The 56,004-nt window shown below is 57.8% G+C and carries 57 protein-coding genes and 1 pseudogene (2 of these 58 cut by a window edge); 20 read left to right on the top strand and 38 right to left on the bottom strand.

Annotation, left to right across the window (positions count from 1 at the left end; translation table 11 throughout):
• Positions 1-1,363 carry the 3' portion of an AsmA family protein gene (locus ACOTX4_RS19840; protein WP_017693812.1) on the top strand. 680 nt of this gene lie to the left of the window's left edge, so the window shows 1,363 of its 2,043 coding nt (coding positions 681-2,043); the start codon falls outside the window, past its left edge; its stop codon occupies positions 1,361-1,363.
• 510 nt (positions 1,364-1,873) lie between these two features.
• On the opposite strand, the gene ACOTX4_RS19835 is transcribed toward ACOTX4_RS19840, so the two are convergent.
• The 3 genes from ACOTX4_RS19835 to ACOTX4_RS19825 form a co-directional block, all read right to left on the bottom strand.
• Positions 1,874-3,196, bottom strand: a complete 1,323-nt coding sequence (locus tag ACOTX4_RS19835; protein WP_003861198.1) for an MFS transporter — start codon at positions 3,194-3,196, stop codon at positions 1,874-1,876.
• Between the two features lie 260 nt (positions 3,197-3,456).
• Positions 3,457-4,482, bottom strand: a complete 1,026-nt coding sequence (gene yhjD / locus ACOTX4_RS19830; protein ID WP_003861199.1) for an inner membrane protein YhjD — start codon at positions 4,480-4,482, stop codon at positions 3,457-3,459.
• A gap of 50 nt (positions 4,483-4,532) precedes the next feature.
• Positions 4,533-5,432: a LysR family transcriptional regulator gene (locus tag ACOTX4_RS19825; protein WP_063938276.1), complete on the bottom strand. Its 900-nt coding sequence runs from the start codon at positions 5,430-5,432 to the stop codon at positions 4,533-4,535.
• 119 nt (positions 5,433-5,551) lie between these two features.
• Between ACOTX4_RS19825 and ACOTX4_RS19820 the strand changes: the two genes are divergently transcribed.
• Together ACOTX4_RS19820 and ACOTX4_RS19815 are read left to right on the top strand one after the other, a co-directional pair.
• On the top strand, positions 5,552-6,310 hold the full coding sequence (locus tag ACOTX4_RS19820) for an SDR family NAD(P)-dependent oxidoreductase (RefSeq protein ID WP_045332577.1): 759 nt from the start codon (positions 5,552-5,554) through the stop codon (positions 6,308-6,310).
• Between the two features lie 173 nt (positions 6,311-6,483).
• Positions 6,484-7,086, top strand: a complete 603-nt coding sequence (locus ACOTX4_RS19815) for a helix-turn-helix transcriptional regulator (RefSeq protein WP_003861204.1) — start codon at positions 6,484-6,486, stop codon at positions 7,084-7,086.
• Here the strand turns inward: ACOTX4_RS19815 and ACOTX4_RS19810 are convergent.
• Both ACOTX4_RS19810 and ACOTX4_RS19805 read right to left on the bottom strand, forming a co-directional pair.
• Positions 7,065-7,403, bottom strand: coding sequence for a lysozyme (locus ACOTX4_RS19810; RefSeq protein WP_003861206.1), 339 nt, complete (start codon positions 7,401-7,403; stop codon positions 7,065-7,067). The two genes, ACOTX4_RS19815 and ACOTX4_RS19810, sit on opposite strands and share 22 nt — an antisense overlap.
• 77 nt (positions 7,404-7,480) lie before the next feature.
• A complete protein-coding gene (locus tag ACOTX4_RS19805) occupies positions 7,481-8,014 on the bottom strand; it encodes a GNAT family N-acetyltransferase (RefSeq protein ID WP_045332578.1) in 534 nt (177 codons plus the stop codon).
• A 146-nt stretch (positions 8,015-8,160) separates the two neighbouring features.
• Between ACOTX4_RS19805 and ACOTX4_RS19800 the strand changes: the two genes are divergently transcribed.
• Positions 8,161-9,747, top strand: coding sequence for an STY4199 family HEPN domain-containing protein (locus ACOTX4_RS19800; RefSeq protein WP_045332579.1), 1,587 nt, complete (start codon positions 8,161-8,163; stop codon positions 9,745-9,747).
• A gap of 47 nt (positions 9,748-9,794) precedes the next feature.
• Here ACOTX4_RS19800 and ACOTX4_RS19795 read toward each other — a convergent pair whose 3' ends face one another.
• The 4 genes from ACOTX4_RS19795 to ACOTX4_RS19780 all read right to left on the bottom strand — a co-directional run bounded on the left by ACOTX4_RS19795 (position 9,795) and on the right by ACOTX4_RS19780 (position 14,410).
• The gene (locus tag ACOTX4_RS19795) at positions 9,795-11,444 is read right to left on the bottom strand and encodes an alpha,alpha-trehalase (RefSeq protein WP_003861211.1); all 1,650 of its coding nucleotides are present in this window, start codon (positions 11,442-11,444) and stop codon (positions 9,795-9,797) included.
• A gap of 241 nt (positions 11,445-11,685) precedes the next feature.
• Positions 11,686-11,973, bottom strand: coding sequence for a hypothetical protein (locus ACOTX4_RS19790; RefSeq protein ID WP_003861213.1), 288 nt, complete (start codon positions 11,971-11,973; stop codon positions 11,686-11,688).
• Positions 11,974-12,144: 171 nt separating this feature from the next.
• Entirely contained in the window at positions 12,145-13,497 is a 1,353-nt protein-coding gene (gene gorA / locus ACOTX4_RS19785) for a glutathione-disulfide reductase (RefSeq protein ID WP_003861215.1), read from the bottom strand.
• Positions 13,498-13,567: 70 nt separating this feature from the next.
• A complete protein-coding gene (locus ACOTX4_RS19780) occupies positions 13,568-14,410 on the bottom strand; it encodes a 23S rRNA (adenine(2030)-N(6))-methyltransferase RlmJ (RefSeq protein WP_006808562.1) in 843 nt (280 codons plus the stop codon).
• A 206-nt stretch (positions 14,411-14,616) separates the two neighbouring features.
• Here ACOTX4_RS19780 and prlC point away from each other — a divergent pair, with 206 nt between their 5' ends.
• Complete coding sequence (prlC, locus tag ACOTX4_RS19775; RefSeq protein WP_045332580.1) at positions 14,617-16,659, top strand: oligopeptidase A; 2,043 nt, start codon at positions 14,617-14,619, stop codon at positions 16,657-16,659.
• A gap of 7 nt (positions 16,660-16,666) precedes the next feature.
• Positions 16,667-17,419 carry a 16S rRNA (guanine(1516)-N(2))-methyltransferase RsmJ gene (gene rsmJ / locus ACOTX4_RS19770; RefSeq protein WP_045350959.1) on the top strand — a complete coding sequence of 251 codons (753 nt, stop codon included), beginning with the start codon at positions 16,667-16,669 and terminating at the stop codon, positions 17,417-17,419.
• Positions 17,420-17,516: 97 nt separating this feature from the next.
• On the opposite strand, the gene uspA is transcribed toward rsmJ, so the two are convergent.
• Positions 17,517-17,954 carry a universal stress protein UspA gene (uspA, locus tag ACOTX4_RS19765; protein ID WP_003861223.1) on the bottom strand — a complete coding sequence of 146 codons (438 nt, stop codon included), beginning with the start codon at positions 17,952-17,954 and terminating at the stop codon, positions 17,517-17,519.
• Positions 17,955-18,237: 283 nt separating this feature from the next.
• Between uspA and uspB the strand changes: the two genes are divergently transcribed.
• Positions 18,238-18,573 carry a universal stress protein UspB gene (uspB, locus tag ACOTX4_RS19760; protein WP_003861224.1) on the top strand — a complete coding sequence of 112 codons (336 nt, stop codon included), beginning with the start codon at positions 18,238-18,240 and terminating at the stop codon, positions 18,571-18,573.
• Between the two features lie 54 nt (positions 18,574-18,627).
• Here the strand turns inward: uspB and pitA are convergent, their stop codons facing one another.
• Positions 18,628-20,127, bottom strand: a complete 1,500-nt coding sequence (pitA, locus tag ACOTX4_RS19755; RefSeq protein ID WP_003861225.1) for an inorganic phosphate transporter PitA — start codon at positions 20,125-20,127, stop codon at positions 18,628-18,630.
• 228 nt (positions 20,128-20,355) lie between these two features.
• Between pitA and ACOTX4_RS19750 the strand changes: the two genes are divergently transcribed.
• Both ACOTX4_RS19750 and ACOTX4_RS19745 read left to right on the top strand, forming a co-directional pair.
• Positions 20,356-21,555 (top strand): NAD(P)/FAD-dependent oxidoreductase, encoded by a 1,200-nt coding sequence (locus ACOTX4_RS19750; protein WP_346399795.1) that lies wholly within the window; start codon positions 20,356-20,358, stop codon positions 21,553-21,555.
• Between the two features lie 86 nt (positions 21,556-21,641).
• Positions 21,642-22,667, top strand: a complete 1,026-nt coding sequence (locus tag ACOTX4_RS19745; RefSeq protein WP_015571505.1) for a TerC/Alx family metal homeostasis membrane protein — start codon at positions 21,642-21,644, stop codon at positions 22,665-22,667.
• 60 nt (positions 22,668-22,727) lie between these two features.
• Here ACOTX4_RS19745 and ACOTX4_RS19740 read toward each other — a convergent pair whose 3' ends face one another.
• The 3 genes from ACOTX4_RS19740 to ACOTX4_RS19730 form a co-directional block, all read right to left on the bottom strand.
• Positions 22,728-23,390 (bottom strand): HAD family hydrolase, encoded by a 663-nt coding sequence (locus ACOTX4_RS19740; protein ID WP_003861228.1) that lies wholly within the window; start codon positions 23,388-23,390, stop codon positions 22,728-22,730.
• A gap of 106 nt (positions 23,391-23,496) precedes the next feature.
• Positions 23,497-24,291 carry an SDR family NAD(P)-dependent oxidoreductase gene (locus ACOTX4_RS19735; RefSeq protein WP_022651983.1) on the bottom strand — a complete coding sequence of 265 codons (795 nt, stop codon included), beginning with the start codon at positions 24,289-24,291 and terminating at the stop codon, positions 23,497-23,499.
• 32 nt (positions 24,292-24,323) lie between these two features.
• Positions 24,324-25,205, bottom strand: a complete 882-nt coding sequence (locus tag ACOTX4_RS19730; RefSeq protein ID WP_003861231.1) for a LysR family transcriptional regulator — start codon at positions 25,203-25,205, stop codon at positions 24,324-24,326.
• 99 nt (positions 25,206-25,304) lie between these two features.
• Between ACOTX4_RS19730 and ACOTX4_RS19725 the strand changes: the two genes are divergently transcribed.
• Positions 25,305-25,811 (top strand): phenolic acid decarboxylase, encoded by a 507-nt coding sequence (locus ACOTX4_RS19725; RefSeq protein WP_003861232.1) that lies wholly within the window; start codon positions 25,305-25,307, stop codon positions 25,809-25,811.
• A 60-nt stretch (positions 25,812-25,871) separates the two neighbouring features.
• Here ACOTX4_RS19725 and acpT read toward each other — a convergent pair whose 3' ends face one another.
• From acpT to ACOTX4_RS19625, 20 genes and pseudogenes are all read right to left on the bottom strand, one after another.
• Positions 25,872-26,465 (bottom strand): 4'-phosphopantetheinyl transferase AcpT, encoded by a 594-nt coding sequence (gene acpT / locus ACOTX4_RS19720; protein WP_003861235.1) that lies wholly within the window; start codon positions 26,463-26,465, stop codon positions 25,872-25,874.
• Between the two features lie 2 nt (positions 26,466-26,467).
• Positions 26,468-27,697, bottom strand: a complete 1,230-nt coding sequence (locus ACOTX4_RS19715) for a beta-ketoacyl-ACP synthase (protein ID WP_045329977.1) — start codon at positions 27,695-27,697, stop codon at positions 26,468-26,470.
• Positions 27,694-28,425, bottom strand: a complete 732-nt coding sequence (locus tag ACOTX4_RS19710) for a 3-ketoacyl-ACP reductase FabG2 (protein ID WP_026094333.1) — start codon at positions 28,423-28,425, stop codon at positions 27,694-27,696. Before ACOTX4_RS19710 ends, ACOTX4_RS19715 begins: the two co-directional genes overlap by 4 nt.
• The gene (locus ACOTX4_RS19705; protein ID WP_023323848.1) at positions 28,419-28,892 is read right to left on the bottom strand and encodes a dehydratase; all 474 of its coding nucleotides are present in this window, start codon (positions 28,890-28,892) and stop codon (positions 28,419-28,421) included. The genes ACOTX4_RS19710 and ACOTX4_RS19705 overlap by 7 nt, the downstream gene beginning before the upstream one ends.
• Complete coding sequence (locus ACOTX4_RS19700; RefSeq protein WP_045329984.1) at positions 28,892-30,058, bottom strand: beta-ketoacyl-[acyl-carrier-protein] synthase family protein; 1,167 nt, start codon at positions 30,056-30,058, stop codon at positions 28,892-28,894. Before ACOTX4_RS19700 ends, ACOTX4_RS19705 begins: the two co-directional genes overlap by 1 nt.
• Position 30,059: 1 nt before the next feature.
• Positions 30,060-30,638: a DUF3261 domain-containing protein gene (locus ACOTX4_RS19695; RefSeq protein ID WP_045329987.1), complete on the bottom strand. Its 579-nt coding sequence runs from the start codon at positions 30,636-30,638 to the stop codon at positions 30,060-30,062.
• Positions 30,635-32,956, bottom strand: coding sequence for an MMPL family transporter (locus ACOTX4_RS19690; protein ID WP_045329990.1), 2,322 nt, complete (start codon positions 32,954-32,956; stop codon positions 30,635-30,637). The genes ACOTX4_RS19695 and ACOTX4_RS19690 overlap by 4 nt, the downstream gene beginning before the upstream one ends.
• Positions 32,925-33,530 carry an outer membrane lipoprotein carrier protein LolA gene (locus ACOTX4_RS19685; RefSeq protein ID WP_023314981.1) on the bottom strand — a complete coding sequence of 202 codons (606 nt, stop codon included), beginning with the start codon at positions 33,528-33,530 and terminating at the stop codon, positions 32,925-32,927. The genes ACOTX4_RS19690 and ACOTX4_RS19685 overlap by 32 nt, the downstream gene beginning before the upstream one ends.
• The gene (locus ACOTX4_RS19680) at positions 33,527-33,949 is read right to left on the bottom strand and encodes an acyl-CoA thioesterase (protein WP_003861252.1); all 423 of its coding nucleotides are present in this window, start codon (positions 33,947-33,949) and stop codon (positions 33,527-33,529) included. The genes ACOTX4_RS19685 and ACOTX4_RS19680 overlap by 4 nt, the downstream gene beginning before the upstream one ends.
• 3 nt (positions 33,950-33,952) lie before the next feature.
• Positions 33,953-35,644: pseudogene (locus tag ACOTX4_RS19675) on the bottom strand (glycosyltransferase family 2 protein).
• Entirely contained in the window at positions 35,635-35,985 is a 351-nt protein-coding gene (locus tag ACOTX4_RS19670) for a hydroxymyristoyl-ACP dehydratase (RefSeq protein WP_003861256.1), read from the bottom strand. The pseudogene ACOTX4_RS19675 and the gene ACOTX4_RS19670 overlap by 10 nt, the downstream one beginning before the upstream one ends.
• The gene (locus ACOTX4_RS19665; RefSeq protein WP_421635415.1) at positions 35,972-37,318 is read right to left on the bottom strand and encodes an AMP-binding protein; all 1,347 of its coding nucleotides are present in this window, start codon (positions 37,316-37,318) and stop codon (positions 35,972-35,974) included. The genes ACOTX4_RS19670 and ACOTX4_RS19665 overlap by 14 nt, the downstream gene beginning before the upstream one ends.
• Positions 37,311-37,910: a hypothetical protein gene (locus ACOTX4_RS19660; protein WP_003861260.1), complete on the bottom strand. Its 600-nt coding sequence runs from the start codon at positions 37,908-37,910 to the stop codon at positions 37,311-37,313. The genes ACOTX4_RS19665 and ACOTX4_RS19660 overlap by 8 nt, the downstream gene beginning before the upstream one ends.
• Complete coding sequence (locus tag ACOTX4_RS19655) at positions 37,882-38,133, bottom strand: acyl carrier protein (protein WP_003861262.1); 252 nt, start codon at positions 38,131-38,133, stop codon at positions 37,882-37,884. The genes ACOTX4_RS19660 and ACOTX4_RS19655 overlap by 29 nt, the downstream gene beginning before the upstream one ends.
• An 11-nt stretch (positions 38,134-38,144) precedes the next feature.
• Positions 38,145-38,402, bottom strand: coding sequence for a phosphopantetheine-binding protein (locus tag ACOTX4_RS19650; protein WP_003861263.1), 258 nt, complete (start codon positions 38,400-38,402; stop codon positions 38,145-38,147).
• Positions 38,383-39,198, bottom strand: a complete 816-nt coding sequence (locus ACOTX4_RS19645; protein WP_023314978.1) for a lysophospholipid acyltransferase family protein — start codon at positions 39,196-39,198, stop codon at positions 38,383-38,385. The genes ACOTX4_RS19650 and ACOTX4_RS19645 overlap by 20 nt, the downstream gene beginning before the upstream one ends.
• Positions 39,195-39,917 (bottom strand): beta-ketoacyl synthase chain length factor, encoded by a 723-nt coding sequence (locus tag ACOTX4_RS19640; protein WP_017384119.1) that lies wholly within the window; start codon positions 39,915-39,917, stop codon positions 39,195-39,197. The genes ACOTX4_RS19645 and ACOTX4_RS19640 overlap by 4 nt, the downstream gene beginning before the upstream one ends.
• Positions 39,918-40,042: 125 nt before the next feature.
• On the bottom strand, positions 40,043-41,092 hold the full coding sequence (locus ACOTX4_RS19635) for an AI-2E family transporter (protein ID WP_003861270.1): 1,050 nt from the start codon (positions 41,090-41,092) through the stop codon (positions 40,043-40,045).
• Between the two features lie 135 nt (positions 41,093-41,227).
• Complete coding sequence (locus ACOTX4_RS19630) at positions 41,228-41,785, bottom strand: DcrB family lipoprotein (protein WP_003861272.1); 558 nt, start codon at positions 41,783-41,785, stop codon at positions 41,228-41,230.
• A 72-nt stretch (positions 41,786-41,857) separates the two neighbouring features.
• Positions 41,858-42,523 (bottom strand): 7-cyano-7-deazaguanine/7-aminomethyl-7-deazaguanine transporter, encoded by a 666-nt coding sequence (locus ACOTX4_RS19625; protein WP_003861274.1) that lies wholly within the window; start codon positions 42,521-42,523, stop codon positions 41,858-41,860.
• A 169-nt stretch (positions 42,524-42,692) separates the two neighbouring features.
• Between ACOTX4_RS19625 and tusA the strand changes: the two genes are divergently transcribed.
• From tusA to ACOTX4_RS19605, 4 genes are all read left to right on the top strand, one after another.
• Positions 42,693-42,935 (top strand): sulfurtransferase TusA, encoded by a 243-nt coding sequence (gene tusA / locus ACOTX4_RS19620; RefSeq protein WP_000130627.1) that lies wholly within the window; start codon positions 42,693-42,695, stop codon positions 42,933-42,935.
• A gap of 234 nt (positions 42,936-43,169) precedes the next feature.
• Positions 43,170-44,141 (top strand): TRAP transporter substrate-binding protein, encoded by a 972-nt coding sequence (locus tag ACOTX4_RS19615; protein WP_003861277.1) that lies wholly within the window; start codon positions 43,170-43,172, stop codon positions 44,139-44,141.
• 12 nt (positions 44,142-44,153) lie between these two features.
• Entirely contained in the window at positions 44,154-44,663 is a 510-nt protein-coding gene (locus tag ACOTX4_RS19610; RefSeq protein WP_003861278.1) for a TRAP transporter small permease, read from the top strand.
• A gap of 10 nt (positions 44,664-44,673) precedes the next feature.
• Entirely contained in the window at positions 44,674-45,960 is a 1,287-nt protein-coding gene (locus ACOTX4_RS19605; protein ID WP_003861280.1) for a TRAP transporter large permease, read from the top strand.
• A gap of 89 nt (positions 45,961-46,049) precedes the next feature.
• Here the strand turns inward: ACOTX4_RS19605 and zntA are convergent, their stop codons facing one another.
• Both zntA and ACOTX4_RS19595 read right to left on the bottom strand, forming a co-directional pair.
• Entirely contained in the window at positions 46,050-48,221 is a 2,172-nt protein-coding gene (gene zntA / locus ACOTX4_RS19600) for a Zn(II)/Cd(II)/Pb(II) translocating P-type ATPase ZntA (protein ID WP_045330009.1), read from the bottom strand.
• 76 nt (positions 48,222-48,297) lie between these two features.
• Positions 48,298-48,924, bottom strand: a complete 627-nt coding sequence (locus ACOTX4_RS19595) for a lysoplasmalogenase (protein WP_045330010.1) — start codon at positions 48,922-48,924, stop codon at positions 48,298-48,300.
• A 129-nt stretch (positions 48,925-49,053) separates the two neighbouring features.
• On the opposite strand from ACOTX4_RS19595, the gene ACOTX4_RS19590 reads away from it, so the two are divergent.
• Positions 49,054-49,410: a DUF2500 domain-containing protein gene (locus ACOTX4_RS19590; protein WP_003861518.1), complete on the top strand. Its 357-nt coding sequence runs from the start codon at positions 49,054-49,056 to the stop codon at positions 49,408-49,410.
• 60 nt (positions 49,411-49,470) lie between these two features.
• Here the strand turns inward: ACOTX4_RS19590 and ACOTX4_RS19585 are convergent, their stop codons facing one another.
• On the bottom strand, positions 49,471-49,752 hold the full coding sequence (locus tag ACOTX4_RS19585) for a DUF1145 family protein (protein WP_003861520.1): 282 nt from the start codon (positions 49,750-49,752) through the stop codon (positions 49,471-49,473).
• Positions 49,736-50,338 carry a 16S rRNA (guanine(966)-N(2))-methyltransferase gene (rsmD, locus tag ACOTX4_RS19580; protein ID WP_023314975.1) on the bottom strand — a complete coding sequence of 201 codons (603 nt, stop codon included), beginning with the start codon at positions 50,336-50,338 and terminating at the stop codon, positions 49,736-49,738. Before rsmD ends, ACOTX4_RS19585 begins: the two co-directional genes overlap by 17 nt.
• 127 nt (positions 50,339-50,465) lie before the next feature.
• Here rsmD and ftsY point away from each other — a divergent pair, with 127 nt between their 5' ends.
• The 5 genes from ftsY to ACOTX4_RS19555 form a co-directional block, all read left to right on the top strand.
• Entirely contained in the window at positions 50,466-51,926 is a 1,461-nt protein-coding gene (gene ftsY, locus ACOTX4_RS19575; RefSeq protein ID WP_022651969.1) for a signal recognition particle-docking protein FtsY, read from the top strand.
• A gap of 2 nt (positions 51,927-51,928) precedes the next feature.
• Positions 51,929-52,594, top strand: a complete 666-nt coding sequence (gene ftsE, locus ACOTX4_RS19570; protein WP_006812284.1) for a cell division ATP-binding protein FtsE — start codon at positions 51,929-51,931, stop codon at positions 52,592-52,594.
• Positions 52,587-53,642, top strand: a complete 1,056-nt coding sequence (gene ftsX / locus ACOTX4_RS19565; RefSeq protein WP_003861527.1) for a permease-like cell division protein FtsX — start codon at positions 52,587-52,589, stop codon at positions 53,640-53,642. Before ftsE ends, ftsX begins: the two co-directional genes overlap by 8 nt.
• Before the next feature lie 250 nt (positions 53,643-53,892).
• Positions 53,893-54,750 (top strand): RNA polymerase sigma factor RpoH, encoded by an 858-nt coding sequence (gene rpoH, locus ACOTX4_RS19560; RefSeq protein WP_000159624.1) that lies wholly within the window; start codon positions 53,893-53,895, stop codon positions 54,748-54,750.
• A 136-nt stretch (positions 54,751-54,886) separates the two neighbouring features.
• Positions 54,887-56,004 carry the 5' portion of a 4-aminobutyrate--2-oxoglutarate transaminase gene (locus tag ACOTX4_RS19555; RefSeq protein WP_045330023.1) on the top strand. It continues 148 nt past the right edge of the window, so only the first 1,118 of its 1,266 coding nucleotides appear in the window; it begins with the start codon at positions 54,887-54,889; its stop codon lies off the right edge, out of view.

Here is a 56,004-nt window from a genome sequence, read left to right as displayed (position 1 = left end):
CCAGCCGCTCACCGGTAAAGGCAAAATCGGCGGCATGCTGGCGCTCAGGAGCGAGGGCACGCCGTTCCCGGTGCAGGCGGATTTCCGCTCGGGCAATACCCGCGTGGCGTTCGTGGGCACGGTTAACGACCCGATGAACATGGGCGGCGTCGACCTCCAGCTTAAGTTTGCCGGTGATTCGCTGGGGGAACTGTACGATCTCACCGGCGTACTGCTGCCGGATACTCCGCCGTTTGAAACGGACGGGCACCTGGTTGCCAAAATCAACACCGAAAAATCGTCCGTCTTTGACTACCGTGGATTCAACGGCCGCATCGGCGACAGCGATATACACGGCACGCTGACCTACACCACCGGAAAACCGCGCCCGAAACTGGAGGGGGACGTTGAATCCCGCCAGCTGCGTCTGGCCGATCTTGGTCCGCTGATTGGCGTAGATTCGGGCAAAGGCACGAAGTCTAAAGAGGTTAAAAAGGACGTTCAGCCTGCGGGTAAAGTGCTGCCCTATGACCGCTTCGAAACCGACAAATGGGACGTGATGGATGCGGATGTGCGCTTCAAAGGACGTAAAATCGAGCATGGCAGCACGCTGCCGCTGAGCAACCTCTCGACCCATATCATCCTGAAAAACGCCGACCTGCGCCTGCAACCGCTGAAGTTTGGCATGGCCGGGGGAACCATTTCATCGAATATCCACCTGGAGGGGGATAAAAAGCCGATGCAGGGAAGGGCGGAGATCCAGGCGCGTCGGCTGAAGCTGAAAGAGCTGATGCCGGACGTGGAACTGATGCAGAAAACCCTCGGTGAGATGAACGGCGACGCGGATATTCGCGGCACGGGTAACTCCGTAGCGGCGCTGCTGGGCAGCGGAAACGGCAACCTGAAACTGCTGATGAACGACGGGCTGGTGAGCCGTAACCTGATGGAGATCCTGGGGCTGAACGTCGGGAACTTTATCATCGGGCAAATCTTCGGTGACGACGAAGTACGCGTTAACTGCGCGGCGGCAAATCTGGATCTGGTCAACGGCGTGGCGCGTCCGCAGATCTTCGCCTTCGACACGGAAAACGCGGTTATCAACGTCACCGGTACCGCCAGCATGGCGTCCGAGCAGCTCGATTTAACCATCGATCCGGAAAGTAAAGGCATTCGTATCATCACCCTGCGCTCGCCGCTGTACGTTCGCGGAACCTTCAAAGATCCGCAGGCGGGCGTGAAGGCTGGGCCGCTGATTGCGCGTGGTGCGGTCGCCGCCGCGCTCGCTACGCTGGTCACCCCTGCGGCGGCGCTGCTGGCGTTGATTTCGCCGTCAGAAGGCGAAGCGAATCAGTGTCGGACGATTTTATCGCAGATGAAGAAGTAGTCCCGTTTCTCCCTCTCCCTGTGGGGAGAGGGGGCTCCAGTAATTTGAAAGCAAAAGCTATAACGTTGCCTCAGAATAACTGAGGGCTTTCAGCGATGCCTCGGTCCGGCTGTAAATCGCTGAGGCGTTTCCTGTAGGCCGGGGCGAGGCGCAGGGATGCGCCGAGAGGGCGGGCTTTACAGGGATGTTACCTCCGCCCGTCCCCGATAAGCCGGAAGGAATAAGCCGAAGGCACCGCGAAGCGGCGATTTTCCGCCGGAAGCCCGGGTCGCCAGGGTGGTGGCGACTGAGCCATCCTGGCACGTTCACCGCTCATGTCGTGACAGAGTAGCAAGGAACATAACGTGAACGGAATGACCACCTGAGCCGTATGTTCCCCCTCACCCCAGCCCTCTCCCTCAAGGGAGAGGGGGCCGTCTGTGCAGGCATTATTTTGTGGGGAGCCCTCAGCCCTGTGGGTGAGGGCTGAATCGTAGGCCGGGTAAGGCGTAGCCGCCACCCGGCACTCACTTACAGCGCCTGATGCTTCGTCTCATGCGTCAGCAGCAGCGCAATCAGCGTTAACGCTGCCATTGCCGCCAGATAGACACCCACATAGAACAGGCCATAGTTTGCCTGAAGCCAGGTGGCGATATACGGGGCTACCGAGGCGCCCAGAATCGACGAAACGTTATAGGAGAACGAGGCGCCGGTGTAACGCACTTCAGTCGGGAACAGCTCCGGCAGCAGCGCGCCCATTGGGCCAAAGGTCAGCCCCATCAGGCTCAGGCCAATCAGCAGATACGCCATCACCAGCGCAGGGCTACCTGAACCCAGCAGCGGCGGGAAGACAAACAGCGCGAACAGAATAATCAGGGAGGTGATGACGATCATGCTTGAACGACGGCCAAATTTATCCGCCAGCAGGCCCGCGATAGGCACCATCACACCAAATCCGATGACCGCCATCATCAGCATCCACAACACTTCGTTACGTGGCAGGCCCAGGCCGACCGGCGCGGCGGCAGTACTAAAGGTCATGGAGTAAACGGTCATGATGTAGAACAGCGTGTAGGTCGCCAGCATGATGAACGTGCCCAGCACGGTCACGCGGAGGTGTTTGGTCAGCAGCGTCCCCAGCGGAACTTTAACCTGCTTTTTCGCCGCGGCGACTTTAGCAAAGACCGGCGTCTCGTGCAGCGACACGCGCACGTACAGGCCAATCAGCACCAGCACAGCAGAGAAGACGAACGGAATACGCCAGCCCCAGCTCATGAACTGTTCATCGGTCAGCAGCCAGGAGAGGAGCAGGAAGGTGCCGTTAGCAAAGAAGAACCCAATCGGTGCGCCCAGCTGCGGGAAAGAGCCATACAGGGCACGCTTGCGCGCCGGAGCGTTTTCGGTCGCCAGCAGTGCCGCGCCGCCCCATTCCCCGCCCAGCCCCAGACCCTGACCAAAGCGCGCCAGCGCCAGCAGCACAGGCGCCAGAATGCCGATAGTTTCATAGGTCGGCAGCAGGCCGATGGCGACGGTGGAGATCCCCATCGTCAGCAGCGAGGCAACCAGCGTCACTTTACGGCCAACGCGATCGCCAAAATGCCCAAAGACCGCTGAACCAATCGGACGCGCAACGAAGGCGATAGCAAAGGTGGCTAAAGACTGTAGCGTGGCTGCCGTCGGGTCGCCCTGAGGGAAGAAAATATGCGGAAAGACAATGACCGCAGCGGTGGCGTAAATATAAAAGTCGAAGAACTCAATGGCGGTGCCAATCAGCGATGCGACGACGACTTTATTGCGCGAGTTGACCGGAACGTGTTCCGCCCCTTCGTTAAGTGTGGTGGCTGTTGCTTGCATAATATTTTCTTATTTTTGGACGAACGAAGGGCCATATTAGGCATAGCAAAAGCGACATTTCAATCTGTAACAAAGGCGTGGCGTGGTCATAAAAGCAACAAAAAGCGGATAATTTTCAGACCAGCGAAAACACTTCTATGAAATGCTTCACACTTTTTAAATATCAGTCATTAAAACTGGTTTTGCGTTAAATAAAAGTTACGGACTGGATTTATATGCTGAAATGGCGGATCGGGCTGAAATATCAGCCCGACAGGACATCAGCGGTGGGTTTTACCCGGCATGCGCGGGTCATCTTTATACTCAGCCGTGGCGATCCACGCGGCGCAGAACAGCGTCAGGCGAGCGAAGAAATAGAAGAAAGCCATCAGCCCCAGCACCGAACCAAAGGCCGCGCCGGAGGGCGACTTCACCAGCGACGGAAGCGTATAGGTCATCACAATTTTGATTACTTCAAAGCCAATGGCGGCAATCAACGTCCCACGGATCAGCGCCTTCTTGCGCGGCCGATGGCGGGGCAAACGCCAGAAGATCCAGAAGAAAAGCAGGTAGTTAGCAAAGATGGAGATTGCAAGCCCTATACCGCGCCAGGCCGGTTTCAGCCATTCAATATAATCCAGGTACAGCGCGGAGATAATCATCTGCTGCGCGGAACCGGCGACCGAGGTGATAGAGAGCGTGATGACCAGCGCCACCAGCAGCCCAATCAGCGAAATAAAGTCGCGCAGATACTTCACCCATATCTTCTCCTGATCCTGCGGCCTACGCTCCCAGACGTCACGCGACTGGGCGCGAATAGCCTCACGCAGGTTGCCCATCCAGTTCACCCCGGAATAGAGCGCAATCAGCAACCCGACGATACCCACGGTGGTACGCTGCTGCACGGCGGTGTTGATGGTGCTTTTGAGCGTTGTGGCGAGCGTCTGGTCGCTGACGTTGGTCAGGATCTTATTGAAGATGTCCTGCAACAGCGTCGGGTGAGACGCCAGCACAAAACCGGCGGCGGCAAATGACACCATCAGGATGGGGATCATCGACAGGAACGAGAAATAGGTAATCGCCGCGCCAAACTGATTTCCCATGCGGTCGTTAAAGCGCTCAGCGGCGCGTATCAGGTGAGCAATCGCGGGTATCTGCTGAATTTTTTCGGCTATGCCGGTCACGGTACCCAGCGCTTTGCTGGCCGTTCCAGGCTCTTTCGGCGCTTCAGGCTCGTTATCCATCTTTTTGATGGGTTCATAATCTAAATGTTGAGTCGGTCGTTGCGGGTTATTTTCCGGCGTCACGCGCATTTTCCTTTTCGTTGAGCTGGATGTTACTGAATTATAGCTTGCGACTAGTCCACGTAACCTTTTGTGAGTTCGGTAAGCCACTCCATAAACACATGCACCCGACGGGAGAGGTTACGGCGGTGGGGATAAATGAGGGAGACGGGCATTGGTTCAGCCCGATATTGCGGCAGGATCTCAACGAGTTTTTTCGTGCGCAGGGCATCACGCACCCCGACGCGCGGGACCTGAATAATGCCAAGCCCGGCGACACAGGCAGCCTGGTAGGTTTCCGTGCTATTAACCGTCAATACGCCCCCCGTTTTTACCCACCGGGTCGCGCTGCCGTTGTAATATTCAAAACCCTGCGGACGGGTGCCCAGCGTGGCGGAGTAGTGAATGAGGGCATGCGAAGCCAAATCGTCCAGCGTCTCAGGGTAGCCAAATCGCGTCAGATAATCCGGGCTGGCGCAATTAATCACCGAGAGCTTCCCAAGCGGCCGGGCGATAAGCCCGGAGTCCTTTAAGTTTCCCACGCGAACCACGCAGTCAAATCCTTCGCGGATGACATCGACCAGACGATCGCTGCTACTCAGCTCCAGTTCAATGCCGGGAAACTGTTGTAAAAATGCAGGCAGTTTCGGAATGACGACATTTCGCACAATGGCAACGGGCATATCCACACGTAGCCGACCGCTGATGGTTGAAGGGTCGTGCAGGAACATGCCGTCCAGTTCGTCCAGATTCATCAGCAGATCTTTGGCGCGCTCGTAATAAACCATGCCGTCCTGCGTCAGGCTGACGCGGCGGGTAGTGCGGTGCAGCAGCTGCGTGCCCAGCGCGTTTTCCAGTGCCTGGATCTGTCGCGATACGCTCCCCTTCGGCAGGCTTAACGTCTCCGCCGCGCGGGAAAAACTCTCCAGTTCCGCGACCCGAAGGAAAAGCTGCATTGCGTGTATTTTATCCATAGATGTTGGTCATTGTTGTTAAGAATGAAACAGTGAAGCGCTCACGGCACTATTTATTGATTTTCTACCATCTAATAAGCTCTTTCTCAATCTTCATCACAGCCGAAACGAGGTGAATTATGAGTGAACGTATTGCTTTAGTGACGGGCGGTAGCCGCGGCCTGGGTAAAAATGCCGTTTTGAAGCTGGCCGCGGAAGGGACAGGCATTATCCTCACCTGGAACAACAGCCAGCAGGAGGCGCAGGAAGTTGTGCGCGAAATCGAGGGAAAAGGCGTAAAAGCGGCAGCATTGCAGCTCAACGTCGGCGATACGGCAAGCTTTTCGCGCTTTGCTCAAAAGGTGAAAGATACCCTTAAACACGTCTGGCAACGTGACACCTTTGACTATTTAGTGAACAACGCAGGTACAGGGTTATATGCACCCTATACCGAGACGACTGAGGCGCAGTTTGATGATGCGCTGAACATTCACTTCAAAGGACCGTTTTTCCTCACGCAACAGCTGCTGCCGCTCATAAAAGACGGAGGGCGGATCCTGAACGTCTCCAGCGGACTGGCCCGTTTTACTCAGCCCGGTTCAGGAACCTACGCGGCAATGAAAGGGGCGATGGAGGTGCTGACCCGCTATCAGGCAAAAGAGCTTGGCGCGCGCGGAATTTCCGTCAATATCATCGCGCCCGGCGCGATTGAAACCGACTTTGGGGGCGGGCGAGTGCGGGATAATGCGGAGCTTAACCAGCTGCTGGCCTCGCAGACAGCGCTGGGACGCGTGGGCCTGCCCGATGATATTGGTGACGCCATTGCGGCGTTGCTCAGTGACAAACTGGGCTGGATGAATGCGCAACGTATTGAAGTTTCAGGCGGTATGTTTCTGTAATGTTCAGTCTTAAGGGGAAGGAACCCTCTTAAGGAAATCCTTAAAACAGGTATGTCTAAATGCTGGAAGATATAAAGAGAGCTGGGTGATTTGTAACCTCTCCATTCATTGAGTTTTTTCTTAAAAAATGCCTCTGTAGAATCCCCCTTCGCTATTCTCAGAGGAGTAAAACGATGCGAGTAATCATGTTTGACAGGCAGTCATTATTTATTCATGGAGCGATGTATAGTTTGCAGAAGTTAATTCCGAAAATAGATATGACAGGAACTCGTCAGACTGATGAATTATGGGCGCAATTATCCGCGTCACCCTCCGCTATCGTCATGATAGATGGGTATTTAATTCGTGATAATGGTGTGGCTTTACTGGAAGAGATTATGGATCGCTTTCCAACGTCGCGCGTGGTGTTGGTGTTAACGAAAAAAGAGCGGCGTTGGGTTGAGCAAATGTTTCAGCGCAACGTGGTGGCGATAATTCCTCGCAATGCGAATCCCGAACGCTTTTCCGCAGTGCTGGATTCTGTATCGCGAGGAATGGTCTGTTTTCCCGGCGAGTGGCTGAAGCAGCACACCTCTCAGGATGAACTGGCAGTGTTAAGCGAGCGCCAGCGTGAGGTATTGAAGTTACTGGCGGCCGGAGAGTCCAATAAAGAGATTGGACGTAATCTCAATATCAGTGCGGCAACGGTAAAAGCCCATCTTGAGACGCTTTTCCGGCGTCTTGATGTCAAAAACCGGACGCAAGCTGCGATGTACTACACCCGGGCGACGGCCTGAAGGATCTTCTCTGGCAGAGGGGACTCTTCCCCAAAACTGAAGAGGGTTAATATCAGTGCGTCATGCTGCTGTTGGGTTAATGGGCGTTTGTTCATTTCCCGCAGCAGCGCCTCACATAATTGAATATCATTACAAAGCAAATTCTCCGCCTCAGTCGGCGTGATGAGACCGTTAAATTTTTCCCACTGGCGAATTACGTGACCATAACCTATAACCCATATTCCCTTTTCGTCACGGTATTTCTCCAGGGAAAGACCCTGTTGTTTTTTAATTAATGCGATTGCAGCAGAAGATATCTGCATTGCATAACCCGTCATAAGCGTTTCCTCTTAATGACGCGACTATAGAGGAAACGCCGCCGGGGAAATATCCGCCAAATGGCTGTTGATCAGGTTTAACTGAACGGGAATTCCTTTTTCAGTAAACCGAATAGCCAGTCGTTATGCCATTGCCCTGAAAGGAAATAACTCTCGCGCAACTCACCTTCCAGCTGAAAACCTGTTTTTTCCAGCAGTCGCCTGGAGGCGATATTTCCCGCCGTCACGGTCGCGGTGAGCCGACGGATATTGCCCTGAGTCAGCGCAAAATTACACACAGCCCGCAGAGATTCAAAGCCGTAACCTTTCCCCTGCGCAGAAGGCGCAAAGAGAAAACCGACTTCAGCACAATCTGCTTCCCGGTGCACATATCCGGTTACGCCCAGCGGCGTATGGCTGGCCGTCTCACGCACCATAAGGCAGAGCCAGTGCGAACTGCCCGGCGTCCACGGCAACAGACGAGACTCAAAGGCTTCCCGAATGTCCGCCTCGCTACGCGCAGGGGCGACAAAACGCATTACCTCAGGATTTTGCTGTAGCGACAGAAAAAAGGGCCAGTCTTGCTCTTGCAGCGGCGAGCAGGTGAGACGCGCGGTGGTTAAGGCGGGCATGACGATCCTCCGGAGACATTGCAAATGATTATAAGGTTGTCACTTTATTTCAACAGAAAGTCAGGTATGTTTAACCTCATATAAATAAAAAGAAAAACGACTTTTAATGCCGCTTTAGCGGTACTCATTGTCTCTCAAGGAAAACAATGATGATTAGCTCATCGCATCATACCCGCGAACAGTTTGAACACTGTCTGGCGGCGATCCGTCAGGCGTCTGTTGAAATTTTACTTCTGTTGAATGTACATGTTTCTGAAGGAAAAGATCCACGCTGGTTTCTGGAGCAACTGGATAGCGCCCGCCTGGGGCTGGGCGGGTGGGGCGCTGTAGCCAGGAAGCTGAACCTGAATGATGCGGAAATGACAGCCTTTACGCTGCAATTACGCTTGCTTCAGCAGCGCGTTCCCCAGTATGAAAGCGGGCAGGATGTCAGCGAAAACCAGCTGATTGCGGCGATGCGCTTCGTCACCTCCCTTGAATATCTGCGTCTGCAACAGCCCCTCCTGACCTACGAAACCGGGAGGATGCCAGAGAAGGAGAGCCAGCTTCAGGCGCAGAAACAGGTGCGTGCCATTGAGCTGATGATTAGAGGGCTGATACAGCAGGCGTGGCCCGATCCGGTGCGGCTGAATAATCATCTTAAGACGTTGTTTAACGCTGAACGCGTGCGTCGCTGGCTGAAAAACGGTGAAATTAATGATGTTCTGAGCGGCATGTTATTCAGCGAACTGGCCCAGCTGCTGGTGGATAAAAAAGAATTTAGCCGCTACTACGCGCCGCTGTTTAACGCCCCGCACATGCTGACGCTGCTGGTAGAGCCCCGCAAAACCCTGCAAACCTTCCTCGAAGATATTCGACAAATCCGCAACAGCATCACCGTGCAGCAGCCGTTAAGCGGAGCGCAAATCCAGCTGCTCGACTGCTATTACACGCAGATCACCCGCTCCGTTCAGCGCGCGTTTGAGGAAGGGCGGACACGCGTTAACCCGGCGGCGCTGATGGCGGTGGACGAAAGCGAGCTGCACGCGTTCTGGGAAAAGGCGCAAAAAATGGACCGCACCACAGGCGGCGATCTTTTTGAAGTGCGCGACAGTATAGAAAAACCGACTCAGCGTGCCACGCGTACGCCAGAGCAGCGCGAACAGCTGATTTCCGGCGTGCTGTGGGGAGCGGTTGGCGTGATGGTTATCGCGATTGTCGTGGGGGGATTCTGGCTGGTGAACAGCAGTAAACCGCAGCCGGCTGTGGCCAGTACGGCATCTCCCGCACCGGTGCAGGAGATGCGCGAAACGCCTTCCTCGCGAGAAACGCTGACGCGGATGGGTGTCACCTGGGATGAAAACAACTTCCGTTCAGCGATTAGCCGCAACGATACCCGGGTGGCGCTCCTGTTTTTGCAGGGCGGGATGGACTGGAAAATGTCATGGACGGAGGAGGCGTTGTCGGCAGGCTACGACGATGTGCTGGAAGTAATGTTGCGCTACCGCCTGCAAATGACAGAGCAAAAGCCCTGCCGACGCTTTATTAATACGCTTAGCCATGCGATGGCGAACGGGGAATCGCTGACGCCTATGCGTAAGCAGTACCTGAAAGCATTCTGTACCGTCCCTGCGGTGGTGAAACGCCAGCAGCACGACGCCGATATGGCATCGCGCCGCGCGAAGACGCAGCCCGATGCCAGCACAAAAAAATGGCAGTCCATCCAGACTGCCATTTATGAGGTGATTCGTTAACTTTTCCCTCTCCCCTCAGGGGAGAGGGTTAGGGTAAGGGGCAAGGCTCAAGGTTCACCATATAACCCAATCAACCGCCGCACCACGCCATTCGTCCAGCCGAAGCCATCCTGCAACGGATACTCCCCCCCGCCACCTTCGCGTGGCGTGCTGCTGGCGATGTGGTACTTCTCAATCAGCTTATGATGGGTTTTGTAGTAATGGTTCACCGTGTGCAGCCAGCTCCAGGCGATCTCATCTCCCAGCGAGTCGTTGCCGTACTGCTTGAACCCCTGGATCGCCATCCACTGGAGCGGCGCCCAGCCGTTCGGCTTATCCCACTGCTCCCCGGTTTCATATTCGGTGGCGAGAATACCGCCCGGCGTGAGCAGACGGGCTTTAACGGCATCGGACAGCCGTTCAGCCTGCTCATGCGTCGCCATGCCCACATACAGCGGCACAATGCTGGCCGCAGAGAACAGCGCCAGGGCTTCACGCCGCCAGTCGTAATCACGATAACAGCCGTTCTCTTCGTCCCACAGATAGCGGTTTACCGCCGCGCGCCGGTCGCTGGCTTTCTGGCGGAACAGATCAGCCGTCTCTTTATCCCCTTTCGACGCGGAGATATTGGCGATAGCGCTCTCCAGTTTGAACAGGAATGCGTTCAAATCGATGGGGATAAATTGTGTTGTGCGGATGCTGGCCAGCCGCGCAGGATCGCGCAGCCAGCGGGATGAGTAATCCCATCCTGAGGCTGCCCCGGCACGCAGGTCACGGTACACCTCGTTCGGCGGACGACCAGAATGACGGGCAGTTTCAACGTCCTCGATCCACGATTCATCCCGCGGCGTATCGCGATCGTCCCAGTAACGGTTGAGCAATGAGCCATCCGGCATACGAACCGCACTGCGATAGGCCTGATTGAGCAGCAGCGATTCCGCCCCGTCCATCCAGAAGGCGTACTCCATCTTGAGGTGCTCAAGATAGCGCTTCGCCCCGCGCACGCCGTCCTCTTCAAACAGCTCCACCATCAGGGCAAAAACGGGCGGCTGGGAGCGGCTGAGATAGTAGGTGCGGTTGCCGTTCGGGATATGGCCGTAGCGCTCAATCAACCAGGCGAAGTTATCGGCCATACATTTCAGCAGATCGTTACGACCGCTTTCTGCCAGCCCCAGCATGGAGAAGTAAGAGTCCCAGTAGTAGGTCTCGCTGAATCGCCCGCCGGGCACAATATAGGCCTGCGGCAGCGCCAGCAGCGACGACCACGGGATGTGATCCTGCGGCTCGCGCGTCAACACCGGCCACAGATTATCGATATGTTCTTTCAGGGACAGGCCGGGATCAGAGACGTACTCTTTGCTGTAGTCCTCCGGTAGCCAGAAGTGATTCTCTACAAAGCGCGCCAGGTCAAAATCACGGTGGCGACGCACCTTGCGATAGCGGATCAAAATATCCAGCGGATCCATCTTCGGCGCGCAGTCGGGAAAGGTTTTGCTGTCCGCAAACAGCCGCGACGACTGGACGTGTTCAAACAGTTCAAGGTAGCGGTCAGCGGGCGTAAGGGCATCGGACGCCGGCAGCCCTTCAATCATTTCCGGTTCCGGCTCTGCCTCGATCATCTCATCCAGTTTTAACTCACAGGGATCGGTTTCATAGCGCAGCTCTTCTGCAATATCGAACTCGATATCCTCGGCAGTCTGTAGTTTCTGGTTGAACATGGTGTTCAGGACCTCCGGTTTTTGTCGTAACAAATACGGGTTTTTCCCGGCTATCTTTTAAGCGTAGACATTCGCTTCGGTTAATGCGGTGCGAAGTGTGCGGTAGATCACGCTTTCAAAATGGATTTAAACACGCTGAAAATCAGATATCCCTTTGATTATGAAATCATTAAATCAGAATCTTTGGAAACAGAGCAGGAATAAAATTCAGAGCATTCGGTATTCTGCATTTACGCAGGGATTAATGTGCCTGACGCGCATTGCCTTGAAGGCTGTTGGCGGTTTGATTGGCTTTCTGACTGGCGCCTTCGCTTTTATCCATCGCCTTGCTGGCCGCTTTTTCTGCATGGGCGGCGCTGTACGCAGCCAGATGGGAAATCACGATGGCGTAAATGCTCATTAACGACACCCACAGAATGCTGTTTTTCCACCACAGCAGGGTAGGAATAGTCAGTATCGCCCATACCAGCGCGAGAACAAGGTGCATTTTGGCCATCAGTTTTGCGGTGATCTTTACGTGCATTTTCATATCTCTAATCTTTTTCCGTAGTAACAGGCGAACGCGTAGCGCTTTCTAAGATTAGTTAATTCCACCGCGGGTAGCGGGTTATTTTGTTACCGTTTGTACACCCGTTGGGTTTACCTGCTCAGGGCATAAAAAAACCGGCCAGTTGGCCGGTTTTGTTGCGGATCAGACCGATCAGCGCATGGTCACAAATTCTTCCGCCGCAGTCGGGTGGATTGCCACGGTGTTATCGAAGTCTTTCTTCGTTGCGCCCATCTTCAGCGCCACCGCGAAGCCTTGCAGAATCTCGTCCATGCCGAAGCCAATGCCGTGGATGCCGACGATCTTCTCTTCCGGGCCCACGCAGACCAGCTTCATGCGGCACGGCTGACGGTGCGAGGTGACCGCGGTATACATCGCGGTAAACGCCGATTTATACACTTTCACCTGATCATCGCCGTACTGCTCACGCGCCTGCGGCTCGGTTAAGCCGACGGTACCGATTGGCGGGTGGCTGAAGACCACGGTCGGAATGTTGCTGTAATCCAGATGTTCGTCCGGCTTGTTGTTAAACAGACGCTCGGAAAGACGACGCCCCGCCGCCACGGCAACCGGCGTCAGCTCTACGGCACCGGTGTTATCACCGACGGCATAAATGCCCGGTACGCTGGTGTTCTGGAATTTATCAACGACAATGTAGCCTTTTTCATTGGTTTTCACCCCGGTTGCGGCCAGGTTGAAGTTGTCGGTGGCCGGTTCACGGCCAATCGCCCAGATCAGGCAGTCAACGGTCTGGCTGCGGCCATCTTCCAGCTCCAGCGTCAGGCTACCGTCCGCATTTTTCACCACCGCTTTTGGCACGGCGTTGGTGTGCAGGGTTGGGCCTTCGGCGTTCATCACCTCGACCAGCGTGTCGACGATCAGCGGGTCAAAGCTGCGCAGCGGCGCGTGTTTACGCACGAACAGGTGCGCTTCCGCCCCCAGGCCGTTAATCACGCCGGCCAGTTCAACCGCAATGTAACCTGCGCCCACAATGGCAACGCGTTCTGGCAGAGCAGGCAGCTCGAAGAACCCGTCGGAGTCAATACCGTATTCCGCGCCCGGAATGTGCGGGTGGCTCGGACGGCCGCCGGTGGCGATCAGGATGTGATCGGCGGTGATCGTCTCGCCGTTCACTTCGATCGTCTTCGCATCCACGAAACGGGCAAAGCCGCGGATCACGTCGACGTTATTCTTGCCCAGCACGTTATCGTACGAGGTGTGAATACGGTCGATGTAGGCGGTACGGCTGGCGATCAGTTTATCCCAGTCGAAGTGGTTGATGGTGGTGTCAAAGCCGTAGTCCGGGCCATACATATGGATAGCTTCACGGATTTGCGCGGCATGCCACATCACTTTCTTCGGTACACAACCCACGTTCACGCAGGTGCCGCCGAGTTCTTTGGCTTCAATCAGCGCACACTTCTGGCCGTACATGGCTGCACGGTTGATGGAGGCGATGCCGCCGCTGCCGCCGCCGATTGCGATGTAGTCATAATGCTTAGTCATAGCGTTGTCCTTAATCGTGAATTGCCGCGATTGTATACCTGAAATCAATAGTTTCCACCGATGGCTGCGATTACTCCGGCACGATCCAGCTCACGGTGGCGTGACCCGTACCGGCTGGCACCAGCGTTTTGTGCAGCCACGGCAGCACGTTGTTCATCTGTGCTTCGAGCTTCCACGGCGGGTTAATGACGATCATGCCGGACGCGGTCATGCCGCGCTGGTCGCTGTCAGGGCGCACCGCCAGCTCAATTTGCAGGATTTTGCGAATGCCCGTCGCTTCGAGGTCTTTGATCATGCGTTTAATTTGCGCGCGCAGCACTACCGGATACCACAGAGCATAGGTGCCGGTCGCAAAGCGTTTGTAACCTTCGTTAATGCCGGTCACCACCGCCTGATAGTCGGTTTTGATTTCGTACGGTGGGTCAATTAGCACCAGGCCGCGACGGGAAACCGGCGGCAGTTTGGCTTTCAGCTGCTGGTAACCATCGGCTTTGTCTACGCGGGCGCGGTTATCTTTCTGAAACTCAGAACGCAGCAGCGGGAAGTCGCTCGGGTGCAGCTCGGTTAACTGGAGGCTGTCCTGCTCGCGCAGCAGCTGGCGGGCAATCAGCGGGGAGCCAGGGTAGTAACGCAACTGGCCGTTGCGGTTGAAGTGATTCACCACGCCAATGTACGGCTCCAGCTCGGCAGGCAGATCGTCCTGCTGCCAGATACGCGCAATCCCTTCCAGATATTCACCGGTACGCTCAGCATGCTCGCCGCTCAGCTGATAACGGCCCGCGCCCGCGTGGGTGTCCAGATAAAGGAACGGTTTATCCTTTTCTTTAAGCGATTCGATGATCAGGCTCTGAACGGTGTGTTTGAGGACGTCGGCGTGGTTGCCTGCGTGGAAGCTGTGGCGATAACTGAGCATGGGTAATGATATTCCGCTGAATTGACGATTTGCCACAGTTTACAGCAGAACGGCACAGATTACCCGCAGGCCCGGTAAGCGCAGCGCCACCGGGCTCTTTTCCGCCACGTCTGGCATTGAAATCCTCTACACTTAACCCCATTACTGAACAATATGCACAGCGCCGGATGCGCGCTTCATTCACCTATTTCAACAGGACAGCGTTTATGACCAATCCATTACTGACGCCTTTTTCGTTGCCACCGTTTTCTAAAATCCTCCCTGAGCATGTGGTTCCAGCGGTTACGCAATCGCTGGACAACTGCCGCGCGGCGGTAGAAAACGTGGTCGCGCAGGGCGGGCCGTACACCTGGGAAAATCTGTGTCAGCCGCTGGCCGAAGTGGACGACGTGCTGGGGCGCATCTTCTCCCCGGTGAGCCACCTGAACTCGGTAAAAAACAGCCCGGAGCTGCGCGAAGCCTACGAGCAAACCCTGCCGCTGCTCTCTGAGTACAGCACCTGGGTCGGCCAGCATGAGGGGCTCTACAAAGCCTACCGCGACCTGCGCGACGGCGACCACTATGCCGAACTGAACACGGCGCAGAAAAAATCGGTCGATAACGCCCTGCGTGATTTCGAACTGTCCGGGATTGGCCTGCCAAAAGAAAAACAGGTTCGCTATGGTGAAATCGCTGCGCGCCTGTCCGAGCTGGGTAATCAGTACAGCAATAACGTCCTCGACGCCACCATGGGCTGGACGAAGCTGATTACCGATGAATCTGAACTGGCGGGCATGCCGGAAAGCGCGCTGGCGGCGGCAAAAGCCCAGGCCGAAGCGAAAGAGCAGGAAGGCTTCCTGTTAACGCTGGATATCCCAAGCTATCTGCCGGTGATGACCTACTGTGACAACCAGGCCCTGCGCGAAGAGATGTACCGCGCCTACAGCACCCGCGCCTCCGATCAGGGGCCGAATGCGGGCAAATGGGATAACAGCCCGGTGATGGCGGAGATCCTCGCCCTGCGCCACGAGCTGGCACAGCTGCTGGGCTTCGACAGCTACGCGGATAAATCCCTCGCCACCAAAATGGCCGAGAACCCACAGCAGGTGCTCGACTTCCTGACCGATCTGGCGAAACGCGCCCGTCCGCAGGGTGAAAAAGAGCTGGCTCAGCTGCGCGCCTTTGCGAAAGCGGAGTTCGGCGTAGACGAGCTTCAGCCGTGGGATATCGCGTACTACAGCGAAAAACAGAAACAGCATCTCTACAGCATCAGCGACGAACAACTGCGTCCGTACTTCCCGGAAAACAAAGCCGTTAACGGCCTGTTCGAGGTGGTGAAACGCATCTACGGCATTACCGCGAAAGAGCGTACCGACATCGACGTCTGGCATCCGGACGTGCGCTTCTTTGAGCTGTATGACGAGAAAAATGAACTGCGCGGTAGCTTCTACCTCGATCTCTACGCGCGTGAGAACAAGCGCGGCGGGGCGTGGATGGACGACTGCGTGGGCCAGATGCGTAAAGCGGATGGTTCCCTGCAAAAACCGGTCGCCTACCTGACCTGTAACTTCAACCGTCCGGTGAGCGGCAAACCTGCGCTGTTTACCCACGATGAAGTGATCACCCTGTTCCACGAGTTCGGTCACGGCCTGCACCACATGCTGACCCGCATCGAAACCGCTGGCGTCGCCGGTATCAGCGGTGTGCCATGGGATGCGGTCGAGCTGCCTAGCCAGTTTATGGAAAACTGGTGCTGGGAGCCGGACGCGCTGGCGTTTATCTCCGGTCATTACGAAACGGGTGAACCGCTGCCGAAAGAACTGCTGGATAAAATGCTGGCAGCGAAAAACTACCAGGCGGCGATGTTTATCCTGCGCCAGCTGGAGTTCGGCCTGTTCGACTTCCGCCTGCACGCCGAGTTCAGCCCGGAGCAGGGGGCGAAAATCCTCGAAACCCTGGCTGAGATTAAAAAGCAGGTTGCCGTTATTCCAGGGCCAACCTGGGGACGCTTCCCGCACGCGTTCAGCCATATCTTCGCAGGCGGGTACGCCGCAGGCTACTACAGCTACCTGTGGGCCGACGTGCTGGCGGCGGATGCCTTCTCGCGCTTCGAAGAAGAGGGGATTTTCAACCGCGAAACCGGTCAGTCGTTCCTCGACAACATCCTGACCCGCGGCGGTTCAGAAGAGCCTATGGAGCTGTTCAAACGCTTCCGTGGCCGCGAGCCGCAGCTGGATGCGATGCTGGAGCATTACGGAATCAAAGGCTGATTGCTACGTGAAGATCTGCTTAGTAAATGAAACAGGCGCCGGGGACGGCGCCTTATCTGTTCTGGCGGCCCGCTGGGGGCTGGAACATGATGAAGACAACCTGATGGCGCTGGTGATGACGCCGGAACATCTGGAGCTGCGCAAGCGCGATGAGCCAAAGCTTGGCGGGATTTTTGTCGATTTTGTCGGCGGCGCGATGGCGCACCGGCGTAAGTTCGGCGGCGGTCGCGGCGAAGCGGTGGCCAAGGCGGTTGGCATTAAAGGGAACTATCTTCCGGACGTGGTGGACGCCACGGCGGGGCTGGGGCGCGATGCGTTTGTGCTGGCCTCGGTGGGCTGCCGGGTGCGGATGCTGGAGCGTAATCCGGTTGTCGCCGCGCTGCTTGACGACGGGCTGACGCGAGGCTATGCGGACCCGGAAATCGGCTCGTGGTTACAGGAACGTTTGCAACTTATTCATGCCTCCAGCCTGACGGCGCTCACCGACATCACCCCGCGCCCGCAGGTGGTTTATCTCGACCCCATGTTCCCGCATAAGCAGAAAAGCGCGCTGGTGAAGAAAGAGATGCGGGTGTTTCAGTCGCTGGTGGGGCCAGATTTAGATGCCGATGGCCTGCTGGAACCGGCTCGTCAGCTGGCGACGAAGCGTGTGGTGGTGAAGCGGCCGGACTATGCGCCGCCGCTGGCGGACGTTGCGACCACTAACGCGGTGACCACGAAAGGGCACCGGTTTGATATTTATTCGGGTACGCCGGAATAGAAAAAGCCGGGTGGCGGCTTCGCCTTACCCGGCCTACATCCTCGATCTATTCCCTCTCCCTTTGGGAGAGGGTTAGGGTGAGGGGAATTTAACGCACTTACTCGTCTTCTTCGTCACGCAGTGGAACAATCAGCATATCCACGTGAACGGTGTTAATCAGCTGGCGCGCGGAAGACATCAGTTTGCTCCAGAAGTCCTGATGGTGACCACATACCACCAGGTCCATATCGTATTTCTTAATCGCATCAACCAGCACCTGGCCCAGATCGCCGCTACCGCTTAAGGTTTCAGTGATCGGATAGCCCGCGTTGGTAGAAAGCTCGCTCAGCGCGTGGTGAGTCTCTTCGGAGATGCGTTTCTGCATATCGCCGAGATTCACGTCGATCAGACCGGTGTAGAGGTCGGAGTAATTCACATCAACGTGAATCAGCGAAACTTTCGCGTTGTAGGGACGTGCCATGGATACTGCTTTATCAACCAGCACTTTACTCTCCGGGGAGAGGTCTACCGCGATAAGAATGTGTTTGTAAGCCATAGTGTTACTCCTTCCTTAAGTTATCGATGACTAAATGGGAAAGCCGTCGTCTGATGCTTTCATTACGGCCCAGTTAAACATATTTTTCAAGCTTTGGTGTTGATAACGATTAACCTTGTGGCAAAAAAATTAACGGATCTCCTACACTATTTAATGAGCCGTTCGGATATTAAAACGCGAACCGGATCGACTTTTGGTCATTCTTTCACTGAACTGTCTGTCAGGGCATTGGGGTGCGGTAGCTCAGGAGCCTTGCTTCGTGGGCGGACGCCGGGGAGGATGTATGATTAGCACCGTCGCATTGTTTTGGGCGTTATGCGTGGTTTGCATAGTGAATATGGCGCGCTACTTCTCATCGTTACGTGCGCTGTTAGTGGTACTTCGTGGTTGCGATCCGTTGCTTTATCAGTATGTGGACGGTGGAGGGTTCTTCACCTCGCACGGACAGCCCAGCAAGCAGATGCGTCTGGTGGGGTATATCTACTACCAGCGCTACCGCGATCACCACGATGAAGAGTTTATCCGTCGCTGCGAGCGCCTGCGTCGTCAGTTCATTTTGACCAGCGCCCTCTGTGGTCTGGTTGTGGTGAGTATGATTGCGCTGATGATTTGGCACTGAGCATAAAAAAAGCGGGCCAGTTTCCTGACCCGCTTTTTTGTCGCCTTCAGCCGATTAAATCAGCTTCAGCGAAATCCAGTACAGACCGCCAGACAGCAGGATGGACGCCGGGAGGGTGAACACCCAGGCCATCAGGATGTTGGTCACGGTTTTACGCTGCAAACCGCCGCCGTCAACAATCATTGTACCTGCCACGGACGAAGAGAGTACGTGGGTGGTGGAGACTGGCATACCGGTGTAACTCGCCAGACCGATAGATACCGCTGCCGTCATCTGCGCGGACATACCCTGCGCATAGGTCATGCCTTTCTTACCGATCTTCTCGCCGATGGTGGTCGCCACACGACGCCAGCCAATCATCGTACCGATACCCAGCGCCAGCGCGACCGCCATGATGATCCAGATTGGCGCGTACTCAATGGTATTGAGCATATCGCCTTTCAGTTTCTTCAGCAGACGTTGGTCGTCAGCATTAACCTCTGGCAGCTTCGCGACTTTATCGGTCACGTCGGAGATACAGAGCATGATGCGACGCAGCTGACCACGCTGTTCAACAGCCAGTTTGTCATAGCTTTCGATATCGGCCAGCATGCCTTTCGCACGTTCCAGCGCGTTAATCGCGTTTGCCGGATGGCAATGGAACTCGCCCGGTGCCGTCGTTGCGCCTGACTCCGGAGAAGGAATCAGCTGGTCCACGCCGGTCGCTTTCTTCAGCAAATCAGGATGCTGCTGGAAGTAAGTCTCAACGTTGTTTACCGCATCACGGGTACGGGTGATTTCGTAACCGGAGGCGTTCATGTTAACCACGAAGCCCGCCGGTGCGACGCCAATCAGAACCAGCATCACCAGGCCGATACCTTTCTGACCATCGTTCGCGCCATGAGAGAAGGCGACGCCGATAGCGGAAATGATCAGCGCGATACGCGTCCAGAACGGCGGCTTTTTCTTGCCGTCTTTCTTCTCACGCTCTGCTGGCGTCAGGTGGATACGCGCACGTTTTTTCGTGTTGCTCCAGTAGCGACGCAGGATGAAAATCAAGCCACCCGCCACCACCAGACCGACGATAGGGGAGATGATCAGAGAGCCGAAAATGCCGAGAACTTTCGGGATATTCAGCGCATCAACGACGGAGGTCCCGGTCATCAGGGCATTGGTTAACCCGATACCGATAATCGCGCCGATGAGGGTGTGAGAGCTGGATGCCGGCAGGCCGAAATACCAGGTACCGAGGTTCCAGATAATCGCAGCAAGCAGCATAGAGAACACCATGGCCAGGCCATGACCGGAACTCACGTTAAGCAGCAGATCCGTTGGCAGCATATGCACAATGGCATACGCAACGCTCAGTCCGCCCAGGAGGACACCAAAAAAGTTAAATACCGCCGCCATAACAACCGCAAGCTGCGATCGCATTGCGCGAGTGTAGATAACCGTTGCTACTGCGTTTGCAGTGTCGTGGAAGCCGTTGATCGCTTCGTAAAACAGCACAAAAACCAGAGCAAGCAATAATAAAAGCCCGGTATGTAAATCCAGGCCGGCAAACAAATGTAGCATAGGACGTTACGCCATTTTGAGGACATGAACGCGGCGCATTATCCAGGACAAATGCGCAACGGGCAAAGTGAAATATAGACTTTTTTTGACATACCACCTGATTTGAGAAATGTGCCTTAAAGGATAATCTTTAAATATCAATGAAATGGCTTTGTAATATCTTTTTACGCTGGTGCGACCACTGAGGAAACTTTACAATCCGCGGCAGTTAACGAAGAGGATTTTGACGTGGAAAGGTTTGATGCCGTAGTAATTGGCGCCGGTGCGGCGGGTATGTTTTGTGCGGCGATGGCCGGACAAGCGGGTCGTCGCGTGCTGCTGCTGGATAACGGAAAAAAGCCTGGCCGCAAGATCCTGATGTCTGGCGGTGGGCGCTGCAACTTTACTAATCTTTATGTCGAGCCTGCGGCCTATTTGAGCCAGAACCGCCATTTTTGCAAATCTGCGCTGGCGCGCTATACCCAGTGGGATTTTATCGAACTGGTGGGTAAACACGGTATCGCGTGGCATGAGAAGATGCTGGGACAGCTGTTCTGCGACGACTCCGCGCAGCAAATTGTCGATATGCTGGTGGCCGAGTGCGAGAAAGGCGGCGTAGTAATGCGCCTGCGCACCGAAGTGCTGAACGTCGCCCATGACGAGCAGGGCTACACGCTGCAACTCAACGGTGAGACCGTCAGCGCCGATAACCTGGTGATCGCCAGCGGCGGCCTCTCGATGCCGGGGCTGGGCGCCTCACCGTTCGGCTATAAAATTGCCGAGCAGTTTGGCCTGAAGGTACTGCCCACCCGCGCCGGGCTGGTACCGTTCACGCTGCATAAGCCGCTGCTGGAGCAGCTTCAGACACTATCCGGCGTGTCTGTACCGTCGGTCATTACGGCCGAAGACGGCACGGTGTTCCGCGAAAACCTGCTCTTTACCCATCGTGGACTCTCGGGGCCGGCGGTATTGCAGATCTCCAGCTACTGGCAGCCGGGGGAGTTTGTCTCCGTAAACCTGGTGCCGGACTGCGATCTGGACGCCTTCCTCAACGAGCAACGCGCCGCGCACCCGAATCAAAGCCTGAAAAATACCCTGGCGATGCAGTTGCCGAAGCGTCTCGTGGAGTGCTTGCAGGTGTTAGGGCAAATTCCGGATGTTGCGCTCAAGCAGCTCAACAGCCGCGAGCAGGAAACGCTGGTGGAGACGCTGACGAACTGGCGCGTACAGCCAAACGGCACCGAAGGCTACCGCACGGCGGAAGTGACGCTGGGCGGCGTGGATACAAACGAACTCTCATCCCGCACGATGGAAGCCCGCAACGTGCCGGGTCTTTATTTCATTGGTGAAGTGATGGACGTGACCGGCTGGCTCGGCGGGTATAACTTCCAGTGGGCGTGGGCCAGTGCCTGGGCATGCGCGCAAGCGCTGGCTGAAAAGAACGGTTAATATTTATTTTTTAGCGTGATGCCTCCTTAACGGGCCCACGCTTTTTATTGTGTGCATGGTGTTTTGTCTTCTTAAAAGGGTTGTCTATGTCTGCTGCTCATCTCGGTTTCCCGACGGAAACCGTTGTTGTCTTCGTGGTGATGGCCGTTGGGGCGATGTTTATCGACCTCTTCATGCACCGTCACGATAAACCGATCTCGCTGAAAAGCGCGGTTATGTGGTCCATCTTCTGGGTCATGATGGCGATGGCCTTCGCCGGATTCTTATACGTGCACCACGGCGCGGAGATGGCCAGTCTGTTCCTGACCGGCTATGCGCTGGAAGAGGTGCTCTCCGTCGACAACCTGTTTGTGATGATGGCGATCTTCGCCTGGTTCGGCGTGCCGGATAGATATCGTCACCGCGTGCTCTACTGGGGCGTGCTCGGGGCGATTGTGTTCCGCGGTATTTTTGTTGCCATCGGCACCAGCCTGCTGAGCCTGGGGCCGTATGTTGAGGTCATTTTTGCGCTGGTCGTCGGCTGGACGGCGGTGATGATGCTGAAACGCAATGAAGAGAGCGATGAAGTAGAAGATTATTCCAACCATCTGGCGTACCGCCTGGTGAAACGCTTCTACCCGGTGTGGCCAAAAATCAGCAGCCATGCGTTTATCCTGACCCAGAAAGAGGTGGATGCCGAACTGGAGAAGCCTGAAAACAAGGATGTAATGGTAGGCCGCGTGAAGAAGGCGAAGCGCTACGCGACGCCGCTGCTGCTCTGTGTTGCGGTGGTGGAGCTGTCCGACGTGATGTTCGCCTTCGATTCCGTACCCGCAATCATTGCCGTCAGCCGTGAGCCGCTGATTATCTACAGCGCAATGATGTTCGCGATCCTCGGCCTGCGTACCCTCTACTTTGTGCTGGAAGCGCTGAAGCAGTATCTGGTGCATCTGGAGAAAGCGGTGGTGTTACTGCTGTTCTTCGTGGCGTTCAAGCTGGGGCTGAATGCGACCGACCACTTCTGGCATCACGGTTATAACATCGGCGCCACGGCAAGCCTGTTTGTGGTGCTGGGGGTACTGGCGCTGGGGATTATTGCGAGCGTGATGTTCCCGGGAAAACGTGAGGCCTGATGTACCGCTTTTCTCCCTCTCCCTGTAGGAGAGGGCCGGGGTGAGGGCACCAGGCCGCACCTAACCCTTAATCGGTGAATTTCGGCGCTTGCTCGGATGATGAAAATGCCGCCAGTGCGGATCCTGCGCCGCCGCCAGCAACTCGTGGTCGCCACGCGTGTCGCCCCAGGCGCGCAGGTGATACGCGTTCAAATCCCCATACACCTTCTCCAGCCTCGCCACCTTCTGGGCACACCGGCAGTTGTGGCCGGTGATCCGCCCGGTCAGCTTGCCGTCTTTCACTTCCAGCTGCGTGCCAATCAGCTTAATGCCGAGCTTATCGGCCCACGGCTGCAATACCAGCGCCGGGGAAGCAGAGCAAATCGTCACTTCCGCACCGGAATTGACCTCGTTGGCGACGGCCAGCACACCTTCCGGGCGCATCAGCTTGTTCCAGTATTTTTCACAGAAGGCTTCCGCCTGCTGACGTAACCAGTGCTCATCCACCCCCGTCAGGAAGGTTTTGATCAACACCTCTTTCAGCTCATCTCGCGTCAGCTTGCGGCGCACACAGTGCAGCGTAGGCAGGGCCATGCGCACCAGTCGGCCAGCAAAGTAGCGCTTGCCAAAGGCAAAGCGCAGGAACGGAATAAAACTGTCGTGGTGCGTCAACGTACCATCAAAGTCAAAGACAGAGAGCACGCTGGACTTCGCCACGGCTTCGTCGGCAATCATATTGGTCATAAATACGTCTTAGCTGAAATACACATTCTGTTCACTAGTTTACCTGCTTTACCTTCATAGTCCTTATATCAGGTCGCATTTTTTCCTGAACCTGTGGCCTGACGGGTCAAACTATGTCATCCACCACGCCACCGTCAACGCGCAGCGCCGCGCCGGAAGTCGCGGAGGCCTGCATGGAACAGACATACACCACCATATTCGCCACTTCTTCTACCGTTGCGGCGCGCTGAATAACCGAGCTGGGACGATTCTCCATCACGAACGCTTTCGCCAGCTGCTCCAGCGATTTACCGGTTCTTTCGATTTCGTCTTTCATCATCGCGGCAAAACCGTCCGACATTGTCGGGCCCGGCAGTACGCTGTTCACCGTCACGCCGCTGCCTGCCACGAACTTCGCCAGACCGCGCGCCAGCGAGAGCTGGGCGGTTTTTGTCACGCCATAGTGGATCATATCCGCAGGAATATTGCAGGCCGATTCTGACGAGATAAACACTACCCGACCCCAGCCCTTTTGTACCATGCCGGGCAACAGGGCACGGGAGAGGCGCACGCCGGACATCACGTTGGTTTGCCAGTAGCGTTCCCAGGTCTCGTCGTCGGTGGAATAAAAATCCTGCTGGCCATAGATCCCGGCGTTATTCACCAGAATATCGACGTGCGTGGCGACCCTGAGCAGTTCGTCAACGCCCTCCTGCGAGCTCAGGTCGGCGATGGCGGCACGGACCTGTACGCCAGGCACCACCTGCTGTAGCGCCTGAATGCCTTTATTCACCGAGTCGACGCTGCGTCCGTTTACGATCACTTCCGCACCGCTCTCCGCCAGCCCGCGGGCGATGGCAAACCCAATACCGCCGGTGGACGCGGTCACCAGCGCTACTTTCCCCGTTAAATCGATTTTCATCGTTCACTCCTTGTCGTTTTATGGTTCAAAACTTAAAGCGTAGCAGTTGACGATGACGGCTCCTGCTTAAAAAGGCGCAACAGCGTCTCAACCTGCTCGTCCAGCGGGCTGAGGGAGCGTTTGACGATGAGGTGCAGCGGCGTGGCGCGACGTACGCCGTGGCTGAGCGGCAGCGTTTTAAGGATGCCCTGCTGGAGCGGGGTCTGAATGCGTTCTTCCGGTAACCAGCCGTATCCAACCTGATACATCACCGCTTCGATTGCGGCATCGATGGTGGAGAATGTCCACGACTCTCCGGTGGGGTGAGTGGTGGGCTGGCTGTCTGCGATCTGAATGCGCGGCCACGGCCGTAGCATCTCGTCATTAAGCGGCGTATCCAGCGCAAACAGCGGGTGAGCGTGATGCGCGACGGCAACAAAATCGATATTCATCAGCCATTCGCCCAGGCCGGTAATGTCCTGGCGGCGGGTTAAGACCATCACGTCGGCTTCATCATTGAGCGCATCTGCGCGGCTGTTTTCCAGCACCTCGGTAAGCCGCACCTGCGTTTGCGGGTACAGCTGCTGAAACTGGCGCAAAATCGCGAACAGCCGGCTACGCGGAAAAATACTGTCTACCATCAGGTCGATACGGGTTCGCATCCCGCTGCGCAGGGTCGCAGCGCGCGTTTCAACATAGGCGAAGGCTTTCAGCAGCGGTTTAACCTGATTCAGCAACAGCTCACCCGCCGGGGTTAGCACGGCACGCCGTCCCTCTGTCATCAGGAGCGCCACGCCCAGCCGCTCCTGCAAAAGCGACAGGTTATAACTGACCGAGGACTGGCTGCGGTAGGTCTCTTCCGCCGCCTTAGCGAAGCTGCCAGCCTCGATGACTCTCTCCAGCAAGGCCCACTGTTCGAGCGTCGTCTTGTGCATAATTAATCTAAATTTTGGATGAATTTGATTCAAACATAGCGTTATTCATTCATTTTTTGAAGGGGTACGATCGTCTCATCAAAACAAAGGAGACATCGTATGAGCACCTTCGATAAACATGATTTAAGCGGCTTCGTCGGCAAACATCTTGTATATACCTACGATAATGGCTGGAATTACGAAATTTACGTTAAAAACGAAAACACCCTGGACTACCGTATTCACAGTGGTCTGGTGGGCAACCGTTGGGTGAAAGATCAGCAGGCCTACATCGTCCGTGTTGGGGAGAGCATCTATAAAATTTCCTGGACGGAGCCAACCGGTACTGACGTGAGCTTGATCGTGAACCTGGGCGACCGCCTGTTCCACGGCACCATCTTCTTCCCGCGCTGGGTCATGAATAATCCGGAAAAAACCGTCTGCTTCCAGAACGATCACATTCCGCTGATGAATAGCTACCGTGATGCCGGACCAGCGTATCCAACCGAAGTGATTGATGAATTTGCCACCATCACCTTCGTGCGTGACTGCGGTGCGAATGACGATAGCGTGATCAATTGCGCGGCCAGCGAGCTGCCTGCAAACTTCCCGGAAAATTTAAAATAAGATCGAGAACAACGTGAACGGGACATTGGCCATGTTGGTTTTAACCGGCATGGCCGTTTTTTATGCCGCAGGAATACCGGAGTAAGTAACCGCTTCCGCCGTTAAGGTGAAAGGCGTAGGGGTACAGACCGCCAGGCTCAGCGAGCCGAAGCGTAGCTGACTGACCGGGAGCGACTGGGCGGTGCTGTCAATGCTGACTATCTGCCACGCGCTGCCGCCACGCTGTTTGACGATTGCCTCTTTGCGTGTCCAGATGCGCCAGAATGCGGAAAGCTGCTCTTCCGGCGCTTCACGTTCCAGCTCGTCATGTTCGGTGAGGCTGAAAACGGCATTTGCCAGCGCCTGCCAGTTCTCCCGCGGGCGGATCACTTCGATATCGCAGCCCACTTCACCTTCATCGCTCATCAGCAGGGCAATATCGTCCCCGCTGTGGCTCAGGTTAAACCACAGCGGATGGCCGTTAGCGAAGGCCGGTTTTCCCTGCTCGCCGTAAATTATCTCGGGAAGGGGCGAGGGGGATAAGGTTCTGGCGAGCAGCGTCCGGCCTGCAAGCCAGGAAGCGTGTCGTGCACCCTGAGGTGCCATGTCTGCGAGCGTTGACGCCAGCGGGTCCGCGCTAAGGGTGGAGATCTTTCCCAGTACAAACTGGTACATAGTTACGCCCAGCGTTTAATGATTATCGAGGTATTGATGCCGCCAAAGGCAAAGTTATTGCTCTGAATAAATTCGCAATCAATCGGGCGGGTTTCCCCCATAATATAATCTAAAGCGCCGCATTGCTCATCCGGTTGTCTTAAATTGAGCGTCGGCGTGAACCAGCCCTCCCGCATCATATGCAGACTCAGCAAGGCTTCCAGCGCGCCGCAGGCACCCAGGGTATGACCGAAATAACTCTTTAAGGATGAGATGGGCACGCTGTCGCCGAAAATGGCGGCGGTCGCCTGACTCTCGGCGATATCCCCGCGATCGGTTGCCGTGCCGTGGGCAGAAATGTAGCCAATGTCCTGAGGGCCAAGACCCGCCATCGCCAGCGACTGCTCCATACACACCTGCATGGTTTCACGCTGGGGCTGGGTGATGTGCGCCGCATCGCAGTTGGTGGCAAAGCCCACGATCTCGCCATAAATTGTCGCTCCGCGCGCTCTGGCGTGATCCAGCGCTTCCAGCACCAGCGTACCCGCCCCTTCGCCAATCACCAGGCCATCGCGCTGAACGTCAAACGGCGACGGCGTGGTTTTTGGCGCGTCGTTACGCTGGCTGGTGGCAAACAGGGTATCGAAAACCGCCGCTTCCGACGGGCACAGCTCTTCCGCGCCGCCTGCCACCATCACCGTCTGGTAGCCGTGACGAATCGTTTCCCAGGCGTAGCCAATCGCCTGGCTGCCAGAGGTACAGGCGCTCGAGGTGGGGATCACCCGTCCGCGCAGGCCAAAGAACAGCCCGGTATTCACCGCCGTGGTGTGCGGCATCATCTGCACATAAGTGGTGCCGGTGATGTTGTGGGTGTGCTTTTCGGTGAGCATAGAGGCAAACTCGCTGACCGGCCCGGTGCTGCCGGTCGACGAGCCGTAGGCGATGCCGGTCTGACCGTTGGTCAGCACCGCGTCGTCGATTAGTCCCGCCTGCTCCAGCGCCAGCTCGGTGGCGCGGGTAGAGAGCAGCGACACGCGGCCCATGGCGCGAATGCGCTTACGGGTATAGTGAGCGGGGAGAGTGAAGTCTTCAATCGGCGCGGCGAGCAGGGTTTGCAGGCCGTCATACGCCTGCCACTCCGTCATGGTACGCACCGCATTTTCATACTTGCGCAGACGGCGCGAGATGGTCGGCCAGTCCTCGCCGAACGCGGTGACGCCGCCCATGCCCGTAATCACTACCCGGCGGGTCATAGCATGCCTCCGTTAATCGAAATCACCTGACGCGTCACATAGCCTGCTTTATCCGACATCAGGTAACTCGCCAGCCCCGCGACCTCCTCGGCCTGGCCCATACGCTGCATCGGGATCATCGACATCGCCGCGTGCAGTGCGGCTTCGTCCATCTCGATCATGCCGGTATCGATCAGCCCCGGCGCGATGCAATTGACGGTGATTTTGCGTTTTGCCAGCTCGGTGGCGAGCGCTTTGGTGGCGCCGATGATCCCGGCTTTCGCCGCGCTGTAGTTCACCTGCCCACGGTTGCCCATAATGCCTGACACCGACGACAGGGTGATGATCCGCCCGCCCTTGCGGGTGCCGATCATCGGCATAATGCAGGGATGAATGACGTTATAAAAACTGTCGAGATTGGTGTGGATCACGCTGTCCCAGTCATCGTCGCTGAGCGCAGGAAATGCGCCGTCGCGGGTAATACCGGCGTTACTGACCACGCCATACCACGCGCCGTGGTCAGCGATCTCCTGTTCCAGCACCGTGCGGCACTGCTCGCGGTTGCCCACGTCGAAGGTGAGTAAACGGCCCGCGCCGCCTGCCTGGACAATCGCTTCCAGCGTCTCCTGCGCGCCCGCTTCATCACGATGGTAATGCACGCCGACGGTGAAACCGTCCGCCGCAAGCTGAAGGGCGATAGCGCGGCCAATGCCTTTGCTGGCGCCAGTGACCAGTACGGATCTCATGATGGTGTTCCCTGGTTGAAAAGTGTGGTTAATTCTTCCTCGCTCGGCTGGAAGGTGTTCACGCGGCCCGTGGCGAGGGAGACACTATCCGCATGAATGGTGCACTCGAAGCTGCCAAAGCGTTCATCCTGCATCAGACGTTCGATGGTGATGGTCAGCGTGCTGCCTGCGGCAAAATGCCCTGCGTCGCACACCAGCTCGCGCGCGCCCAGCACCATACCCAGCGCACAGTGCGGCAGCCCTTTTTGCATCCGGTGCCATTCAGACCAGACGCCCACGGTCTGGGCCATCAGCTCCAGCGCAAACCAGCCAGGCAGGTTGCCGTCCGCGTCCAGGAACGGGGCCAGAACGCCCCGTTCGTTCACCGTCACGCTGCAAACGGCGCGGTCATCGGTGACGCTTTCCACGCTCTCAAGCAGCAGCATCGGCGTGTCGTGAGGAAGATAATCCCCGGGAGGTAAGTAGTGCATCATACTCTCCCCAGCAGAAGGCTGGCGTTGTTGCCGCCAAACGCGAAGGAGTTTGACAGGATCACCGGTTTATTCAGCGGTGCGCTCTGGTGCAGTAGGCCGAAGGCGGGCAGGGTGTCGTCCGGCGCGTAGCGGGAAAAATCCTGCGGCGGCAGCGGCAGGTCTCGGGTCAGGATCAGCCAGCTCAGGGCGGCCTCGGTGATCCCCGCGGCGCCCAGCGTGTGGCCGGTAAGATGTTTCGTGGAGCTGCACGGCACGCGGTCGCCAAAGAGATCGTGGATAACCTGCGCCTCAATGCGATCGTTCAGCGGCGTGGCGGTGCCGTGCAGGTTGATATAGCCGACGTCCGCCGCCGTTATGCCCGCCTCGTTCAGCGCCTGGTTGATGGCGCGGATCGCCCCTTCGCCCTGCGGATGTGGGGCGGAAATATGGTACGCATCGCTGGATTCCCCCGCGCCCAGCAGCGCAACCTCGCCCGGCTCGCGGGTCAGCACCATCAGTGCCGCCGCTTCGCCAATGGTGATCCCCCGACGGTGGCGGCCAAACGGTTCGCACAGGGTCGGGGAGAAGGACTCCAGGCTGTTGAAGCCGTTGACCGGCATGCGGCTCAGGCTGTCGGCCCCGCCGACGATGGCGACGTCCACCAGCCCGGCGTCGATCAGGCGACGACCGCTGATGATCGCCCGCGCGCTGGAGGAGCAGGCGGTCGAAATGGTATACGCCGGGCCGTCCAGCGCAAGCCAGCTGGCGAGAAAGCGCGACGGATCGCCCAGCTCCTGCTGCGGATATTGCCACTGCGGGCTGCGCTCGCCGTTCTGCGCGCGGCGCACGTACTCATCACCCTCGTCCAGTCCGGAGGTGCTGGTGCCCAGCACAACCGCCACGCGGTCTCGCCCCACGCGCGCAATGGCTGCATCGACGGCGGGCCGGATTTGCGCAAGCGCCGCCAGCAGCAGCTGGTTGTTGCGGCTGCGATGCGCAGAAAAAGACTCGGGGACAGGGGGAAGTTCACCCTCCACGCCTCCCAGCACGGCCTCGGGTAAGCCCTGTAGCCAGCCCGCACGTTGGCGCATCCCGGGGGCCACGCCAGCGATCAGGTTCGCCGCTATTTCATCAGCCGAGTTGCCGAGCGCGTTGACCATGCCAACGGCAGAAAGGTAAATCATCTCAGTCACCCAGATATTGAATGGTGATGTGGTAGTGAAAAGCGTGCTGCACAATGCTAATCGGTTCGCGCCTGCCGTTACGGTTCAGGTAGGCAATTTCCGTGACCAGCTTGCCATCGGGGTTGCGCAGTTCGCGTCTGGTGTCAGTATCGTTCAGCGTCCAGCCTTTCGGCAACTGCGGCTGCCAGGCGCTGAGCGGCCAGTGGCTCAGCATCACGTCGGCCAGCACCTGGCTGGCGGGCGGCAGCTGCGGCATCACAACCGACTGCTCGGTGTGGATCCCGGTGTCGTCGTAGGTGGCGAGGAACAGGCGGATCCCGACGGAGGAGAGGCCGGCAAGCGTCACTTTATTTCCGTCGGCGTTCAGCATCACCAGCAGCGACTGGGTCTGGCCTTTAAAACTGCCGGTAAGCAACTGCTGCGAGCGGATGGCAGGCGTGATGCCCGGCGGGGGCAGCGTGACGCGGGTGCCGGGCTGGAGCCAGGCCTGAGGGCGCGCGTCATCGCGGTTCGTCGTATGGCTACACCCCGCCAGCAACAGGGCCATCATCACTGCCGCCAGGCGAATGAAACGGGTCATGGTAAGTTCTCTTTGTTAGACGGCATCGCCAGCGGGGCGAGCAGGAACGCGGTGAAGATACCGCTCACCAGCACAATGCCAAAGCTGCTGATGGCCTGAGTGGTGCTGAATACCAGCATCCCCAGCGTCAGCAGGGTGGTCATCATGGCGAGGGTAATCGCCAGCATGGAGGTCAGCGGCGTGCCGCGCGGGTTGCTGAAAAACAGCGTGTAGTTGATGCCAATGCCGAGGACCAGCACCAGCGCCAGCAGGGAAAACAGGTTCACCGGATGGCCCGTCACGGCCAGCGCCGCCAGCCCGCCGCCCAGCGACAGCACGGACGGCACCAGCGCCACCAGCCCTTTTCGCCAGCCGAGACGTAGCATCGCGCCGCCGGCAATCACCGCCAGCGCCACGCCCAGCAGCCCCGACAGCAGCGAGCGGTAGAGCGCAAACAGGCTGTCGAAGCTGGCCTTACGGTCAACCCAGACGACCCCGGGATGGCGGGTGGCCAGCTCACCGAGCGCGGCGCTGTTTCTGACGCCATCGACCGGGACCAGCACACCGCTTTTGCCGTCCGGCAACGTCAGCCACAGCAAACGCCAGCCCTCGCTGGCCGGGCTGGCGAGCCACGCTTCCACGCTGACAGGCATGGCGTTCAGATTCGGGGCGACGGCATTCAGCCCCGTGCTTTGCAGCATTTTCGTCACCGTCGGCGCGGCGTTACGCAGAAGTTGCAGATCGCTGTTCTGCCGCGCCAGCGAGTTCAGCGGCAGGGTGCGCCAGCGGGTTAATTCTCCGGCTTTTTGCGCCTGCGCCAGCGCCGGGGTAAACGCCTCCAGCCGCTCCAGCGTTTCCTGAGCCGACGCGCCGTACACCACGAACCACTTCTGATCGACATTTTGCCCGGTCAGGGCGGTGATGGTTTTTTCCTGCGCCAGAATGTCCTGCGGCAGCGCCTGAAGCCGGGCGATATCGTCATCCACCCGCAGGCTGGCGATCCCGATGGCGGAGAGCAGCGCCAGTGCTACCGGCAGCCCGACGGAGAGGGCTTTACCGTCGCGCCAGGCGTCCAGCCAGCGCTGCATTATCCGTCTCAGGGGGACCGGGCGGACCGGCATGCCACGGCACAACCACGGATGCCAGAACATTACCGTCAGGCACGAGGCGCTCAGTCCTGCGGCGGCGAACACCGCCATCTGACGAATGCCGGGGAAGGGGGCCAGCATCATGAAGAGATACGCCACGACGGTGGTCAGCAGCGCCAGCAGCAGCGCGTTACGCACTTTTGCCAGGCTTTGCCAGGGCGAGTGTTCCGCGCCGTGCACCATCCGCTCCGTGAGGTAGTAAATCGTATAGTCCGCCGAGATGCCGATGATGCTCATGCTCATCACCAGCGTCATCAGGTGCAGCTCACCGAACAGCAGGAGCGTCACGACCGTCCCCGCCAGCGCGCCGATGGCAATGGAGAGCAGACTCAGCAGCAGCGGACGCACGGAGCGAAACACCGACACAATCAGCAGGATCACCCCGAGCACCGTGGCGACGCCAAGCGTGGAAATATCGTTTTTAGCCTGCTGGCTGGCGTAATCGCTGTAGAACACCGTCCCGCGCGAGAGCAGCTGCGCCTGTGGATACTGGCTTTTCAGCGTCTGCTGCAACGCGTTGAGGGTGGTCACCAGCTGGTGGGTTTGCTGCATGTCAAACGACGAGCCCGCCAGCTCGCCGTGCAGCAGATACCAGTAGTTCCCGGCCGCATCTTTTGTCACCAGCCAGCCGTCCATCAGCTGCATCTTCTGGCTGTTCTTCGCCAGCGCGAGCTGCGCGCCGCGCATCAGCATCAGCGGATCGTTTTGCAGCTCCTTGCCGCTCACGCCGGAAAAGGCGGAGTAGAGCTGGGACAGGATCCACTGAGCCTGCGCTTCACCGCCGTTTTGCAGGCGGGCGCGGGTGGCCGGATCGACCAGACCATTGCGGTGCTGCCAGAAGAAATCTCCCCAGGCCTGTTGCCCGGCGGCATCCAGCGGACCTTTTACGACACTCAGCGCCTGGCTGCGTTGCAGCAGGGTTAACCACTGCTGCGCCACGCGCGGGTCCGGCTGTTTGCCGGGGCTGACCAGCCAGATGAGCTGGCGGTCGAGGCGCTGCATAAATCCGTCGTTAAGAGCGGGAGGGATCGCGCCGAGCGTCTGTTTCGGCAGCATGGCGAGCACGCTGCTGTTCAGCCGCGCGCCAGGCAGCAGCAACAGCAGCACGCCCAGCAGGATCAGGCATACCGCGGCCCACAGCAGCGCCGGGCGCAGGGCGTTACGGTGCGGCAAAGCGCTGGCGTTCTGCATCAGTCAGGCGCGCGGGCGTCAGTTGGTGGCGGGAGAGGGCGATATCCGTCGTGTCGCCCTGCTTATCGTTCAGGCGAATGGATTCCAGATAGATCGCGCCCTTCAAATCAAGGGTGGAGAAAATCTTGTCCAGCGGCGTGGTGACGGGCGTCAGCACCAGCGACCAGCGGCCTTCGCCCAGGTCTTTGAAATCGACGCGGAAGTTCTCTTCCAGTACCTTGCGGTCGGCCTGGAACAGCGCCCGCAGCAGATGGTTGAACTGAAACATCTGCGGGTTAGTGTCGGCGGTAATGGTCTGCGGCGACTGACCGTTGAAGATCTGCACCATCCGTTTGTCATCCAGCAGCAGCGTCATCGGGAATGGCGCTTTTTGATCCCACAGCAGGCCATTGTCACGGGCGATTAGCATCTCCCCCTGCGAGCGCAGGGGCTGAGGCATATCCTTGATCGTGCGGGTCTGTTCGAAGTGTGCGCGCACTACCGGTTGCTCCGCAAACCGCTGTTGCAGTTCATCCAGCGTGACCGCGTTCACCAGCGGGCTTACCAGCAGCGCGAGTAGCGTTATCCATTTCATGGCGCGATCCCCATGCGTTCGAACAGAATGGCCGGGCTGACAAAGCACATCTCCCGGCTTGCTTCTTCCACCGCCACCTGAATGGTGTAGCCGGTGGTGGTGCGTTTCCCGGTTTGCGCGTCGAAGATTTGATAGGCGATGCGCAGACGGTTTTCAACCTCTTCAATGTGGGCGCGGATGCGAATGCGCTGCTCGAAGGTCACCGCGTCGCGGTATTTCACCCGGGTATCCACCACCGGCCAGACGTAGCCGGACGCTTTCATCTGGCGATAGCCGTAATCAAACTGGTTGAGCAGCGCTTCGCGGGCAATCTCAAAGTAGCGGAAGTAGTTGCCGTGCCACACCACGCCCATCATATCGACGTCGTGGAACGGAACGGTGATTTCAACTTCAGCCGTAAAGCGGGGATCGGTCAGCACCCTTTACTCCTTCTCGTTGATCTCTGGCAGCTGCCAGAAATCGAAAAAATTAAACCAGTCGAGCGGCGACAAGAGCGCGTAATGCTCCAGCCGCTCCGCATAGCGGTCGACGGTCTGCTGTAGCGCCTGCTGGCGTTCGCCGCGCGGCAGCAGCAGCGGGTCGGCAAACGGCTCGCAGTGCAGGGTCAGCTTTCCCTGCTGACAGAGGGCAAAAATCAGCACCACCGGGCAGCGCAAAATGGACGCCAGGATAAACGGCCCCTGCGGGAACGGCGCGGGCTGGCCCATAAATTCGCTCCATATCACCCGCCAGCTACCGCCGCGCTGCGGGGTGACGGCAATGCGATCGCCCACGATCGCCACCCATTCGCCGCGATCCAGCTTCTCTTTAATGAGGATGGCGGTCTCCGGGCCAATGTCGGTGACCGGCATCAGGTGAATGCCCGCCTGCGGCGCCATCTCCTCCATCACCTGCTTAAAACGTCTGGCGTTGTCGCTAAAGACCAGCGCGTTGATGGTTTTCGCCCCTTCGCGCTGGGCCAGCGCCCGGCAGGCTTCCACATCGCCAAGATGCGACGCGAGCAGCAGTTTGCCCTGAGGATCGTCGAGCCCCAGCGCCTCCTGCGCGCCTGGCGCAAAGACCAGATCGCGATGGAGTTTCATTTCGCCGCGCCAGCTGGCCACTTTGTTCAGCATGGCATGACCGAAGCGCAGGAAGTGGGAAAAACTGTTAAGCCGTGCGGGTCGCGGCATTTGCCGCTGTGCCATCACCGTTTTAACCCGCGTCAGCCACTGCTGCGACGCCTGGCGCGCAGCGCGGGCGGTTAGCCAGTAGACGGCCGTAACCGGCCACAGCAGGGCGGTAAACGCCTTACGCCCCAGCAGCTGCCAGACGCGCAGCATCAGGCGCATGCCCCATAATCCTTTCACCTCCTGCTGCTGCGCCCAGTGCTGCGAACGGCGACGCATCAGCAGGGAAGGAATGCGCGGCAGCATGCTGAGAAACAGACGGGTATGCATCAACGAGATGCGCACGTTGTCTTTCAGGGCATCGAAATGGGATACCCCGTCCGGCGGATAGGTCACGCGGGTGGGCAGAAAATAGCTGGTGTTGCCCTGCCAGTAGAGGCGCACCATCACTTCGGTATCAAAATCCATTCGCCTGCCGAGCGGCGTGGTTGCTGCAAGGCGCAAAACCGGGGCTATCGGGTAAACGCGAAACCCGCACATGCTGTCTTTCAGTTGCAGGGAGAGGGTTTCAATCTACACCCAGACGTGCGTTATCCAGCGGCCGTACAGGCGCGAACGGGGGATCGAGTCATCGTAAACGGGCTGCCCGGAAATGAGCGCATCGGGATGGCGTTCGGCCAGCGCCAGCAGTTTGGGGATGTCTTCGATAGCGTGCTGGCCGTCAGCGTCCACCTGAACGGCGTGGGTGAAGCCGCGATCGGCGCAGTCTTTCAGCCCCTGCATCACCGCCGCGCCTTTGCCGCTGTTTTCGGCCAGCCGCAGTAGCGTGACCTGCGGACGATCCGCCGCCAGCGCTTCAAGCGTGCGGCGCGTGGTTTCATCGCTGCCGTCGTCCACCACCAGACAGGGCAGATCGAAAGGCGCCAGGCGCGCCAGCACCGAAGCCATCATCGCCCCGTGGTTATAGCACGGGATCAGCACGCAGGGACGGAAGGTTACTGACATAAGCGAATCTTCCCGCTGCTGGCGGTGTGGCGCTCGTTACCCGCATGGCGCTGGTAGCTAAAGGTCAGCATCTCGCGTTCGGGCTGCCAGGCAAGGAGCAGCGTGACCGTATTCTCCGGCAACAGCGGGGCGGCGAACTTCACGTTCTGAATACTGTGAAAACGGTAGCCCGGCGCCAGCGCGGCAGCGTAATGCATTACCCAGTCGAGCTGGGCCACGCCCGGCAGCAGCGGCTGTACGGCGAAATGTCCCTTAAACCAGAGCAGGTCAGGATCAAGATAAAAGGTTATCTCCAGATGCTGTGGATCGGGCTGGAGGCGCCCGATTTCAGGGATCTTCATGAAACAACTCCTGTAGCTGCGCAGTCACGCGCTTGTTCATGCTGTTGACCGGGATTTCATCAACGATCCGCCAGTAGCGCGGCACGGCAACCGGTTCAAGCCAGGGGCGAAGGGCGCATCGCCAGGCGAGCTCCTGCGCTTTTTTGCCCTGTTCGTGTTGCTGACGCACCGCTTCATTCAGCACCAGCAATACGCCAATGCCCTGACGCCCGCCGTGCGTCACCGTCAGCGCGGCGGCCTCGCGGATGCCGTCCAGCGCCAACAGGCGGCGCTCAATGTCATCGAGTGAAATGCGTTTATCTTCAATTTTGACCACCCGACCGCGGCGCCCGACGAGGCTGAACTGCCCGTCAGCCGTGAAGTGCAGGATATCATCCAGCACGACCCCCTCCACCTCGGGGATCAGCGGCGACATCACGCGATCGCCGTGAAACGTCACGCCGGGGAAAGGTTGCCAGCGGGTGCTTTCCTCCTGACGATAGCGCCAGGCCATTACGCCTGTTTCCGTGCTGCCGTATATTTCATCCGGCCAGACGTTGAGCCAGGCCTGAACCGCGGCGACCTCCTGCCAGGGCAGCGCGCCGCCAGCGGAGAAGAGCAGGTTGACGGGGGGCGGCGTCAGTGACGCGTCCAGCCGCTTGAGAAACGCCGGACTGCTGATGAAAAGATAGCGTTTATCGTCGGGAAGGGCAGAGAGCTGCTCGGCATAGTTGAGCAGGCTGGCGTGCAGCGGCAGGCCGAGCGCCATGGGTAAGACGACACGAAACGTCAGGCCATACAGGTGGTGCAGCACCACGGAAGCCACGACGTGACAGCCCGCCAGACGCTCGCCAAAATGCGCCGCCAGAAGACGAGCCTCACGGTCCAGGCTGACCACCGGCTTACTCACCCGCTGCGGCGTGCCGGTCGAGCCGGAGGTGTAAAGCTCGATCGTGCGCATCTCACCGATGGCAGGCAGCGGTGAAAAGGGATGGCCTGCCCGCTGAGCGGAAGCCACCCGCAGCTGTTGCCCCTGAAAATCGAGCGTGGTGTCGCTCAGGACGCCGCTGAACAGCGCCCGCTGTTCGTTAAGCTGCGCCGCCCGGCTGTGCCCGGGGAGGACCGGCGTTTTACCCGCATGCAGCGTCGCCAGCAGCGCGACAATAAACAGATAGCCGTTTTCGATGCACAGCGCCCAGCGCTCGCCATCTTCACGACGCAGCGTGTCGACCAGCTGAGTGACGTCGTGGCGCAGATCGCCAAGCGTCCAGAGATGGTCGTCCTGCCAGGCGACAGGGGTGTCGTCAGGGCGGGGCGCACTGAGCCACTGGCTAAGCGGAAGAGGGTTAAGCATCGTTTTTCTTCACCCGTTGTCGCACCAGCCACTCGCCAGCCATCAGCGTGCCCATCAGGAGATAGGCAATCATCCCGTTCCACAGTGTCCACAGACGGATATCGGCATGTAATACAGTAAACAGCGCGATCGCCCCGTTGATAATAAAAAAGCCGCACCAGACCTGGGTAACCCGGCGCGTGTAACGTACCCCGACGGGGGAGAGGTCCGGTTCACGCAGGCGCGCCAGCCGTTCGACGACGGGCATTGCCGTCCACAGCGAACCGCCAAACACCACCAGCATCACCAGATTCACCACCACCGGATATAACAGCACCCACTGGTGCGCGTGCAGGACGTAGCTCGCCGCGCAAAGCGCTATGCCGGCCAGCGCCACGCTTACGAACAGATAACGCAGGGGGCCGCCCTGCCGACGGGCCTGGCAGACGCGCATCAGCAGCACCAGCGCCATCACGGGCAGTATCCCGTGCAGGCTATTATTCGCCAGCCCGAAGCCGATCAAAAACGGCCATGCCAGCAGCATCAGCCCCGTCAGGGCGGGAAGAACTGGAATCGAACGCACGTTACGCGTCGCGCTGAAGCTGTTCCACAACGTCCACGACGTCCTGCACCGTGCGCACCGCTTTGAAGGTTTCAGGCTTGATTTTATGGCCCGTTTTCTTTTGCAGGTGCACCACCATATCGACGGCATCAATGCTGTCGAGGTCCAGATCCTCGTAAAGACGTGCCTCAGGGGTAATATCCTCCGGGGCGATTTCAAACAGCGTAATAAGAAGCGCAGAGACTTCCTGATAAATCGTTTGTTGTTCTGTCATAGCGGTCATTCTCAGGCGCGTTGTTGATGGATAAAAGCCGCGAGCGTGGCAACGGAATAAAAGTGCTGACGCATCTCGTCACTTTCGGCAGAAAGCACTACGCCGTACTGATTTTTTACCGCCAGCCCCAGCTCAAGGGCGTCGATTGAGTCCAGACCGAGGCCGTCGCCAAAGAGCGCGGCGTCTGTATCAATATCCTCTGGGGTAAGTTCTTCCAGATTCAGCGTAGAGATAATGAGATTCTTAATTTCAAGATAGAGCGCTTGCATCTTTCGTTCCTGACAAAGATTGAAGACCGGTTGTTAACTGATGCTGCATATGCCGGTTTAACTGCCTTGCTGCCAGCGCGGGTTCGTGCTGACTCGCATCATAAAAATCATGAATGTTGATGCGTTCGCGAACATCCACGGTGAAAACAGGTTTGTTGGGGGGCACGTTATACCAGCTGCTCTGTTTATCCAGCATCCGTTCGCTACAGTGGATCACCACCACGCGCACGGCGCTGTTGCAGCGAACGGCGATATTCGCCGCCCCACGTTGCAGGGTCATGACTTCCCCCACCCGGGTGCGGGTGCCTTCAGGGAAGATAAGCAGGGTGTCGCCCTGGGACAGACGCTGCTGGCTTGCGGCAAGCAGCGTGTCGGCTTCGCTGTTAATCAGATAGTCAGCCGCGCGGATCACGCCGCTGACGAACGGGTTACGCAGCAACGCGCTTTTCACCAGACAGTCGGTTTCGTTCATCACCGACGCCAGCAGAACGTAGTCCAGCAGCGAGGGATGATTCGCAATCACCAGACAGCCCCGCTCGGCGCGCAGAACGTCCAGGTTGTTGAAACGGTAATCCAGTACCCCTACACCGCGTACCACCGCGAGGAACAGGCGAAAACTGGCAGAAATAGTACGGCGTGCCAGGCGGCGACGTTGGGTGCGGTCGCGCTGGAAAATCAGCAGCAGGTTAAACCACACCAGCGACAGCGTCAGTCCGCCGAGGCCGAACAGGGCGAAGCACAATCCGGTCATCAGCATCCGCCATAACCGATCGAGGCGGGAACGTAACCCTCTCATTGGCGCGTCCATTGCCACAGCAGGCGCTCGCCCGGCAGGGTGAACTGGCGCTCGTCCCGCAGGTAATGGCGCAGGAACTGGAGGCTTTGCGGCAGCGCGGGCTCTTCAGGCGTGCGGTTGACGTGCGTTTCACAGCTGAGCGTATTTCCGGCTTCAATCACCAGCGCCAGCGCGTAGGGCCAGACGGGCATCTGCGGTGGCAACCCGGCGTGATAAAAATCAGGCAGCAGACCGTCGAAATCCACCAGCAATACGCGGGAGTAGCCCGCATGCAGCAGGCTCAGCACGTCGCACAAGCTCTGCTGGAAGGTATCCATACCGGCGGAAACCGACGAAGAGACAACAGGCTGACGCGCGGCGATAGTGAGATTGCCGACCGCCGAGTTGTGTACCGACATGGCAAAATCGGTGGGGGAAACGGGCTGTTCTGCCGCCAGGGCCTGGAGAATACGGAAATTGCGCTCCAGCTCCCCATGACGGCTGCTGTAGACGACGGCATCGATGCGGTGTTTGCGCAGCATCATCAGGCCAAGATCGACGGCCAGCCTGCTGCCTGAATTCAGGCGGCGGGCGGTCATCATCGGCAGATCGGTCAGTTTCGCCAGCGGTGCAGCGGGATCGATGGCGTCAGACCGGCGTGACCATGCCTGCCATTCGTCGGCATCGCTGAGTCCTGGCGCTCTTGCCTGCCAGTCGATAAGGGTAAGTGTAAATTTCATCTACGCGCGTCCGCGATAAACCTGTTTCTGTGACTTTTTCTTCGCCAGCGCGATTTACTGCGCACATCGTACAATGTTGTCGTCGCGCTGGCGAATAAACGTCACTTTTGACCCTTTCCACCCGGTTATCCCGGCAAACGGCTTTTTGGCCGACCCGGACCCAGAAGAATGGCGAGTTTACTGCCTCCTTTCGTGGTTTCCATCCAGATTTTACAGACGCTGGTGAGCGGCACGGAGAGCAGCATGCCCACCGGACCCAGCAGCCATCCCCAGATCAGTAACGATAAAAACACCACCATCGTCGACATGCCCAGACGGTGGCCCATCATGCGCGGCTCAAGAATGTTACCCAGCACCATATGCACGACGAGGAACAGCGCCCCTACCAGCATGCACTCATAAAAACCGTTAAACAGGAACGCCTGGATCATCGGCGGAACGGCGGAAAGCACCGCGCCGATATTGGGTACGTAGTTCAGTAAAAACGCCAGCACGCCCCACATCAGCGCGAACTGCACGTCCAGCAGTACCAGCCCCAGCCAGACAATCACGCCGGTCCACAGGCTTAACAATGTTTTCAGCGCCAGATACTTGGATACGCCTTTCAGCGCGCGGTGCAAGCCGGCAATGTGGATCTGCGGATTGTTCAGGGCAAAACGCAGCTTATACGGCACGTGGCGCACTTCGAACAGCATAAACACCACCGTCATCACCAGCAGCAGAATGCTGGCCATTGCCCCTGAAAGCCCGGTCATCAACGTGGTGGCGTAGGTCATCACCTTCTCGGAATCCATCCGGCGCAGCATCCGTTCCGGTGAGATATGCAGATTCACGAACGGCAACATGCGCTGAAGATCGACCAGCTTGCGCGTCAGCTCTTTATTGTACTGCGGCAGCATGGTGGAAAATTCGCTCAGCGAGGCGGCGAGCACGCCGAACAGCGCCGTCAGGACAACCAGCATCACCATCACCACAATGGTTATCGCGACTGGGCGGCTGATGCCCCGGCGTAAAAACCATGTCACCAGCGGGTTGAGCACAATGGCGAAAAACAGCGCCAGCAGAAGCTGAACAATGATATCCGCCGCCGCGTGGATACCCGCAAGGATAACCACCAGGCAGGCAAGTTTTAATAAAATATGAAGTCCGGCTTTGTCGGGCGGGCTGGCAGTCATAAGAATTCCTTTTTCCGGGGGGCGTGTTAATTGTAGTGCGCCGGATGGGCTTCGTCTGGAGCGTTAGTCTGAAAGTCGTGGCAAAAAAATGGCCCCCGGCGCAAGCGACGGAGGCCACGGCATCCCGGTGAACGATTACTGGATCACGAGGGTGTTAATGATGTTTTCAGCGGCGGTCTGCGCTTTCTGCTGATTGTCTGCCGGCAGGGTGATCTGCATGGTCAGCAGTTTATTGTCCACCTTGCCGAGCACCACGGAGGAGTACGCGGTCTGGCCTTTGGCAGAGATGATGCTGTCCAGCTGTTGCAGCGTGTGGCCTTTCAGTTCAACAGACTTGTTGGTGACCACCTGAAGCTGCGGGTCGCGGCTGCGCTGCTGATCTTCCAGGCGTTTGGCCAGCACGCCCAGATCTTCGCTGGTATCGTCACCGACGATCACAATCACCGCTTTTTGGCCGGTGGCATCGGAATAGACGTGCATATTGTTCGCCTGGGTACCCAGCTTACCGCTCTGGTCGGTCATGTCCGCGGGCAGAGAGAAACTGAGTTTGCCATCCATCAGGCTCACCGGCTGACCGGTGGCGTTGCTTTCTGCTGACGCGCCCTGAGCAGGCGTTTTGGTGTCGCTGTTATCACAGGCTGCAAGGCCAACAACCAGCAGGCCAATCCCGACATATTTAACCAGATTGCGCATTGACTTCTTCCTTTCGATAAACGGCCATAACGGCTCATTCGTTCATCTTATCACAACTGATAAAGCGAACCCTTAACCTGCCTGCAATGCGGAGATTTCAGATTTATCTGCCAGCCTTTTCAGCAGCATATTCAACAGTACGCCGTACATCGGCAGGAAGAAGACCAGGCTAATAAGCACCTTAAAGGCGTAGTCCACCAGAGCGATTTCCATCCAGTGTTCTGCCATGAAGGCGTCCGGGCTGCGCCAGAAGGCGATGAAGAAGAAGGCCAGCGTATCGCTCACGTTACCGAACAGCGTGGAGGCCGTTGGCGCCATCCACCAGCGATGGTTTTGACGCAGGCGGTTAAACACGTGGACATCGAGGATCTGCCCCAGGGCGTAGGCCATAAAGCTGGCGGTGGCAATACGCGCGACGAACAGGTTGAAGTGCGTCAGCGCTTCGAAGCCCTGCCAGCTTCCCATGTAAAACAGCGAGGAGATGGCGTAGGAGACAAACAGTGCCGGGATCATCACCGCAAAAATAATCCGCCGCGCCAGCGGTGCGCCAAAAATACGCACGGTTAAATCCGTCGCAAGGAAAATAAACGGGAAACTGAACGCGCCCCAGGTGGTATGGAAACCAAAAATGGAGATGGGGAGCTGTACCAGATAGTTACTGGAGATGATCACCAGCAGATGAAATAGCGAAAGCCAGAACAACGCCTTGACGCGCTGCGATTGTGTAAAGGAGTTCATATTGTACCTTTTTGATTAATATTTGGGGTGAGGGAACCCAATAAAGCCGCCGCATGATACTGCTTTGACGACACTTTGCAATGGCTAATTTTCACGCAATCGTTAACCTGGTTTGCATTGGCGATAGCGGGGCGTAAACTACAGCCGTTTTTACCTGAACGAGAAGAAAATGACCGACCTGTTTTCCAGCCCAGACCACACGCTTGATGCTCAGGGCCTCCGTTGCCCGGAGCCGGTAATGATGGTGCGTAAAACCGTCCGTAACATGCAGAGTGGCGAAACGCTGCTGATCGTTGCCGATGACCCGGCTACCACCCGTGATATCCCCGGCTTTTGTACCTTTATGGAACATGAACTGGTGGCGCAGCAAACCGAGACCTTGCCGTACCGGTATTTGATTCGTAAGGGGTAAGTGCGGCCTGACGCCCGGCGGCGCTTCGCTTGCACGGGCCTACGGGTGTAGTAGGTCGGGTAAGGCGCAGTCGCCACCCGACAAGTACTCATCACAATTTCGAACCATCGTTTCAAAATTTCGCGCTTTTTGTGAGGCGCTTCACCCTCCCTTTTCCAGCCGTAGTCTAATTTTTAAGCGTCAAAAATTAAAACATCGTTTTAACGCTTATCTCACTACCCTGGAGTTGACTTAATGAAAACGACCCTCAAGCCGTTACTGGCCGCGCTGTGTCTGACTGCTTTCGCCTGCACCGTTTCTGCCCAGACCATTAAAGCCGCCGATGTGCATCCCGAAGGCTACCCGAACGTGGTGGCGGTCCAGCACATGGGTGAAAAACTCAAACAACAAACCGATGGCAAGCTGGAGATTAAGGTCTTCCCCGGCGGCGTGCTGGGGGATGAAAAGCAGATGATTGAGCAGGCGCAGATGGGGGCGATCGACATGATCCGCGTCTCCATGGCGCCGGTGGCCGCCATCCTGCCGGATATCGAAGTGTTTACCCTGCCCTACGTATTCCGCGATGAAGACCACATGCACAAGGTGATTGACGGGGATATCGGCAAGCAGATCGGCGACAAACTCACCGCCAACCCGAAATCGCGTCTGGTCTTCCTTGGCTGGATGGATTCCGGCACCCGCAACCTGATCACCAAAGAGCCGATCGTCAAACCGGACGATCTGAAAGGGAAGAAAATCCGCGTGCAGGGCAGCCCGGTGGCGCTGGCCACGCTGAAAGCGATGGGGGCGAACTCGGTGGCGATGGGCGTCAGCGAGGTTTACAGCGGCATGCAGACCGGGGTGATCGACGGCGCGGAGAACAACCCGCCAACCTTTATCGCCCACAACTATATGCCGGTCGCCAAAAACTACACGCTGAGCGGCCACTTCATCACCCCGGAAATGCTGCTCTACTCCAAAGTGAAATGGGACAAGCTCAGCGCTGACGAACAGCAAAAGATCCTGACGCTGGCCCGCGAAGCGCAGTTCGAGCAGCGCAAGCTGTGGAATGCGTATAACGACCAGGCCCTGTCGAAAATGAAGGCCGGCGGCGTGCAGTTCCACGACATCGATAAAACGGTGTTTATCAAGGCGACAGAGCCGGTGCGCGCGCAGTATGGCGATAAGCATCAGGATCTGATGAAAGCCATCGCTGACGTCCAGTAAACCGGAGTACGTATGTCCGAACTCTACCTGAAGTGGATGGACCGTCTGTACCTGCTCGCCATGGTGGTGGCGGGTCTCTCGCTACTGGTGATGACGATTGTGATCCCCATTGGCATCTTCTCTCGCTATGTGCTCAATCGCGGCGAATCCTGGCCGGAGCCGATCGCCATTATCTGCATGGTGACGTTTACCTTTATCGGCGCGGCGGTGAGCTATCGCGCCGGGTCGCATATCGCGGTCAACATGCTCACCGACCGCCTGCCCGCGTCGCTGCAAAGAGTGTGCGCGCGAGTGGTAGATCTGCTGATGCTGCTCATCTCCGGCCTGATGTGCTGGTACAGCTACTGGCTGTGCGTCGAGCTGTGGGAGCAGCCGGTGGCGGAGTTTCCGCTCCTGACCTCCGGCGAAAGCTATCTGCCGCTGCCTGTCGGGTCGGCCATTTTGATCCTGTTTGTGCTTGAACGCCTGCTGTTTGGCTCGCAGGAAAACCGTCCGGTCGTGCTGATCGGCAATCACAGTTAAGGGGTGAACAATGGATGCTTTTGTTTTGTTATTCACCCTCGCCATTTTGCTGGCGCTGGGGATGCCGGTGGCCTTCGCCGTCGGCTTAAGCGCCGTGGCGGGCGCGCTGTGGATTGACCTGCCGCTGGAGGCGCTGATGATCCAGATCACCAGTGGAGTGAATAAATTTACCCTGCTGGCGATCCCGTTCTTCATTCTTGCCGGGGCGATCATGGCGGAAGGGGGTATTGCCCGACGGCTGGTTAACTTCGCGTACGTTTTTGTCGGCTTTATTCGCGGCGGGCTGTCGCTGGTGAACATCGTGGCATCAACGTTCTTCGGCGCGATTTCCGGCTCGTCGGTGGCGGATACGGCGTCTATCGGCAGCGTGATGATCCCGGAGATGGAGAAGAAGGGCTATCCGCGCGAATACGCGGCGGCGGTGACGGCCAGCGGGTCGGTGCAGGCGATCCTGATCCCGCCCAGCCACAACTCGGTGATTTACTCCCTGGCGGCAGGGGGAACGGTTTCCATCGCCACGCTGTTTATCGCGGGCGTGCTGCCGGGCCTGCTGCTGGGCGTGAGCCTGATGGTGCTCTGCCTGTGCTTCGCCCGCAAGCGCGGCTATCCGAAGGGGGACAAAATCCCGTTCAGGCAGGCGCTGAAAATCATGCTCGATGCCCTGTGGGGGCTGATGACGGTGGTGATTATCCTCGGCGGGATCTTGTCCGGGATATTCACGGCGACCGAATCTGCCGCCGTGGCCTGCCTGTGGGCGTTTTTCGTCACTATGTTTATCTACCGCGACTATAAATGGAGCGAACTGCCGAAGCTGATGTGCCGCACGGTGAAAACCGTCACCATCGTGATGATTTTGATTGGCTTTGCCGCGGCGTTTGGCGCGGTAATGACCTACATGCAGCTGCCGATGCGCATCACCGAATTCTTCACGTCGCTCTCCGATAACAAATACGTGATCCTGATGTACCTCAATATCATGCTGCTGCTGATTGGCACGCTGATGGACATGGCGCCGATCATCCTGATCCTGACCCCGGTGCTGCTGCCGGTGACCAACTCGCTGGGGATCGACCCGGTGCATTTCGGGATGATCATGATGGTGAACCTGGGGATTGGGCTGATCACGCCGCCGGTCGGATCGGTGCTGTTTGTGGCGAGCGCGGTGAGTAAGCAGAAGATCGAGCACGTGGTGCGGGCGATGCTGCCGTTTTACGGTATGTTGCTGGTGGTGCTGGGGATGGTGACGTACATCCCGGCGATTTCATTGTGGTTGCCGGGGCTGCTAGGGATGCAGTGATGCGTGCGGCCTGATGCCCTCACCCCGGCCCTCTCCCGCGGGGAGAGGGGGCAAACACGAGAAACGGCAACCCGGTTGCCGTTTCACTTTTACCTTTGGCGCAACAGCCGCAACGCGTTCGCCGTAACCAGCACTGTCGCCCCCGTATCCGCCAGCACCGCCAGCCACAGTCCGGTCATGCCGAGCAGCGTGGTGACCAGGAAAATCCCCTTCAGACCCAGCGCAATGCCGATGTTCTGCCGAATATTGGCCCGCGTCGCCCGCGCAAGATCTATCATCTGCGCCAGCCCGGTCAGGCGGTTGTGCGTCAGCGCCGCGTCGGCGGTCTCCAGCGCCACGTCGGTGCCGCTGCCCATCGCAATGCCGATGGTGGAAGCTTTCATTGCCGGGGCATCGTTTATCCCGTCCCCGACCATCGCCAGCGGGGCGTTGCTGTTCAGCTCGGTTACCGCGCTGACTTTATCCGCAGGCAGCAATCCGGCCTTAAACGCCAGCCCCAGCTCACCGGCAATCGCCGCCGCCGCGCGCGGATTATCGCCGGTCAGGATCACACCCTGTACTCCCAGCCTGTGCAGCGCGTCGACGGCGTCTTTCGCATCGTCGCGCAGGGTGTCGCGCAGCGCCAGCATGCCCATCGGTACACCGTCCTGCATCACGGCAACGACCGTCTGCCCGGCCTGCTCCAGCACCTCAACCTGTGGAGTAGAGCGCGAGTCCGCCGCGGCAATCAGCACTTTTTTGCCTTCGACCACAGCCTCAATCCCTGACCCGACCAGCGCTCGCTGGGCGGTTGCCGGAGGGATGTTCAGCCCGCGCGACTGCGCTTCACGCACAATCGCCTGCGCCAGCGGGTGAGTGGAGCCTTGCTCCACGGCGGCGGCCAGCGTCAGCAGATCGTCTTCACTGACATCCTGCGGATACACGCCGGTCACCTGCGGTTTGCCGACGGTGAGCGTGCCGGTTTTGTCGAAGGCGATGTGCTGAATCTGGCTCAGCTGTTCCAGCGCCGCGCCGCCCTTAATCAACGCCCCGCGACGTGCCGCTGCCGCCAGCCCTGAGGTAATCGCCGCCGGGGTGGAGATCACCAGTGCACACGGACAGCCTATCAGCAGCAGCGTCAGCCCTTTGTAAATCCAGCCCTCCCACGGCGCGCCGAAGCACAGCGGCGGGACGACGGTGACCAGCAGCGCCACCAGCATGATGGCGGGGGTGTAAATCCGGCTGAAGCGATCGATAAAGCGTTCTACCGGCGCGCGGCGCTCCTCGGCCTCTTCAATCAGCCTGAGGATGCGGTCGATGGCGCTGTCGCCCGGTTCGGAAAGGACCGTCAACTGCACCAGTCGGTCGACGCTGGTGGCGCCCGCAGGCACCTTTTCACCCGCCGCGCGCGCTACCGGGATGGATTCTCCGGTCAGGGCGCTTTCGTCAAAACTTGCGGTGGTGGTAACGAGGGCCCCATCGGCTGGCAGGCGTCCGCCTGCGGGCACTTCAATCACGTCGCCCGGGCGCAGGGTGTTGATGGCGACCGTTTCACGCTGACCATGAATAACCCGCGTGGCGGTTTCCGGCTTCAGCGCCATCAGCGCGCTCACCCCTTTACGCGCCCGGCTCGCCGCCCAGCCCTCAAGGCGTTCGCCAATTAAGAACAGCAGCAGCACCATCGCCGCTTCCGCCGTCGCGCCAATAAACAGCGCCCCGATAGCCGCCACGCTCATCAGCGTTTCGATGGCAAACCAGCTGCCGCTTCTCATCAGACGCAACGCCTGACGCGCAATCGGGAACAGGCCAACCAGCGTGGTGGCGATAAACGCCAGGTTGCCGAATGGGTGGTTGATCTGCTCCAGCCCCCAGCTCAGGGCCATCATGATGATGAGGGTGATAAGGGGCAGATTTTCTTTTAGCGGGGACGTTTTTTCTGCGGGCGCCGTTTCGCTGCGCAGGGTATAACCCGCTTTGCTGACGGCGGCTTCAACCTGTCTGCTGACGTCGTTTTCGGCGCTGACCAGCAGCTTTTCGGTAGCGAACAGCACCTGAACGTGTTTCACACCCGGCACCTGCTTCACCGCATTTTCCACTTTGCGGGCGCAGGCCGCGCAGTCCATGCCGTTGACCACCCAGCTGTAGTGATTGCCGTTTTCAGGCAGCGCTTCGGTCCGGGTTTCGCACGCGCCCTCGCAGCAGCAGTCCTCTTTTGGCGGAACCGGGCTGAGCTTAAGTGCCGAGAATTGGGGAACTTTTTTAGGTATTTCTGGAGTCGACATGGCAGTCTCCGGTAATGATAATTTTCTCATTAACCGCAGCATACACTCTGGAGTCGACTCCAGAGTCAAGCGTTATTTAGATATACAGCGAACGCACAATCAGGAAGTGTCCGGCAAAGTAACAGGCGGCGGAAATCGCATTATCCGCACGGAAGCGGCGGCGATAGTGGCTGCCCAGCCAGACGATATTACCCAACAGCAACAGTGCGGCACCGAAGAACGCAGACATTGCCGGAGCGGTCGGACGGAAGAACCACAGCTCGCCCGCCAGCCACACCATCACCAGCGTCATGGCGATAAACGTACAGACCGGGAGACGCATCTCTTCCAGACGCGACCAGATCACCGCGATCAGCAGGACGCCAATCACCAGCAGCACCAGCGGCAGCGGCCAGAAGAAGGAGAGCGTCATCTGGCTGGCAAAGTAGATGGTATAGAGCAGATGCGACAGGAAGAACGCCCCCACGGCGTACAGCAGGCGCTGGCGCGGCAGCAGGGTTAAGGCATCGCCAATCAGGGAAGCACACAGCCCCGCGAGGACAAGATAGCTAACGGCGTTAAACATCGGGGCCTGCCAGGCAAGCAACAGCAGGAGTAATAGCGTGACGGGTTTAAATAACCAGCGCTGCCAGGCTGGGCCACGGTAGGACGCATCGACGTAAAGCCATGCGGAAAAACAGACAGCGATAAATGACCAAAGCATATTAACTCCCTGTAACTGTTGAGGCTGAATGATCAGTTCCTGATCCAGTGTAGTGACGCGAGCGGTCGTTTGGCAATGCCGGGGCAGGCGAGGTATCCTGAATTCCGCATAATCTGATGGGATTTTTCAATGAGCAAGATGCCGCTGTTTTTCATTATCGTGGTGGCGATTATCGTCATTGCCGCCTCGTTCCGCTTCGTGCAGCAGCGCCGCGAGAAGGCGGATAACGATGCCGCGCCGCTGATGCAAAAGCGCGTGGTGGTGACGAACAAACGCGAAAAGCCGCTCAATGACCGCCGCTCGCGCCAGCAGCAGGTGACGCCTGCGGGCACAACGATGCGCTATGAAGCGAGCTTTAAGCCGGAAACCGGCGGGCTGGAGATGACCTTCCGCCTGGAGGCGCAGCAGTACCATCAGCTGACGGTGGGAGAGAAAGGCACGCTGAGCTATAAAGGGTCGCGTTTTGTAGGTTTTAGGGCTGAATAATGCGCGATCGGTCCCCTCTCCCAGTGGGAGAGGGTTAGGGTGAGGGCATCACACCGCACCTTACTTCTTCACCTGCGCCTTAAACTTCTTCATCCACACGAGCAGCTCAAATACGCCGAAAATAAACACCCGCAGCTGCTGCCAGCCGGTCATCGGTGGGCTATCTTTCGGCAGTCCGTTTTTCAGCATCACCATCTGTAAGGCATGCATGAACGCGGTAAAAATCAGCGCCACGTTAATGAAGATATTCAGCGGACGCGGGAACGGGTGCACCAGATTCAAAATCAAAAATGCCCAGACGCCCAGCATCAGCACGCGCCCTACGTTAATCAGTACTGGCATCGGATCCTCCTTGTGCCTGACGGTGATACAGACGATAAGCCACCTGGCCGGCGACCTTCTCGCGGTGCAGATCCCAATGAACGGGAACGGACGGCAGACCATTTTCCACTTCGCTTTCAACGTAAATCAGCGCGTCGTCCGCCAGCCAGCCATTTTGCTCCAGCAGGGATAGCGTCTCTTCCAGCAGCCCTTTACGGAACGGCGGGTCAACAAACACCACGTTGTACGGCGTCCCCTGTTGGGCGAGGAAGCTCAGCGTGTTGGTATTCACCACTTTGGCGTTGGTTGCCTTCAGCGTAGCCAAATTTTGCTGCAACGTCTGCGCGACGCCACGCTCCATCTCCAGCAGCGTGGCGCTGGCAGCATAGCGCGACAGCGCTTCCAGCCCTAATGCACCGCTTCCGGCGAAGCAGTCCAGGCAGTTGGCGTCTACCATAGACGGGGCGAGCCAGTTAAACAGCGTCTCGCGAACGCGGTCCGTGGTGGGGCGTAAACCGGGGCTGTCCGGCACCGGTAATTTCCGGCCTCGCCACTGACCGCCGATAATGCGAATTTGACCGGCCGGGGCGCGGGTGGGTTTCTTCATCTCAGGAAAGCTCTGTTAACCATTGCCCTGCGATTGCGGGCGGTGATGTCAATTAAGTAAAGTGTTAGACTATTTCATCATTTTTTTAGCTTCCCTGTATATAGCGCCGCGAGGAGTGTAGTCGCAGATGGCAAAACAAAAAAAACGTGGCTTCTTTTCCTGGTTGGGTTTCGGTGAAAAAGAGCAAGAAACAGAACAGAAAACCGAAGAACAGCAGGTTGTAGAAGAGCAGTCACAGCCTGAAACGCCTGTCGAAACCGCTGCGGTTGTCGAAGCGGAAGAGCCAGCCCACAGTAAAGAAGAGATTGAATCCTTTGCTGAAGAGGTGGTTGAGGTCACTGAGCAGGTTCAGGAGAGCGAGAAGCCAGAGCCGGTTATCGTAGAAACCCTTACCGAAGCGCCGCAGGCCGCTATCGAACACGAAGCGCTGCCGCTGCCCGAAGAGGTTAAAGCTGAAGAGGTTTCTGCCGAAGAGTGGCTGGCCGAAGCGGAAACCGTTGAAATTGTTGAGGCGGTGGAAGAAGAAGCGGTCCTTGAGCCAGAGCTGACCGACGAAGAGCTGGAAGCCCAGGCGCTGGCGGCGGAAGCGGCTGAAGAAGCGGTCATCGTCGTACCGGTGGAAGAGCAGGCCGAAGAAGAGATCGTTCAGGAGCAGGAAAAACCGACAAAAGAAGGTTTCTTCGCGCGCCTGAAACGCAGCCTGCTCAAAACCAAAGAAAACTTAGGTTCCGGATTTATCAGTCTGTTCCGCGGCAAAAAGATCGACGACGATCTGTTTGAGGAGCTGGAAGAGCAGCTGCTTATTGCGGACGTGGGCGTGGAAACCACCCGGAAGATCATCGCTAACCTGACTGAAGGGGCGAGCCGCAAACAGCTGCGTGACGCCGAGGCGCTGTACGGCCTGCTGAAAGACGAGATGGGTGAAATTCTCGCAAAAGTTGACGAACCGCTTAATATTGAAGGCAAAATGCCGTTTGTTATCCTGATGGTTGGCGTCAACGGCGTGGGTAAAACCACCACCATCGGCAAGCTGGCGCGCCAGTTTGAGCAGCAGGGCAAATCGGTGATGCTGGCGGCGGGCGATACCTTCCGTGCGGCAGCGGTGGAACAGCTCCAGGTGTGGGGCCAGCGCAACAATATTCCGGTCATTGCTCAGCACACCGGCGCGGATTCCGCGTCCGTGATTTTCGATGCCATCCAGGCGGCGAAGTCGCGTAACGTGGACGTGCTGATTGCGGATACCGCGGGGCGTTTGCAGAACAAATCGCACCTGATGGAAGAGCTGAAGAAAATCGTTCGCGTCATGAAGAAGCTGGACGAAGATGCACCGCATGAAATTATGCTGACTATCGACGCCAGCACCGGACAGAACGCCATCAGCCAGGCGAAGCTGTTCCATGAAGCGGTAGGACTGACCGGGATCACGCTGACCAAGCTGGACGGCACCGCGAAAGGCGGGGTGATCTTCTCCGTGGCCGACCAGTTCGGCATTCCTATCCGTTACATCGGTGTGGGCGAGCGTATTGAGGATTTACGTCCGTTTAAAGCGGACGACTTTATTGAGGCACTATTTGCCCGAGAGGACTAACAATGATTCGCTTTGAACACGTCAGCAAGGCCTATCTCGGCGGGAGACAAGCGCTACAGGGGGTGACATTCCACCTCCAGCCAGGCGAGATGGCATTCCTGACCGGCCATTCCGGCGCGGGGAAAAGTACCCTGCTCAAGCTGATCTGTGGGATCGAGCGGCCAAGCGCCGGTAAAATCTGGTTCAGCGGCCATGAAATTAGCCGTCTTAAGAACCGTGAAGTGCCGTTCCTGCGTCGTCAGATTGGCATGATTTTTCAGGATCACCACCTGCTGATGGATCGCACGGTTTTCGATAACGTCGCGATCCCGCTGATTATTGCCGGCGCCAGTTACGATGATATCCGCCGTCGCGTTTCGGCGGCGCTGGATAAGGTCGGGCTGCTGGACAAAGCGAAGAACTTCCCGATCCAGCTCTCCGGCGGTGAGCAGCAGCGCGTGGGTATCGCCCGTGCGGTGGTGAACAAGCCTGCCGTTTTGCTGGCGGATGAACCGACCGGTAACCTGGACGATGCTCTCTCTGAAGGGATCCTGCGTCTGTTTGAGGAATTTAACCGCGTGGGGGTCACGGTACTGATGGCGACGCACGACATGGGGCTGATCTCCCGCCGTTCGTACCGCATGCTGACCCTGAGCGACGGGCATTTGCACGGAGGCCACGGTGAATAAGCGTGATGCAATGAACCAGATTCGGCAGTTCAGCAACCGGTTTGACCGTTTCCGCAAGCCTCAGGGCGGTGGTGACGGCAATCGCAATGCGCCTAAGCGTGCCAAAGCGACACCGAAACCGAACTCCCGCAAAACCAACGTCTTTAACGAGCAGGTGCGGTATGCCTTCCAGGGCGCGTTGCAGGATCTGAAAAGCAAACCGCTGGCGACGTTCCTGACGGTGATGGTGATTGCCATCTCCCTGACGCTGCCCAGCGTCTGCTACATGGTTTACAAAAACGTAAACCAGGCGGCGTCCCAGTACTATCCGTCGCCGCAGATCACCGTTTATCTGGATAAAGCCCTCGACGATAACGCGGCGGCTCAGGTGGTGGGGCAGATTCAGGCCGAGCAGGGCGTGGAGAAGGTGAACTATCTTTCCCGCGATGAAGCGCTGGGTGAGTTCCGCAACTGGTCCGGATTCGGCGGCGCGCTGGATATGCTTGAAGAGAACCCGCTGCCCGCGGTGGCGGTGGTGATCCCGAAACTCGATTTCCAGGGCACGGATTCGCTCAACACCCTGCGCGACCGCATTACCCGCATTAACGGGATTGATGAAGTGCGCATGGACGACAGCTGGTTTGCCCGTCTTGCCGCCCTGACCGGGCTGGTAGGACGCGTGTCGGCGATGATCGGCGTGCTGATGGTGGCGGCGGTGTTCCTCGTCATCGGTAACAGCGTGCGCCTGAGCATCTTCGCCCGTCGCGATACCATCAACGTGCAGAAACTGATTGGCGCAACGGATGGTTTCATCCTCCGCCCGTTCCTTTACGGCGGCGCGTTATTAGGTTTTTCTGGTGCATTTCTTTCATTGATATTGTCAGAAATTTTGGTGATGCGGCTGTCGTCAGCAGTCACCGAGGTGGCGCAGGTTTTCGGAACTAAGTTTGATATCAGTGGTTTAGGTTTCGATGAGTGCCTGCTGTTACTGCTGGTGTGCTCCATGATCGGCTGGGTGGCGGCATGGCTGGCAACGGTTCAACATTTACGCCACTTTACTCCCGACTAATAAAAGCGTGATATAATCTTTCCCTGCACCGAGATGTTCGCTTGCAGGGAAAGCGTCCCTGTTGTCTCTTCCCCTGTAATCATCTTCATGTCACATTTTGTGCGTAATTTATTCACTGTTCCACCTGGAACTTGTGGATAAAATCACTGTCTGATAAAAGAGTGAATGCTAATCTCGTTGCTCAAACGCTTTGGCATGGTTGTTGCCTGACGGGGACAACCTGGACCAGAAGAAACATTGAGAGGAATGAATGACCAAAGAAATGCAAACTTTAGCTTTAGCCCCTGTTGGTAACCTGGAATCTTACATCCGGGCTGCGAACACCTGGCCGATGTTAACGGCTGAGGAAGAAAAGGAGCTTGCTGAAAAGCTGCATTACCAGGGCGATCTGGAAGCAGCTAAAACGCTGATCCTGTCTCACCTGCGCTTTGTTGTTCACGTTGCTCGTAATTATGCGGGCTACGGCCTGCCGCAGGCGGACCTGATTCAGGAAGGTAATATTGGCCTGATGAAGGCGGTACGTCGCTTTAACCCGGAAGTGGGTGTGCGACTCGTCTCCTTCGCCGTGCACTGGATCAAAGCGGAAATTCACGAATACGTCCTGCGTAACTGGCGTATTGTGAAAGTCGCCACGACGAAAGCGCAGCGCAAACTGTTCTTCAACCTGCGTAAAACCAAGCAGCGTCTGGGCTGGTTCAATCAGGATGAAGTGGAAATGGTGGCGCGCGAGCTGGGCGTTTCCAGCAAAGACGTCCGCGAGATGGAATCCCGTATGGCCGCTCAGGACATGACGTTTGATATGTCTGCCGACGATGACGCGTCCGACAGCCAGCCGATGGCCCCGGTTCTGTATCTACAGGATAAAACCTCTAACTTTGCTGACGGCATTGAAGAGGATAACTGGGAAGACCAGGCGGCGAACAAGCTGACCTTCGCGATGGAAGGCCTAGACGAGCGTAGCCAGGATATCATCCGTGCCCGCTGGCTGGACGAAGATAACAAGTCCACGTTGCAGGAACTGGCCGACCGCTACGGCGTCTCCGCTGAACGTGTGCGTCAGCTTGAAAAGAACGCCATGAAAAAACTTCGCGCCGCTATCGAAGCGTAATTTTCGCGAAGTACACCGAGAACCCCTGGATGAGAGTCTGGGGGTTTTGTTTTTTTAGCGCTCGCTCTGGCGAATTTCTTCCCCCTGGCAAACACTTACTGATGCGCTAAGCAGGCGACTTTCAGAGGGTGACAGGGTGAAAAATAACGAACTGAACGACCGGCGTTTACAGGCGACGCCGCGCGGTATCGGCGTCATGTGTAACTTCTATGCCGATAAAGCCGAAAACGCCATGGTGTGGGACGTGGAAGGTAACGAGTATATTGATTTTGCCGCCGGGATCGCCGTGCTGAATACCGGGCATCGCCATCCTAAAGTTATCGCCGCCATCGAAAAACAGCTTCACGCCTTTACCCATACCGCTTATCAGATCGTCCCCTATGAAGGTTATGTGGCGCTTGCCGAGCGCATCAACCAGCGCGTTTCCATAGAGGGGCCAGCCAAAACCGCCTTTTTCTCAACCGGTGCAGAAGCGGTCGAAAACGCGGTGAAAATTGCCCGCGCGTACACCAGACGTCCCGGCCTTATCACCTTCGGCGGCGCGTTCCACGGCCGTACCTTTATGACCATGGCGCTGACCGGCAAAGTGGCGCCCTATAAGCTCGGCTTCGGTCCGTTCCCCGGCTCGGTGTACCACGCGCAATTCCCTAACAGCCTGCACGGCGTCAGTACCGCCGAAGCGTTAAAAAGCCTGGAGCGCATCTTCAAAGCCGATATCGCGCCCGATCAGGTGGCGGCAATCATTATTGAACCGGTTCAGGGCGAGGGCGGATTCAACGTCGCGCCCGCTGATTTTATGCAGGCGCTGCGTGCCTTGTGCGATACCCACGGGATTTTACTGATTGCCGACGAAGTGCAAACCGGCTTCGCCCGTACCGGCAAGCTGTTCTCCATGGAAAACCACTGCGTGAAGCCCGATCTGATCACTATGGCGAAAAGCCTGGCGGGCGGGATGCCGCTTTCTGCCGTCTCTGGCCGGGCGGAGGTGATGGATGCGCCCGCGCCGGGTGGACTTGGCGGAACCTACGCAGGTAACCCGCTGGCGATTGCGGCGGCCCATGCGGTGCTGGATGTGATTGACGAGGACGATCTCTGCACCCGCGCGGCGCATCTCGGGCATCATCTGGTCGAGGTGCTGAATAAAGCGAAGGATGGCTGTCCGTATATCGCCGATATCCGTGGGCAGGGGTCGATGGTGGCGGTGGAATTTACCGATCCGCAAACCGGACAGCCGTCGCCGGAATTTACCCGTCA

The organism is Enterobacter cloacae complex sp. IR5459 (assembly GCF_049238005.1).
Taxonomy (GTDB): domain Bacteria; phylum Pseudomonadota; class Gammaproteobacteria; order Enterobacterales; family Enterobacteriaceae; genus Enterobacter; species Enterobacter hormaechei_C.
Note: the sequence above shows the minus strand (reverse complement) of the source record. Positions and strands in the feature narration are given on the sequence as shown.

Coding starts and splice junctions, on each gene's coding strand:
- ACOTX4_RS19725 (WP_003861232.1), top strand. CDS start 25,305: ATGAGCACCTTCGATAAACATGATTTAAGCGGCTTCGTCGGCAAACAT.
- ACOTX4_RS19825 (WP_063938276.1), bottom strand. CDS start 5,432: ATGGATAAAATACACGCAATGCAGCTTTTCCTTCGGGTCGCGGAACTG.
- ACOTX4_RS19630 (WP_003861272.1), bottom strand. CDS start 41,785: ATGCGCAATCTGGTTAAATATGTCGGGATTGGCCTGCTGGTTGTTGGC.
- prlC (WP_045332580.1), top strand. CDS start 14,617: ATGACCAATCCATTACTGACGCCTTTTTCGTTGCCACCGTTTTCTAAA.
- ACOTX4_RS19800 (WP_045332579.1), top strand. CDS start 8,161: ATGATGATTAGCTCATCGCATCATACCCGCGAACAGTTTGAACACTGT.
- ACOTX4_RS19685 (WP_023314981.1), bottom strand. CDS start 33,530: ATGAAATGGATAACGCTACTCGCGCTGCTGGTAAGCCCGCTGGTGAAC.
- uspA (WP_003861223.1), bottom strand. CDS start 17,954: ATGGCTTACAAACACATTCTTATCGCGGTAGACCTCTCCCCGGAGAGT.
- ACOTX4_RS19605 (WP_003861280.1), top strand. CDS start 44,674: ATGGATGCTTTTGTTTTGTTATTCACCCTCGCCATTTTGCTGGCGCTG.
- ACOTX4_RS19805 (WP_045332578.1), bottom strand. CDS start 8,014: ATGCCCGCCTTAACCACCGCGCGTCTCACCTGCTCGCCGCTGCAAGAG.
- ACOTX4_RS19795 (WP_003861211.1), bottom strand. CDS start 11,444: ATGTTCAACCAGAAACTACAGACTGCCGAGGATATCGAGTTCGATATT.
- acpT (WP_003861235.1), bottom strand. CDS start 26,465: ATGTACCAGTTTGTACTGGGAAAGATCTCCACCCTTAGCGCGGACCCG.
- rsmD (WP_023314975.1), bottom strand. CDS start 50,338: ATGAAGAAACCCACCCGCGCCCCGGCCGGTCAAATTCGCATTATCGGC.
- ACOTX4_RS19705 (WP_023323848.1), bottom strand. CDS start 28,892: ATGCACTACTTACCTCCCGGGGATTATCTTCCTCACGACACGCCGATG.
- ACOTX4_RS19650 (WP_003861263.1), bottom strand. CDS start 38,402: ATGCAAGCGCTCTATCTTGAAATTAAGAATCTCATTATCTCTACGCTG.
- ACOTX4_RS19590 (WP_003861518.1), top strand. CDS start 49,054: ATGAGCAAGATGCCGCTGTTTTTCATTATCGTGGTGGCGATTATCGTC.
- ACOTX4_RS19780 (WP_006808562.1), bottom strand. CDS start 14,410: ATGCTCAGTTATCGCCACAGCTTCCACGCAGGCAACCACGCCGACGTC.
- ACOTX4_RS19735 (WP_022651983.1), bottom strand. CDS start 24,291: ATGAAAATCGATTTAACGGGGAAAGTAGCGCTGGTGACCGCGTCCACC.
- rpoH (WP_000159624.1), top strand. CDS start 53,893: ATGACCAAAGAAATGCAAACTTTAGCTTTAGCCCCTGTTGGTAACCTG.
- ACOTX4_RS19595 (WP_045330010.1), bottom strand. CDS start 48,924: ATGCTTTGGTCATTTATCGCTGTCTGTTTTTCCGCATGGCTTTACGTC.
- ACOTX4_RS19670 (WP_003861256.1), bottom strand. CDS start 35,985: ATGAAGATCCCTGAAATCGGGCGCCTCCAGCCCGATCCACAGCATCTG.
- ACOTX4_RS19625 (WP_003861274.1), bottom strand. CDS start 42,523: ATGAACTCCTTTACACAATCGCAGCGCGTCAAGGCGTTGTTCTGGCTT.
- uspB (WP_003861224.1), top strand. CDS start 18,238: ATGATTAGCACCGTCGCATTGTTTTGGGCGTTATGCGTGGTTTGCATA.
- zntA (WP_045330009.1), bottom strand. CDS start 48,221: ATGTCGACTCCAGAAATACCTAAAAAAGTTCCCCAATTCTCGGCACTT.
- ACOTX4_RS19835 (WP_003861198.1), bottom strand. CDS start 3,196: ATGCAAGCAACAGCCACCACACTTAACGAAGGGGCGGAACACGTTCCG.
- ACOTX4_RS19730 (WP_003861231.1), bottom strand. CDS start 25,205: ATGCACAAGACGACGCTCGAACAGTGGGCCTTGCTGGAGAGAGTCATC.
- ACOTX4_RS19585 (WP_003861520.1), bottom strand. CDS start 49,752: ATGCCAGTACTGATTAACGTAGGGCGCGTGCTGATGCTGGGCGTCTGG.
- gorA (WP_003861215.1), bottom strand. CDS start 13,497: ATGACTAAGCATTATGACTACATCGCAATCGGCGGCGGCAGCGGCGGC.
- ftsY (WP_022651969.1), top strand. CDS start 50,466: ATGGCAAAACAAAAAAAACGTGGCTTCTTTTCCTGGTTGGGTTTCGGT.
- ACOTX4_RS19715 (WP_045329977.1), bottom strand. CDS start 27,697: ATGACCCGCCGGGTAGTGATTACGGGCATGGGCGGCGTCACCGCGTTC.
- ACOTX4_RS19695 (WP_045329987.1), bottom strand. CDS start 30,638: ATGACCCGTTTCATTCGCCTGGCGGCAGTGATGATGGCCCTGTTGCTG.
- ACOTX4_RS19610 (WP_003861278.1), top strand. CDS start 44,154: ATGTCCGAACTCTACCTGAAGTGGATGGACCGTCTGTACCTGCTCGCC.
- ACOTX4_RS19635 (WP_003861270.1), bottom strand. CDS start 41,092: ATGACTGCCAGCCCGCCCGACAAAGCCGGACTTCATATTTTATTAAAA.
- ACOTX4_RS19700 (WP_045329984.1), bottom strand. CDS start 30,058: ATGATTTACCTTTCTGCCGTTGGCATGGTCAACGCGCTCGGCAACTCG.
- ACOTX4_RS19645 (WP_023314978.1), bottom strand. CDS start 39,198: ATGAGAGGGTTACGTTCCCGCCTCGATCGGTTATGGCGGATGCTGATG.
- ACOTX4_RS19810 (WP_003861206.1), bottom strand. CDS start 7,403: ATGACGGGTTATGCAATGCAGATATCTTCTGCTGCAATCGCATTAATT.
- ACOTX4_RS19820 (WP_045332577.1), top strand. CDS start 5,552: ATGAGTGAACGTATTGCTTTAGTGACGGGCGGTAGCCGCGGCCTGGGT.
- ACOTX4_RS19665 (WP_421635415.1), bottom strand. CDS start 37,318: ATGCTTAACCCTCTTCCGCTTAGCCAGTGGCTCAGTGCGCCCCGCCCT.
- tusA (WP_000130627.1), top strand. CDS start 42,693: ATGACCGACCTGTTTTCCAGCCCAGACCACACGCTTGATGCTCAGGGC.
- ACOTX4_RS19740 (WP_003861228.1), bottom strand. CDS start 23,390: ATGACCAATATGATTGCCGACGAAGCCGTGGCGAAGTCCAGCGTGCTC.
- ACOTX4_RS19815 (WP_003861204.1), top strand. CDS start 6,484: ATGCGAGTAATCATGTTTGACAGGCAGTCATTATTTATTCATGGAGCG.
- ftsE (WP_006812284.1), top strand. CDS start 51,929: ATGATTCGCTTTGAACACGTCAGCAAGGCCTATCTCGGCGGGAGACAA.
- ACOTX4_RS19640 (WP_017384119.1), bottom strand. CDS start 39,917: ATGAAATTTACACTTACCCTTATCGACTGGCAGGCAAGAGCGCCAGGA.
- ACOTX4_RS19655 (WP_003861262.1), bottom strand. CDS start 38,133: ATGACAGAACAACAAACGATTTATCAGGAAGTCTCTGCGCTTCTTATT.
- ACOTX4_RS19615 (WP_003861277.1), top strand. CDS start 43,170: ATGAAAACGACCCTCAAGCCGTTACTGGCCGCGCTGTGTCTGACTGCT.
- ACOTX4_RS19690 (WP_045329990.1), bottom strand. CDS start 32,956: ATGCAGAACGCCAGCGCTTTGCCGCACCGTAACGCCCTGCGCCCGGCG.
- ACOTX4_RS19790 (WP_003861213.1), bottom strand. CDS start 11,973: ATGAAAATGCACGTAAAGATCACCGCAAAACTGATGGCCAAAATGCAC.
- ACOTX4_RS19745 (WP_015571505.1), top strand. CDS start 21,642: ATGTCTGCTGCTCATCTCGGTTTCCCGACGGAAACCGTTGTTGTCTTC.
- pitA (WP_003861225.1), bottom strand. CDS start 20,127: ATGCTACATTTGTTTGCCGGCCTGGATTTACATACCGGGCTTTTATTA.